Genomic DNA, 54,221 nt, shown 5'->3' on the forward strand with positions numbered 1-54,221 from the left:
TCGCGCCGGGGTCGGTCACCGATGCCAGGCTCGCGATGTACGGGTGGCGCTCCTCCGCGTCGAAGGTGTGGAACAGGCCGCAGTCCAGCACAGTGTCGAATTTTCGATCGATCCTGCCCAGTTCGAGCGCGTCGGCGGCGACGAATTCGGCGTCGATTTCCCGGTCGGCCGCCTTGGCCCGGGCGGTTTCCAAGGCTGTCTCCGCCACGTCGGCGCCGAGTACCGGCAGACCCAGCGCGGCGATGTGCACGCGTTCTCCCCGGTTCCGCAGCCCGCGTCGAGTACCGATCCGGTGAAACCGCCTTCGGCGGCCACGCGCACCACGGCGGGTTGCGGGCGGCCGGTATCCCATGGGGCGGGCCCATCCCGGTAGGAGGCGTCCCACGGCAGCCCGGTACTGCGCTCGTGGCTGGTGGGTCGTCTGCCGCCGAGCGGATCGTGGGCGCGGTCTCCCCGCTGTCCGGGCAATGCCGTCACCTCCCTGTCCGGGCCCCTTCACCACATGGTGGCACGGCCGGCGGCGAATACCGAGGATCGACCGGCACCTGTCGGACCTCTGCTGTTCAATGCGTGGTGTGGACACTGTGGACTTCGCGCGGGTCGTAGCGGAATTCGGTGCCGGCTCAGCGCTGCTCGTCGAACCGGGGACCTCGGCCGCCGCGCACGTCCCCGCACACTGGGCCCCGATCGCCGGTGCCCGCGACTCCCGCGCCCGGAGCGCGGCCGCGGTGGCACTGTGGAATCTCGATATGTTCGAGCTGGTGCCCCGGTTCGGTGCGGTCTTGGCCGAATGTCTCGACGATGTGCGGGTCTGTCTGCTGCGTGGCGACTGGGTGTTGCTGTACGCGCTGCGGAAACCCTTCCAGCCGCACGAGTTCCGTATCGGCTGGGATCCGGAGACATTCGGCGCCGATGTGCCGCGCCACTGGGATGCGCTGCCGGAGCCGCTGCGGGTATTCCTCGGTATGGTCCATGCCGGGTTCACCGATCTCGACGGCGTCTCCTTCGGCCCCACCCGCCCGCGCGATATGCAGACCTATGACGAGCTCGGCCTGGCCGAATCGGTGCGGAACCGGGATACCGACGAACGAATTCCGGGCGACCGGGCGATGCTGATCGCCAAGGGCCTGGGTGATACCAACTACTTCGCCTCACCGGACCTGCCCGTTGACACGGTCGGCTGGGAGTACGGCGGCGATATGGAACGGCCCATGGATTTCGGCCGCACCCTGGACGACCTGATGGGCTACGGTTTCCAGCTGGAACGCGACCTCTCGCCCGAACCCGCCGCGCCGGTCACGCCGGACGAACTTCGGCGGCGGGTCGCCGCTCTGTCGACCGTGCGAGCGGCACGAGCGATCGTGTGGAACCGCGAACTCACCGAGGACACCGCTCGCGCCCGCATCCGCGAAATCGTCACCGAACTGCTCGACGCGCTCGACGGCCAGCTCGGCGCCCGGCCCCAGGACGGTCCGGACGGGGAGACGATCCTGCCGTGCGACGACGACGCCGGAAACCTCTACCAGGTGGATCGGCTCGAAGCCCGCTATTTCCTCGATCCGCCACCACCGGACCGGCCGCAGGCCTATCTGCCGTTGATCCTCGAGCAGCGGCGGACGCTCGGTCACGGCTCGTCGGCCACCGGGTCCGCGTTCACTGTCGCACGACGACGTACTCACCGGGGTTCTCCTGGAACTCGACCGCTGCCGCGATGGCCGGATCATCGAGATCGGGGCTTTCCGGCGGGACGACCACCAATTTGTCGTCATCCTCGTACAGCCGGTGGACGATTGCGATACACCTGCCCCGGGCGGCGGCCAGCGGCTTGTCCGGACCGAGATAGTAGGCGTCCAGTTCCTGACCATCCGGCGCGAGCGTCCCGGGGACGTAGCCGTAGTTCACCGTGTAGAGGAACCCACAGCGCGGGTGCCGGCTTCCGTACGGGCGATCGAAGGTGAGGTCGACGGTGCGGCCGAGGAAGGGGCGGGCCATGGTGAGCGATACCGAATCATGTTCCGCGCTCCGATCCGTCACCGGATCACGCTCCGAGTCGGGACGCCATCGCCTGGCCATCCGTCGGTGGCGATCGTCGACAGCTGATCGAGGGTTTCGCCGATCAGCGTGGCGAAATCGGTGTCCGGATGCGCCGGTACTGCGAAAACCGCCGCGAATGCCGCACCGACCACTGCGCCGACCAATGCGCGGATCGCGGGGTCCCCGGGGTCGGCGCCGGTGCGGTCGGCGACCAGTTGGGCGATCGTGTGCCCGGTACCGACCAACTGGTCGAGCAGCATGGCCCGCAGCGGTGGCACCGATGTCATGAGCACCACCCGTTCCCGCAGCCGGCGCTGTTCGGGGGGAGGGAGGTCGGTGAAGGTCTCCTTCAGCGTCGCCCGGACGGCTTCGAATGCGCCGACGGTGGCCGGCTGCGCATGGAACCGTTCGGCGAACGATAGATCGAGTGTGTCCCAGGCCACGACATCTTCCTTGGTGGGGAAGTACCGGAAGAAAGTTCGCTCGGCGACCTCCGCGGCCGCCGCGATCTGTTTGACCGTCGTGTTCTCGTAACCGTCGCGGGCGAACAGCCGCAGTGCCGCCTCCTGGATCGCCAGCCGGGTGCGCTCCTTCTTCAGCTCGCGTAATCCGGTCACGGAACCAGGCCCAGGAGTCGTTCGGCGTTGTGCTGCGCGATACGTTCCCGATCGGCCGGGGCGACCGGGAGCCGGTCCAGGAAGGCGCGAGCCGTGTCCATGGACCCGTAGGGGTGGTCGGTGGCGAACAGGATCCGTTCCACACCGACCTCGAACAGCAGGTTGAGGAAGGTGGGCGTCCAGTTGAAGGCTGCGAACGTGTAGTGGAGGTTGGTGCGGAAGTACTCGCCGATCGGGCGTTCCAGCCGCACGACCCGGGACATGACCTGTTCGAACCTGGGCAGCATGAACGACAATCCTTCGCCCATATGACCGACCACCAGTTGCAGATCGGGGAAGCGGTCGAACGCCCCGCTCAGCACGATCCGCAGCGCATGGGTCGCGGTTTCGATATGCCATCCCCAAGCGCTGGTCGCGAAGGCCTGCGCCACCTCGGCCGGGTAGTTGCCGAGATAGGACGCCTCGATCACGGCCTGCGGCGGCGGTGTCGGGTGCAGGTAGATCGGCACCCCCAGTTCGGCGGCGCGTGCCAGTATCGGCCGGAAGCATTCGTCGTCCAGATAGCGGCCCCGGGTGTGCCCGTTGATCATCGCGCCGACGAAACCGTATTCGCGCACGACACGGTCCAGTTCGTCGGCGGCGCTCTCCGGTGCCGGAGTGGGCAGTGTGGCGAATGCGGCGAATCGATCCGGGTGTCGCCGAACCGCCGCGGCCACCTGATCATTCGCGTCCCGGGCGAGGGCCACGGCTTCGGCGGGGTCGGACTGTTCGACACCGGGGGCGGTCAACGACAACACCTGCACATCGATGCCGGCCCGGTCCATGGCAGCGATCCGCTCGTCGCCGAGATCGGCCAGCATTTCCGGCAGATGTCCGACGCCCGCTGCCCGCGCCTGTTCGGCCGTCGTGCGTCCGGGACCCGCCAAGAACGCCGGGGTCGCGAAATGTTCCTCGAGGGCGATCGTCCGCACAGTTCCTCCCGAAACAATATTTACTTTCTTTTGGCAGTCTACTGCCAATTTGTCGATGCCGGAGGCTTCGTGGTTCGCGGTGGGGAATGACTTGTGTCTCCCCCCAGGGGAGACAGCAGTCTGGTGCCCATGGACGACGAGACGCTCTACACGATCGGGGCCCTGGCCGAACGGACCGGACTCTCGGTGAAAACGATCCGGTTCTACGCCGATCGGGGAATCGTCCCGCCGACCGCCCACAGCCCGGCCGGCTACCGGCTCTACGACACACACGCGCTGGCACGCCTGGAACTGGTCCGCACACTGCGCGCGCTCGATATCGACCTCGCGACAGTGCGCGCGATCCTGGCCCACGAGACCTCCCTGCGTGAGGTGGCGGCCGCGCACGCGGAAGCCCTGGACGTGCAGATACGCAGTCTGAGGCTCCGGCGTGCGGTGTTACGAGCGGTGGCCGACCGGGATTCGAATCCGCAGGAGATGGAACTGATGCACGAATTGGTCAACCTGTCCGCAGCCGAACGGCACCGCCTCGTCCACGATTTCGTCGACGAAACGTTCGGCACGGTCGACGCGAACCCAGCTGTCGTGGGATTGCTGCGATCGAGCATGCCGGACCTACCGGCCGAGCCCACCACCGAACAGGTCACCGCGTGGATGGACCTGGTGGCACTGGTGCGGGACGAGACCTTTCGTGCCGCGGTGCGCCGGATGGCCGAATACCAGGCGAAGGAACGAGCCGCGGGCGACGACACCGGACTGCACCATGAGCTCACGGAAGCCGTGCGCGATGAGGTGACCGGGGCGCTGGAAGCGGGTATCGACCCGGGCACGGCTGCGGCCTCCCCGATAGTCGATCGGCTGGCCGGGCGCTATGCCGAGACTTTCGGCAGGTCGGACGACAGCGTACTCCGGGGCTGGATCCTGGAAAGGCTGGAGGTGGCCGATGATCCCAGGGTCGCCCGGTACTGGCAGTTGGTGTCCGCGGTCAACGGGTGGCCGGCACCGCCGGATCTGGGACCGGTGTTCGCCTGGTTCGCTCGTGCGCTCTGCGAATCCCTGTCTCGGTATCGGACGCCGGAATCGCCGGGCACTGCCTGAGCGCGCCCGGTGCGATGGCGGAACAGGCAGATCCCGTCGCGCCTCCCGGAACCTGCGCGACTACCGCACTAGCATCCTGGCCGTCGGTCGACGCTGTTCGCGGTCCGGGATGACGGCGCAGCGGCCATTCAGCCTCCGGAAGCAGGTTCATGAAAACTGCGCTCGCCGTGCTCGCCCGATTCGCTGTTGTATCGCTGGGCTGCGTAGCCGCGGCGCTGCCGCTCGGCGTCGCTCGTGCCGAGCCCGCGCCGGCGAATCCTGTCCTGGTCATCGGTGGTTTCGATGCCGACCGGGGCATTCTGGAGAATCTGCGGGCGGAACTCGCCGACCGTGGTTACCGGGCCTACTCCATGGTGCTGCCCGCGGCGCCCGCCGGGTCCTCGGGGACCGAGGGGATCGCGGATTCGGCGGCAGTGGTCGCCGGCGAGGTCGCCGAGATCCGGCGGACCACCGGTGCCCGGCGGGTGGATCTGGTCGGGCACTCCATGGGCGGGCTGGCGCAGCGGCACTATGTGAAGTTCCTCGGCGGCAGCGATTCGGTGGGAACCTATCTCGACTTCGGCACCCCGAACTACGGTCAGCCGCTCGGGTTTCTCTGCGCGCCGCTCTTTCCCGGATGTCGTGACATAGCCCCGGACTCGGAGTTCCTACAGCAACTGAACACTCCGCCGGCGCTGCCGCCCGGTCTCCCGGCCTATCACCTCTACTCGGAGAACGAGGGACCCGAACGCCTGCACCTGCCGGGTGCGGTGAACGCCGGCGTCCAGCAGTTCTGTTCCGGCCGCCATGTCATACATCGCGACGAACCGCAGGACGCGGCGTTCCAGGATCTGATCGATTCGGCGCTGCGCGGCGGGCCGCTCGCCACGGACTGCCCGCGGCAGTTCTTCCTCAGTTCGCGGTAGTCCGTCGCGGTGGTGGATCGCTCGACCGGAACACCGGATCATGCCCCGGTCCAGGCAGGGTCCCGGCCGATGAATGCCATCAACCGGTCCTGTGGAGACGCGTCCGGGGCGACGGGGACGGCGGTACCGAATTGGCCGCTGTCGCGCAGCATCTGCTCCACCGGCTCCATATCGGCCAGGGCGGCCGCGCAACGGTCCTGGCCCAGGTCCGGTTCGCGGCCGAGGGCTTTGGCCAGATCCCAGGAATGCATCCAGATATCCGGGGTGTAGAACTCGTCGATGGCCTCCTCCACAGGCCGCTGCCCGAAGTGCGGGTTGCGCAGAACCCGCCCCGCGGGGTTGTCGAGTATCGCCTGTATATCGGCGACGTGTCGTTTCCACGCGGCTACCGGGTCCGCGGCGACGTCCAGGGGGGTGAGGTCGATATCGGCGCCGCCGAGCAGCCCCCGGGACCACTCGACCAGATGCGCGACGATATCCAGAGCCGTCCACTCCGCGACCGGGCTCGGGCGCGACCAGTCGCCGGGGCCGGCGGATTCGACGAGTTCGGTGAACCGGGCCGCTTCGGATGCGTGCCGATCGGCCGGGCCGGTGGGTGCCGCCGCCATCAGGAACGCTCCGCGAGCAGTTCGTCGAGCTTGGCGTAGCCCTCTTCCACCCCGACATTCATCCCGCTGGCCAGCATGCCGTCGCGGATTTCGAAACTCTCGACCACGCTCAGGACCCGCAGCCGGGTGCGTCCGCCCGGCAGGCGTTCGAAGGTCACCTTTTCCAGTGCGACGCCGTCGGGTTCGCCCTCGTAGGTGAAGGTCCAGACGATGCGTTCGTCGGGCCGGATCTCGTGGAAGCTGCCGAAGAAGGTGGCGATTTCGACGCCGTCCCGATCGTTGGCGAAGGCCCAGGCGCCGCCGGTGCGGGCGTCCCAGGCGGTGATCCGGGTGGTGATGTCGCGCGGCCCGACCCATTGCGCGTAGAGCTCGGGGTCGACGTGGGTGCGGAAGACCTGCTCCGGGGCGGCGTCGAACTCCCGGATGATCTCGATGGTCGGGACCTTCTCGTCCGCGATGATCTCGGTGGTGGTCATGATGCGTCCTTCTTTCGCGGGTCGTCGGTATCGGTCATGCGGTTCAGCAGGGCGTCGAGGCGCTGATAGCGCTCCTCGGCCTTCATCCGGTAGCGCTCGATCCACTTGGTCATCAGGCCGAACACCTCCGCGTTCAGGTGAACGGGCCGGCGTTGGGCCTCCCGGCTTCTGGTGACCAGACCGGCCTCCTCCAGGACTTTCACATGCTTGGAGATCGCCTGAAGGCTCATGTCGTACGGTTCGGCCAGCTCGCCCACGGAGGCATCGGCATCGGCGAGCCGGGCGACGAGATTGCGCCGGGTCGGGTCGGCCAGTGCCGCGAACGCTCGGTTGAGCTGTTCGGTGTCCTCGTCCACTATGGTTCCTCAACTACTTGGTTGAGTAAGACCATAGCGCGTCGGGCCGGGTTATTCAACCATGTGGTTGAGGAAGGTTCTCGCCTCGGCCCGAAGACCTCGGCGACGCCGAGTCCGGTGTGGAAGATGTTGGTTACGCGGCAGCGCGGGCGGCGGCCTTCTCGTGCACCGGTATGCCCGACACCGCGTATATACGCGGCTTGCTCACCCACACGGTGTGGGTGAGCAAGCCGGTCTGTCCAGGCGACCGATCCACTGCCGGATGAGAACGGTTGCTCGCCGGCCATGAACGTGTCCGGTCGGCTCCTGGGAACAGTGGTTACCGGGCGTAGTCGAGCACCACGTCTCCCAGCACCGGTGCGCCGTCACGTTCGACAGCGGTGGCGCTGATGATCAGCTGCCCCGGCTCCCGCCAGATCCGCGACCGCAGCGTCTCCCCGGGGAACAGCACGCCGGCGAACCGCGCCTTGAACCCGGTCACCCGGCCGGCGACGGAGTCCAGCACCGTATCGGTAGCGGTCTTGCAGATGATCCCGTAGGTGCACAGACCGTGCAGGATCGGCGCCGGGAAACCCGCGCCCTTCGCGAATTCTGGGTCGGAGTGCAGCGGGTTGCGATCGCCGCAGAGGCGGTAGAGCAGGGCCTGCTGCGGCAGGGTCGCGGTGGTGACGTCGAAATCCGGCGCACGGTCGGGGAGTTCGGCCTTGCTGCTCGGGCCGCGCTCACCGCCGAATCCGCCTTCGCCGCGGGCGAAGATGGAGGACCGTTCGGTCCACAGCGCTTCGCCGTCGGAACCGGTCACGGTGAACTCCTGCACGATCACCGCGTTGGCGCCCTTGTCCCACAGTTCGCTGATCCGGCCCGTACGGGTCGCCTTACCCGAGGCGGGCAGCGGCCGGTGTACCTGCACTTCCTGCGAACCGTGCACCACTTTGGCCAGGTCGATATCGACGCCGGGGAACTTCACCTTCGGCGGGTCGGTATCGCGCAGGGTGTGGGCGACGGTGGCGAAAGTGGGCAGTACCTGCGGTTCCCGGTCGTCGAGGTAGCGCAGTTCGGCCGGCTCGGTCCACCGGTGACCGGCGCCGATGCCCAGGTGGTAGAGCTGGACATCGGAGGCGGTCCAGGAGAATTCTTTGCTCGGCAGTTCCGCTCCGAGCGCGACTTTCGGATCGATGGGCATACGGATTCTCCTCGGATCGGCTCAGGCCGCGGTCTTCTTGCGGTCGATGATGTCGTGGACCGCGAGGTAGCCGAAGGCGATCGCCGGTCCGATGGTGGCGCCGGGGCCCGCATAGGTGTGGCCCATGACCGGGGTCGACACGTTGCCGGAGGCGTACAGGCCCTCGATCGGGGTGCCGTCCTCGCGCAGGACCCGCGCCGCGGTATCGGCTACCAGGCCGCCCTTGGTGCCGAGATCGCCGGGAACCATCTTGGCCGCGTAGAACGGGCCCTGGACCAGGGACGCCAGGCACGGGTTCGGTTTCACGGTCGGGTCGCCGTAGTACCGGTCGTACTGGCTGTCGCCGCGGCCGTAGTCCTCGTCCTTACCGGTTTCGGCGAATGTATTGAACCGCTCCACCGTGGCCGCCAGCTTGTCGGCGGGCACCCCGATCTTCTCGGCCAGTTCCGGCAGGGTCGCGGCCTTCACGATGAGGTCGTTCTCCATCCACCGCGACGGGAACTTCAGGCCCGGCTGCAAGCTGGCGAACATGTAGCGGTTGCGGTAGCGCTGATCGAAGACGAGCCAGGTCGGGATGTTCTCGCCGGGGCCCTCACCCTGCCCGTACTCACCGCCGTACATGGTGTGCACGGCCTCGACATAGGGCGCGGACTCGTTGCCGAACCGCTCACCCCGCGGGTTGATCATGATGGAACCGGGCAGGTTGCGCTCGGACAGCGCGAACCAGGGCTTGCCGCCCTTGAAGATGGTGGGCCCCCACCAGGCGTCCTCCATGAAGCCGATAGCGGCGCCCGCGTCCATGCCGGCGACGATGCCATCACCGGTGTTGGTGGCGGCACCGGTTGTCCACTCAGTGGTAATCGGTTCGCGCTGGTACTTGGCCCGCATCTCGGCGTTGTGCTCGAACCCGCCGCTGCCGAGCACCACACCGTGGCGCGCGGTGAAGGTGACCGTTTCGCCCTTGTGGGTGGCCTCGACGCCGGTGACCTTGCCGTTCTCGACGACCAGTTTGGTCATGGGGGTGTCGAGCAGCAGGGGCACGTTCGCGTCCATCAGGCCCTTGCGCATACCGGCGATGACCGCCTGCCCCATCACCATCAGATGTTTGTTGGTGAACTTCGCCCAGTAGGTGCGCGCCCCGACGCGCAGGGCCCGCAGCATGCCCTTCGGGTGGCGGCGGATCAGGTTCAGCCGCACGAAGTCGGCCTGGGTGACCGCCACGTTCAGCGGCGCCTTGGAATAGGGCGGATGGATATTGAACCGCTCGTCGCCGAGGATTTTGGCGTTGAACGGCTTCGGCTCGCAGGATCGCCCGCCCGCCCGGCCGCCGGGGGCCTCGGGGTAGTAGTCGGAATAGCCCTTGACCCAGGTCATCTTCAGCGGCGAGTGCGCGAGGACGAAATCCATGGCTTCGGCGCCGCGGTCGATATAGGTATCGATCCGCTCGGCGGGCACCACATCACCGATGATGCTGTGCAGGTACCGGCGCGCTTCCTCGCGGTCGTCGGGACCGCCGGATTCGCGCAGGGCCTTGTTACCGGGGATCCACACCCCGCCCCCCGAGCGCGCGGTAGATCCGCCGTAGTACGGCGCCTTCTCCAGGATCACCACACTCAGCCCGTTGTGCGCGGCGGTGAGGGCGGCGGTCATCCCGGCGGCGCCGCTGCCGACCACCACCACATCGTATTCCCGATCGTTCATGTAGAACACGTTATAGAATGATAGCGCTGTTGGTCTATGTTGTCTGGCAGAAGACTTGTTCTGCGGCGTAAACAGCAGGGAAACTCGTTTCAGTTTGTGGTGGAGTTGGTAGATGACGCACGAATGGGACCTGGCCGCGGACGTGGTGGTCGTGGGATACGGCGCGGCGGGCGCGGCCACGGCCTTGCAGGCCACCGAGGACGGTGCGCAGGTACTCGTGCTGGACCGCTTCACCGGAGGGGGCGCGACCGCGCTCTCCGGCGGCATCATCTACGCCGGTGGGGGCACCTGGGTGCAGCGCGCGGGTGGGGTCGAGGACACCCCGGAACTCATGCTGGCCTACCTCGAACGCGAGGTCGGTGACGCGGTCTCCCCGGCGACACTGCGGCGTTTCGTCGACGGCAGTCCCGCCATGATCGACTGGCTCACCGGGCACGGGGTGCCGTTCGAGGCGTCGCTGTGCCCGTACAAGACCTCCTACCCGAACAACGACTACTACCTCTACTACTCCGGCAGCGAGATTTCCGGCGCGTTCGCCGATATCACCCCTGCTCAGCGCGGCCACCGGGTCAAAGGCTGGGGCACCTCCGGCAAGAAGCTGTTCGCCCCGCTGGCCCGATCGGCGGAGCGGCGGGGCGTGCGGGTGGAAACACTGACCACCGCTACCGCCCTGGTCACCGATGACACCGGCGCGGTCGTCGGAGTCGAATGCCGGAGCCTGCGCAATGCGCCCGCGCGCGTCAAGGCCCGTTACGCGCGGCTGGCCGCGATCGCCGCCAAACCCGGTATCTACTACCCGCCGCTGCGCCGGGCGCTCGAGAAACGGCTGACCCGGCTGGACCGCAGGTACGCGACCACGCTCCGGGTACTGGCCCGGCGCGGCGTGGTGCTGACCGCGGGAGGTTTCATCGCCAACCGCGAGATGCTGCACGCCCACGCGCCCGCCTACAAGAACGGGCTGGCCCTGGGCAGCTCCGGCGACGACGGCAGCGGGATCGAACTGGGCCGCAGCGTAGGCGCCGCGACCGACCGGATGGGCAATGTCTCGGCCTGGCGATTCCTGCTGCCACCGAGCTCGTTGGCCGGCGCGATGCTGGTCGACGGAAAGGGACAGCGGGTCATCGACGAGACCCGCTACGGCGCGGCCGTCGGCGACGCCCTGATCAACCGGCACGACGGTATCGGCTGGCTGCTCGCCGACGACGCGCTCATGCGTACCGCCATCTCCCAGATCGGACCACAAGCCGCCTGGTTCCAGCGCATGCAGTTCGAAGTGATGCGCCGGAAGGCCAAGCGCGGGAAAACCCTCGACGAGGTCGCCGCCGCCGCGGGTGTCGACCCGGCCGGATTGCGGGAGACCGTCGCCGCGCACAACAGCGCCTACGCGACGGGCGCACCCGACCCGGTGGGAAAACCGGCCGAATACGTGCGCCCGGTGGGCACCGGCCCGTACTGGATGCTGAACGTCTCGATCGAACCGAGCCTGACCAATCCCTGCCCGATGTTCACCGTCGGCGGACTGGTGGTCGACGAGGAGACCGGGGCGGTGCGCGATATCCACGGCGAGGAGATCCGGGGCCTGTACGCGGCGGGCCGGACGGCCGCGGGCATCTGTGTGAACTCCTATGTGAGCGGGCTTTCGCTGTCGGACTGCGTTTTCTCCGGCCGCCGGGCGGGGCGAAACGCGGCGGGCGAGGCATCGGTGGTGGAAGGCGTGGCCGGAGCGCGGTCGGTAGGTGGCGTGCCGGAGGGCGGGCCCGGCTCGCCACCCGACTCGGTGCGGGCCTGACTGCCGCGTCGCTGTCGCGCTACTCGTCGTAATGTCCGCCGACTCCGATTACTACCAATTCGGTCTCGGTCACGTAGTAGATCAGCCGGTGCTCGCGGGTGATCCGTCTCGACCATTTGCCCGCAAGCTGGTGTTTCAGCGGCTCGGGCTTGCCGATACCCGCGAAGGGGTCGGCAAGTGCGGCGGAGATCTGCTTGTTGGCGGCTCTGAGCACCGAGCGATCCCGGGCGAGCCACGATGTGTAGGCCTCCCAGCCGTAGGCCGTGAACACCAGCTTGCGCTCAGGCATCGGGATCCAGCAGCTCCTGAGTCTCGAACCGCCCCTCTTCGGCGTCACGCGCGGATTCGAGCAGCCGGACTCCGCCATGTGTCGCCAGGACGTAGAGCGTCTCCTGAATGGAGTTCCAGTCGGATTCCGACACCAGCACAGCGTTCTGACCGCTTTTGGTGACGACCGTGACAGTGTCATGGTCGTCGTTCACCTGCTGGACCAATGAGAACAACTGCTGACGGACGGTGGAGATGGGTAGTGCGGTCATGTAGGCGCCCCTCGGTTGATTCGTACGACATATCGTACAACTCGGCGCCTGGTCCGGTCTATCCGTGTGGCTGCGATCGTCAGCTGCGAGACGTTGTTGTCTGCGGGGCGTGACACGTCAGGACGTCTATCGCCGAGGGTGAAGGGGCACGCGGGTCGACCTCCTGATTCGGCGTAGGTCATAACGCCGAACAGTTTCCCGTACTGCCGAGGGCGACGGGGTCGGACGTCGAGAAACCCCCCGCCTCACGACGCCTGGAGTAGCCGAAGGCCGGTGGTCAAATTCGAATGGGAAAAAGGCGCACTGACACCATAGTCCTTCATCGGACCCTGCGGCGGGTGCTCACCGGAAAACCGATGCCAGGAGCGGGGAATAATGTGCGCAACGACGCTGCCGTCCAGAGTTCGAGGCGAGACCGATATCCCGGACGGGATCGCCTGGACCGTCCCGACGATTGTTCAGCTGGAGCATCTGCTGAAGGTGATGCGGCGGTGGGCGGAGATAGCCGAGGATCGCCGTGGCTGACCGGGTGGCCTTGCCGCCGGCCGTCGCACTGATCCGGCTGAACCTCCCGATGAGCGATATCGACCTGCACGAGCTCGCCGCAAGACACGGATACCGGCTGGTGTACACGGTGAAGACGGATACCGTCTCACGGCTCGCCATGCATGCGCTGGCCCGGCACGCCGCCGAGGCCGGAGCCGAGGCGGTCGTGGTACCGAACTTCGAGCATGCCGACGACCTCCGCCACCTCATCACCGAGAATGCCGCCCTCATCACGCCGGTACAGATCTACCCCCGTGGGCATCGATGGCACGGCGCAGATCCCGAACGAGGGAGAGCATGATGTGGGCCGATGCGGTGCCGGTACTACTCGTAGCCGCCCTGGTCGGTCGCACGCTTCGGCCGGGACCCAGACCCTCATCACGCTGGGCCCCGGCCGAGAAGCGCACCAGAACGATGGTTATACCCGCGCCGACACTTCGACCTCCGCGGGCTCATCCGGGCCGGCGGAATCCCTACCGCCACGCAGCTTCCGGACCACCATCGCGATGATCGGCCACAGCAGAATCGCCGCGATGATTGTGTAAACAATTCTGGCGAACCAGGTGTCGACCAGTCCGCTCAGCGAACCGTCACTGATCTGCAGTGCCCGCCGCATCTGCATCTCCGCGTTCGGCCCCAGGATGACGCCGATGATCGCGGGCAGCAGCGGCAACCCGAATCTGCGCATGATGAAACCGATGACGCCGATCACCAAGAGCAGTACCAGGTCCACTACATCGCCGGATACCGCGTACGCACCGACGCTGGCGAAGAACAGGATCCCCGCGTACAGGTAGGGCCGTGGGATGCGCAACAGCTTCGCCCACACCGGAGCCAGCGGCAGATTCAGCACCAGCAGCAGGACGGTGCCGATGAACAAGCTCGCGATGAGCGTCCACACCAGCTCCGACTCGCGTTGGAACAAAAGAGGTCCTGGCTGGATTCCGTACTGCTGGAACGCTGCCAGCATGACCGCCGCGGTCGCCGTGGTCGGCAGACCGAGGGTCAGCATGGTGGTCAGCGTGCCCGCCGCCGATGCGCTCGCGGTCGACTCCGGGCCGGCAACGCCTTCGATCGCCCCTTTGCCCCACTCGTCCTTGTGCTTGGAGAGCCGCTTCTCGGCCGCATACGACAGGAAGGTCGGGATCTCCGCACCACCGGCCGGCACCGCGCCGAACGGGAATCCGATAAGAGGCCCACGCAACCAAGACTTCCAGGACCGGTCGAAGTCCTGGCGGCTCAACCAGGCTCGGCCCACCGGAATCGCCGTGCCCGGGCGCCGGCGCAGATGCGCGGCCACCCACAGGGCCTCGCCGACCGCGAAAAGCCCTACTGCGACTATGATCACGTCGATGCCGTCGGCCAGTGGCAATGACCCGAAGGTCAGCCGCTGCTGGCCGGTGATCGGGTCCAGCCCGATCAGCCCGAGCGTCAAACCGATTCCGAGCGACGCGAATCCGCGTACCCGCGAGCTGCCGAGCACCGAGGTGACAGCGATGAACGCCAGCAACATGATCGCGAAGTAGTCGGGTGCGCCGATATTCACCGCGAACTTCGCCACCAGGGGCGCGGTCAGCACCAACAGTGCGGTGCCGGCGATACCTCCCACGAAGTGGCCGATAGCCGCGGTCGCCAGCGCTTGCGCGCCCCGGCCCCGTTTGGCCATCGGATGGCCTTCGATGGCGGTGACCACCGCGGCGGTTTCGCCCGGGGTGTTCAGCAGGATGGAGGTGGTGGACCCGCCGAACATACCGCCGTAGTAGATGCCGGCGAACATGATGAACGCACCGGTCGGCTCCACGCTGTAGGTGAGGGGAAGCAGCAACGCCACCGCCATCGCCGGCCCGATACCGGGCAGCACACCGATCGCGGTGCCGAGCAGCACACCCACCGCGGCGAGCAGCAGATGCACAGGCGTGAGAGCAGTGCCGAAGCCTGCCACCAAATTGGTCAACGCGTCCACGTCAGAGGACTCCTTCCAAAGGCCCGCCCGGCAACGTGACGCCCAGCAATTCGCCGAACACCACATAGGTCACCAGAGCCAGCGCCACCGCGATGAGCGGGTCGCGCACCCAGTGCCTGCTGCCCAGCGCGAACGCCGCACCCCAGAACAGGAGAGTGCCCGCGATCGGGAACCCGACGATGTCGATCAGCACGATGTTGGCGACGAACACCCCGACCAGTAGGGCGACGGTCCGCCATTCGGGCGGTGTGGACAGGTCCACGTCCTCGCCGCCTTCGGCGTCACCGCGGCCACCACGCAGCACATCGACGGCCAGCGCGACCGCGACGAGTACCAGCAACGCGCCGACCACCAGCGGCATCGCCATCGGCCCGACCGGGCCGCGCTGGGTGAAGCCGGTCGGCATCCGCATGGCGTCGATGATCACCACGGCGCCCGCACCGGCGAGTAGCGCAGAGACGACCAGTTCGGAGCGGTCTTGGAACCAGCCGGCTCGTGGTTCCGGGACGCTGCGCTGCGGCCCGCCGACGTCTCCCGGCTCTGGGGCTGCCGAACTCATGCCAGCCCCAGATCTTTCAGCACGGCGCCGCACTGGTCGGTCTGCTGCTGGATGAAAGTGCCGAACTCCGCGCCGGACAGGAACGCGTCGCCCCAGCCGTTGGCGCGGACTGCTTCTTTCCATTCCGCGGAATCGTGCATCTCGGTGTACGCGTCGATCAGGGCCTGGCGCTGTTCGTCGCTGATGCCGGGCGGTGCGACCACACCACGCCAGTTGGTGAACTCCACATCGATGCCGGACTCTTTCAAGGTCGGCGCGTTCACGCCGTCGATGCGTTCGGGGCCGGTCACCGCGAGTACGCGCAGTTCACCGGCCTGGATCTGGTCCAGGTATTCGCCCACGCCCGACACGCCGAAGGCGATCTTGTTGCCGAGCACCGAGGCGAGCAGCTCACCGCCGCCGTCGAACGGGACGTAGTTCACCGCCTTCGGTTCGATGCCGATGGCCTTGGCCACCAGCATGGGCGCCAGGTGATCCGGACCGCCGGGCGAGGAACCGCCGCCGACCGGGACCGCGCCCGGGTTCGCCTTCCACTCCGCGACCAGCTCGTCGATGGAGGTGTACTTGGAGTTCTTGGAGACCACGATGATGTCGGGCTCGTCGATGAGCCGCGCGATCGGCGTGGTGTCGGTCAGCCCGGAGGGCGACTTGTTCGTATATACGCTGCCCACGACGCCGAGCCCCATCTGCATGACCAATTTGCCGTTGCCCTTCTCCCCGACCAGTCGGCCCAGGCCCACGGTGCCGCCGGCGCCGGGCAGGTTGAAGACCTCGACCGAGCGGGCGATACCGGCGTCTTCCATGGCTTTGGCCGAGGTGCGGGCGGTGATGTCGTAGCCGCCGCCGGGCGAGTTCGGGACCATGATCCGGACTCCGGACAGCTTGTCGGCCGAGCCGCCCACGCCATTGCAGGCGGTCAGGGCGACGGCCGCGAAAACACCGACGAAGGCCGTCAGCAACTTCCGAGTTTTCACGGGAGCTCCTCATCTATCATCATTGAATCGGAAGAGATTGTGAGCTGGCCCACGTCGTTCTGTCTGCTTTGCGTCCACAACGTAGGTTGTGGTCATAGTGTTCACGCCGAACACGACCTATTTCGGCTGGTTTGCGGCGACACTTGCGGCGGGCGAGTTTCACAGGAGGTAGGCGTGGGCAAGAGAGGCTCACTGGCGCGGCGGCTGCTTGCCCTGCAGTTGCTGATCGTGTTCGTGCTGCTCGCCGCGATCGCCGCGGTGGTGGTAGTGCAAGTGAGCGAGACGTTCCGCAATACCGAGTCACGGCGGATGCTCGGCATCGCCGAGGACGTCGCCGCAAACCCGAGCCTGCGGGTGCTGCTGGCCGACCCGAAGCAGCATCTGCGGCTGGCGCCGTTCGCGACCTCCGCGCAGGTCGCCTCCGGCGCCGATGAGGTCGTCATCGCGCGGGCCGACGGCAAGGTCCTCACCTCGCAGGACCCGACGGAGATCAACAAGCCACTGCGGCCGGCCGGCTCCACAGTCGGCGAGGGCGGGGCCTGGGTAGGCGAGATCGACGGTGCGGTGATCGCGCGTGTGCCGGTGATCGGGCAGGGCGATCACCAGGTCGTCGGTTATGTCGCGGCGAAGAAGGCGCAGCCCGCGATCTGGCATGTCCTCACCGGATCCTTCCCCGGGCTACTCGGCCTGCTCGGGATCGCCACCGGGGTCGGGATCGTCGGATCGCTGTCGCTGTCCTGGTGGGTGAAACGGCAGACCTTCGGGTTGGAGCCCGCCGAGATCGCGGCGCTCGTCGAACATCGCGAGGCCATGTTGCACGGTGTCCACGAGGGGGTGGTCGGTATGGATCAGCAGTACCGGGTCACCCTCCTCAACGATCAAGCCAAAGAGCTACTGTCCCTCGGTGATGTGGCCGGGCGCAGCGTGTACGAGCTGGGGCTCAATGAACGCCTGCTCGACGTGTTCACCGGCAGAGCCGAGGGCACCGACCTGATCGGCCTGCGCCGCGGCAGAGTACTGGTGATGAACCGGACTCCGATCCAGTGGGATCAACGCACGCTGGGAGCCGTTGTGACACTGCGGGATCGGACCGAGCTGGTACGGATGCAGGATCAGCTCACCGAAAATCGCAATACCGCTGATTCCTTGCGCGCGCAGGCGCACGAGTTCAGCAACCGGCTGCACACCATTGCCGGGTTGATCGAGCTCGGCGAGTACGACGAGGTCGCCGGCTACATCACGCGGGTCAGCGCCAGCCGCGATCAATGCCAGGCCGAGGTGACCGCGCGGATCGCCGATCCCGCGGCGGCCGCCTTGCTCATCGCGAAGTCCAGCTTGGCTGCCGAACAGAGTGTCGGACTGAGGCTTTCGGCTACCAGCTCGTTGCCGAAGGTGGACGCCGGACTATCCGGCGACATCGTCACCGTGGTCGGCAATCTGGTCGACAACGCTCTCGACGCGCTCTCCGGTCCCGGCTGGATCGAAGTCGACCTCCGGGTGCTGGATTCCGCTGTGCACGTGATGGTCCGGGATTCCGGCCCCGGGGTCGCCCCCGAACTCGCCCGTGAGGTCTTCCGTCATGGCTTCACGACCAAAGCCGCGGCGGGCGGTCAGCGCGGACTCGGCCTGGCCATCACCCGTCAGGCCTGCGTCCGTCGCGGCGGCACCGTCTCGGTATACAACGCCGACGGCGCGGTCTTCACCGCGACCCTGCCCATGGGGATTCACATATGATCCGGGTCCTGGTCGTCGACGACGACTTCATGGTCGCCAAGGTACACAGCGGATACGTCAGCAAAACGCCGGGTTTCACCGTCGCCGGCGTCGCGCGCAGCGGCGCAGAGGCTCTCCGCCTGATCGACGACCTGCAACCCGACCTGATCTTGCTCGACATCTATCTCCCCGATCTGGACGGGCTCACCGTCTTGCGCGGTATCCGCGAAACCGCCGAAGCCACCGACGTGATCATCATCAGCGCCGCCGACGATGTGAACACCATCCGCACCGCCATGCGCGGCGGCGTCCTCCACTACCTCATCAAGCCCTTCACCTACGGCGCTCTCTACGACCAACTCCAGCACTTCGCCGCCCTGCACACAAAACTCGGTGAGCTCTCCCACGCCGCCCAATCCGATGTCGACCAGGCCTTCGCCGGCCGCCCCCGCACCGCCCTCGCCCTTCCCAAGGGCCTGACCGCACAGACCGCCCTCCTCGTCGAAACCGTACTTCGCGCCAACGATTCCGATCTCTCCGCCCGAGAATGCGCCGACGCCACCGCCCTATCCCGGGTCAGCGCACGCCGGTACCTGGAATATTTCGCCGAAACCGGTAGCGCGGAGGTGCGGTTGCGCTACGGTGCCACCGGCCGACCCGAACGCCGCTACCGCTGGATTGGCGCCTGATTCCGGGATCCGCGCGACGGATCCCGGGTTACACCCGGCAACTGTCAGCTCCGCGGCCGGCGGCCCAGGTAACGCAGCAACTGGTCCGTGCTGGAACCCTCGCCCTCGACGATCGGGCCGTAGGCGCCCCAGTCGCGCAGCGGTTCGATCCGGCCCTGGGCCGCGGCGAGGATCGGGGCCGAGAGTTCATCGGTCAGCGGCGATTCCTGACCGGTGGCGACCGCGATATCCCAGGCGTGCACCGCCGCGTCCAGGGCGCACAGCACTGCGGCCACCGGAGTGGGCAGCGGGCCGAAGGGGAGCGGGGTGGGGACGCTTTCGGTGCTGTCGGTGACGGTGGACCAGGCGGTTGCTGTCTCCGCGAGGGCGGCGGTGACCAGGGCGACGGGTCCGTCGGCGACCGTGCCGGTGGGGGAGAAGGGGTCGTAGGCCGGGCCGGCGCCCACGCCGAGTGCGGCAGCGAAGGCCCGCTGATCCCCGGCGGCGTGCTCGGCGACCTGCGCGACATTCCAGTCCGCGCACGGGGTCGCCAGCTGCCACTGATCGGAATCGACTCGCGCGATCACCGCACGCAGCGCGTCGTGGGCGGAGGTCAATACCTCGCGCCAGATCGGGGCGAGCTGAGCGGTGACGTTCTGTGCGGCGGTGGTTTCCATTGTTCTGCCTCTCGGTCGTTTTCGGCGTTGAACTCAGACTATGGCCCTATTAGGCTCGTTTTGTTCCTGATAAGAACACCGCGGAAACGAGAAATTTGTGACCTCCACCACAACCCGAGTGCTCCGGTTGCTGTCGCTGCTCCAGGACCGCGGATACACCGGTCCCGAACTGGCACAACGGCTCGGTATCACCGACCGCACCCTGCGCCAGGACATCGCTCGCCTGCGCGAACTCGGCTACCCGGTACACGCCACCCGGGGCCCGGTCGGCGGCTACCGCCTCGGTCAGGGCGCCACCATGCCGCCGCTGCTGCTCGACGACGACGAAGCGGTCGCGGTCGCCCTGGCCATGGGCCTCGCCGAGGACGGGTCCACCGGTATCGCCGATATAGACCACAGCGTCAAACGGACTCTCGCCAAATTGGAACGGATCCTGCCCAAGCGTTTACAGCGCACCGTCAACGCATTGCGCGAGACCACCGCGGTCGGCCCGGCGACGATCGGCTCCCGGGAACCGGACGCGCCGGTGCCCGCGGAAACCCTCGCCACGATCGCGGCGGCGATCCGCGCCGCCCGGGAACTCGAACTCGACGATCTCCGGGTCGAGCCGTACCGGCTGGTCAGCTGGCAGCGGCGCTGGTACCTGGTCGCCTACGACCTCGATACACACGCCTGGCGCGCGTTTCCGGTGGCGAACCGGCGCCGGGTGGTGACGGGCACTCGTCGCTTCGCTGCCCGGACCCCACCCGAGAGCGATCTCGTCGCCTTCGTACTCCGGGAGGTGGCCTCGGCCGGTTACGCCGTGCACGCCCGGGTCACGGTGCTGGCACCCGCGGAGACCGTTATCGCCCGAATCAATCCGGCGGTCGGGGTCGTGGTGCCGGTCGACGAGGACTCGTGCCTGCTGCTCACCGGCGCGGACGCGATGGAGACGATCGCCATCTACCTGAGCATGCTCATGATGGATTTCCGTATCGACGGCCCACCGGAACTGGTCGAGCACATCCGCACCCTGGGCCGGCGGTACCGGGAGGCGGTCGCCCATCTCTGACAGGGCCGGGCCTGTGTGTCGAGCGGTACCGCGGCCGGCCGGTGAACCAGCGGTTATACACGCCGGGAGGATGTCGCCGGTCGGCCATGCAGCGAAGGACATCGATTCGGGTGGTGACCACCGGACCGGTCGCCGGCCGGTCCCGCCCACGCGTACGGATCCCATACCGTCGGAAATACGCGGCCCGCTGGGCTTCCGGATACCGAATGCTCAGGCGGTCGCCGCGAGGGTCGGATAATCCGTGTAGCCCTCGGCCCCGCCCACGTACATCAGGTGCGCGTCGCGGATCGCGTTGAGCGGCGCGCCGCGGCGCAGGCGTTCGACCAGGTCGGGGTTGGCCAGGAAGGCACGGCCGAGCGCGATGTGGTCGGCTCCGGCGGCGAGCAGGCGCTCGGCCCCGTCGAGGATGGCGCCGGAGTCGCGGGCATCACCCGCGGGATTGGCGACGAGGCTGCCGGGCCACAGTTCACGGAGCCGGCCCAGCAGTGGATCGTCCGCGTCGACCCGGACGATGTGCAGGTAGGCGAGACCCAGCCCGGCGACCGCGGTGACCAGCGCCGGATAGATGGCCTCGGTATCGCCCTCCGCTATGCCGTTGACCGGATTGGCCGGCGAGATGCGCAATCCCACCCGCTCCGGGCCGATGGCCGCCGCCACCGCGGCGACGACCTCGACCGTGAACCGGATGCGGTTCTCGACCGGACCGCCGTACGCGTCGGTGCGGTGGTTGGTGTTGCTGGCCAGGAACTGGTGCAGCAGGTAACCGTTGGCGCTGTGGACCTCGACCCCGGCGAAACCGGCATCGACGGCATTGCGCGCGGCGGTGACGAAATCGGCTACTGTCCCGTGGATCTCGTCGACCGTGAGTTCCCGCGGCGTCACGGCCGGCTGATGGCCCGACGGCGTGTGCACGGTATCGGGCAGCGGGATCGGCGAGGGCGCGACCGGGACCAGGCCGCTGTTGTCGGGATGGCCGACCCGGCCGCCGTGCTGGAGTTGCAGGAACATATGGCCCCCGGCCGCCCGGACGGCCTCGGTGACGCGGCGCCAGCCGGCGATGTGCTCGGCACGGTGGATACCGGGGATATTGGCGTAGGTCTGACCCACCTGGTTCGGGGTGGCGGCCTCGGCGATGATCAGGCCCGCGCCGGCCCGCTGGGCGTAGTAGGTCGTCATCAGGTCCGACGGCGTGCCGTCCGCCCCCGCGCGGTTACGCGTCAAGGGGGCCATCACCAGGCGGTGCGGAAGCTCCAGACCGGCGAGGCGAGCGGGAGCGAATAGATCACGGGGCGCTGTGGTTGTCATGCCTGGACGGTAAGACCTGACATTGATGTGAAGTTCAAGCCCGAACAGGAAAATGCGAGGTGAGCATGCGAATCGGAGAATTGGCGCAGCGGACCGGGGTCAGCGAACGATCACTGCGCTACTACGAAGAGCAGCGGTTGCTCACCGCCGACCGCACTCCGGGCGGACATCGCGACTACCCGGAGCACGCCGTGGACCGGGTCGTGCACATCCAGGAGCTGTTCGCGGCCGGACTGTGCAGTAAGAAGATTGTGGAGATCCTGCCCTGCATGCGGGACGCCGACGGCGGCGCCAACGAATTCGCCACGCCCGCGCTGGTGAACGAGCTACAGGTCGAACGGGACCGGATCGACCGCATGATCGCCGATCTGCTCCGCTCCCGCGAGGTACTCGACGAGGTCATCGAGCGGGCAGGGGCGGGTTTGACGGCGACGGCTGCGTGAGCTTCATCGAATAGACCCTGCCGCGTTCGGCATCCGTATCCGACACCGGACATGGCGCTGCGCCGGTGAGTATCCGGCCTCCAGCGGTCCGCGCCGGTGGCATCCCGTGAAACCGGGAAGCGGCCGAACCGATCCCGTCACGTCCAACGTTCCAGCGAAAATTCACGTGCCGATTCTGCCGGCCCCGCGTCCGCCCCCGGCTACACTCGGGCCCACTGTCCCCGAGTCAGGTGGTGACTCATGGCGTTCGCGGTGTGGGTACGGTCGGTTCCGGTTTTCACGTCGCTGCTGGTGACGGCGCTGAGTGGCTGTGCGTCGCCGAGCGGCGGCGACCCCGGCGCGGTGGTCTCCTCGACCGCGCCACCGGGAGCGGCGCAACCGTCCACGGCCGCGGCGACCGAGGATCAGCAACCGTCGGACCCGCCGCCCACCACAGTGGTTTCCCTGGTCGCCGTCGACGGATCCGGCCGGCCGGCCGACGGTTTCGATGTCTCCGGTACCGCCCCCGCCGGTCGGCTCGACTGCACCAACGGCATATCCAGTCGTTCCGCGACCAGCCCGGGTATCTACCACTGCGGTGCCTCCGCCGACGCCGCCGATATCTGCTGGGCGAGGGCGAGTGGAGCCGAACTGCTGTGCGCCGATGATCCCTGGAACCGTGAACTGCGCTGGTACAGCGTCGAGCCCCGGCTCGAACCGATCGGGAAAACCGCCGATCCCGAACCGTGGGCGCTCGAATTGGCCGACGGCCGCCGCTGCCGTATCCGGGTGGGCGGGGCATGGGGCGGCCGGGCCGACGGCCTGGTGGGCGCCTACTCGTGTACCGGCGGCGCCGAGGTCGTCCTGCAACCGTCCGACGCTCGGACCGCCATCGACACCTCGGCCCCCACCTGGCATATCCGGCTGGGTGAACTCGGCGCGGGCTCTCCCGAACTACCCCCGCCGACGATCGTGGATGTACAGACGGCCTACTTCGCGGCCGCGTCCTGACACGGTTTCATCGCAGCCTCCCGGACCGAGCCGGCCGGTGGCCGAGCGGGTCGGCGGTCGGGCCGTCTACTCGGCGGCGACTTGCTGGCGAGGTGGGTTGCCGTCGGGTACCGCCGGCGCCGCGGCCGGCTGCGGATGGACACGTGCGGCGCCGACTCGCGCGATGCGGTCCCGCCCCCACGCGCCGAGCGGTTCGAGCGCGGTATTGAGGGAGCGGCCCAGATCGGTGAGACGGTATTCCACCCGAGGCGGAACCTCCGGGTAGACCTTCCGGTCGATCAACCCGTCTTCCTCGAGCTCACGTAGCTGCTGGATGAGCATCTTCTCGGACACCCCGGGGAGCCCGCGACGTAGCTCACCGAACCGCCGTACGCCGTAGTTGTCCAGTTCCCAGAGAATCAACCCTTTCCATTTACCGCTGATCACATCCATGGCGGCATCGATCCCGCAGAAATACGGCCCGAACCTTTTTTCGCCCATGTCGACCTCGCTACCTGTTCACACACCTTTTGGTAGGTACCTCACCGAATAGTAGGTACTTGTCCCGACAGCCTGTGTTGGCCATCGTTGGTCCCGGCGCGCCCAGCAGATGACCATTCGCTTCAGCAAGGAGTCGGCAGAAATGACCGCAAACGAGCAGACAACCGTGGCCGTGCTCGGTCTCGGACCTATGGGCCGGGCCATTGCCACCACCCTGGTGAAGGGTGGGAATCCCACCACCGTGTGGAACCGCACGCCGGGGAAGGACGCGGAACTGGTGGGCCTGGGCGCCGTGAGCACCCCCGATACCGCGTCGGCGATCGATTCCGCCGCCGTGATCGTCGCCGTCCTCGGCGATCACGCATCCGTGCACGAGGTGCTCGACCCGGTGGCCGACCGGCTGCGCGGCAAGGCGCTGATCAACCTGACCAGCACCGCTCCGGAGGACTCCCGGGAACTCGCCCGCTGGGCGGCCGGGCACGGAATCGACTTCCTCGACGGCGGCATCATGGCGGTACCGCCGATGATCGGCGGGCCGGGGGCCTCCATCCTCTACAGCGGCTCGGAATCGGTTTTCCAGCGCTTCCGTTCGGACCTGGAGAAACTGGGTGCGGCGGATTACTTCGGCGCCGACGCCGGAACCGCGGCGCTCTACGACTTCGCCCTGCTGGCCGGTATGTACGCGATGTTCACCGGTTTCTTCCACGGGGCCGCCATGGTGCGTTCGGCCGGTATCAGCGCCACCGAGTTCGCTCCCCGGGCGACCGCCTATGTCACCGCCATGGCGGAGTTGCTCCCGGAGTACGCCGGGGTGATCGACAGCGGCGACTACTCCCGGTCGATCCAGTCCATGAAGGTGCACAAGCCCGCCTTCGACGCCATTGTCCGCGCCAGCCGTGACGCGGGGGTCGCACTGGATATCGTCGGCCCGATCAAGAACCTCATCGACCGGCAGATCGCGGACGGCGGGGTGGATCTGGGCCTGGAGCGGGCCGTGGAGGAATTGGCGGGATCGCGCAAATAGCGGTTCGGGCCCGGACGACCGCAGTGGCTTCCGCGCCGGGGCTCGACCTGTCGGTGGCGAACGGCATGATCCGGGCCATGTCGTTCACCAATCGGATCGAGGTACGGGTCTCCGATCTCGACCTGCAGGGGCACGTAACCGGAGCCGCGTATCACCAGTACGCCGACCATTCCCGGTTCGCATGCGTACAGGGCGCGGGGATTTCGGTCGAGGAGATGATCGCGGCGGGCTTCGGCCCGGTGAACCTGGAAACGGTCCTGCGCTTCCAGCGGGAGCTGCGCGGCGGCGACTTCGTCGACATCACCTGCGACTGGGTGTGGGGGGCGGGCAAGACCTACCGGGTCGAGCACGTCCTCACCCGACCGGACGGCGAGGTCGCCGCGACGGTGACGCACGTCAGCGGGCTACTGGACCTGACCACCCGCCGCCTCGTCGCCGACCCGGCCCGGCAATGGCGGTCGATGGCGAGCCGGCCCGAACTGCTGCAGCTTGTCCGATACTGATGCACGTATGAAGGTTTGCGCCATCAAGCCTGTCAATCTGCTGTGCCAGGCCGGACTACCCATCGCGTAGGTTGTCCCGTGACCGCAGCGATCATGTCGTAGTCGCCGTCGTAGTGCAGCACAGTGGTGTGGTGCCGTTCGGCGACGGCGGCAATGACGAGATCGGCGACCGACAGTGCGCGCCAATTTCCGCCCTCTATCAGCAGGCTCTGAATCTCGACGGCGCGATCCCAGGCTTCGTCGGGGGTCGGCAACCAGTCGAAACCACGCAATTCCTCGCGAATCCGCTGGGCGTCGGTCTTCGACCGGGCCGAGTGCAATATCTCCAGCTCGACCGCCCCGCAGATGGCCAGGAGACCGGCATTGTGCAAGGGGTCGACAACCGCCCGGACGGCAGGTTTCGGGTAGCGAGCGAACGCCGACTTATCGATGAGGTATCGGGTGGGCACCTTCAGGCCGCGCCTTGACCGGCCGGCGGATCGACTGGGCCGGTCAGGTCCGGGAGGCCGCCTGCACCGATCCAGTCGAGGAAGGATTGTCGCCGGCGGCGCTTGATCGCGTCCTCGAGGGCGGCATTCACGGTCGCGACCTTGGTCGTCGTTCCGAAAATCTCGGCTGCGGCGGCCAGCTTTTCGTCGTCTACGTCGATGACAGTTCGTGCCATGGGCGTATCACCTCCTGATATCGGAACACCTCAAATGATATCGCATACGCCCGAGGTTGATATCATTCGGCCGCCTACAACCAGGTGTCCAGGGTCGTGGTGGTGAGGAAGTGGTCGAGGTCGGCGCGCCAGGGGGCCGGGGTGGTCTTCTCCGGTTCGATGGCGGTGTACTGGCCCCGGTAGAACAGCAGCGGGCGGCCGTTGGTGGCGGCGGGGGTCTCCGACATGGCCAGCACGCGGCCGATGACGATGAAGTGGTCGCCGCCGTCGACCACACTGTCCACCCGGCATTCGATGGTCGCCAGGGAATTGTCCAGCCGGGGCAGGCCGAGCTCGGAGGTGTGCCAGTCGGTTCCGGCGAACTTGTCCGGTTCGCGAGAGCCGAATTTCGCGCAGACCGGTTGCTGTTCCTCGGCGAGTACGTTCACGCAGAATCGGCCGTTGGCCTCGATGGCGGCCCAGGACCGCGAACCCTTGGTCGGGCAGAACAGCACCAGGGGTGGTTCGAGGGAGAGGGCGGCGAAGGACTGGCAGGCGAAACCGATCGGGGTTTCGTCATCGGTGAGCGTGGTGATGACCGTGATGCCGGTGCAGAACTGCCCGAGGATATTGCGGAACTGCCGGGGGTCGATGGTGGCCTGCTCCGCGGCCGCTTCGCCCGCGCCGTCGGCCGGATCCGCTGGTGCCGTCACGTTCATACCGTCCTCGCCTCGTTCATGGAGCTGCCGGCGGACGGGCCGCCGGATTCAGCCGGACCCGATGCGAGTATCGCACCGGGTCCGGCCGGAGATCACTTGAAACCCACGGAGAAATCGTGGCCCCACAGGCTCACCGCGGTGGATTCCCGGGCGGTCCAGCTGTGGTCGTCGACTTCCAATCCTTCGCAGCCGAATTCGATGTCGAACCCACCGGGAGTCTTCATATAGAACGACAGCATCTTGTCGTTGATATGCCGGCCCAGGGTGGCCGACATCTTCACCTTCTTGCGCATGGCCCGGTCCAGGCACAGGCCGACATCGTCGGAGTTCTCCACCTCGACCATGAGGTGGACGATGCCGGTCGGGTTGGGCAGCGGCAGGAACGCGAGCGCGTGGTGCCGCGGATTGCACCCGTAGAACCGCAACCAGGCCGGGTCGCCGTCCTCCGGCCGGCCCACCAGCTGCGGCGGCAGGCGCATCGAATCGCGCAGCCGGAATCCGAGCACATCCTGGTAGAACGCCTGTGCCGCGGCATCGTCGTTGCAGGTCAGGACCACATGGCCCAGGCCCTGTTCGGCGGTGACGAACTTGTGACCGTACGGGCTGACGAACCGCCGGCCGAGGTACTGCGCGCCGTAGAACGCCTCGAGGGTGTTGTCGGAAGGATCCCGGAAGCGGATCATCCCTTCGACCCGGCGCTCGGCGAGTTCCTCCTTGGTGCCTTCTTCGAAGTCGACGCCGTTCTTCTCCAGCGTCTCCCGGAGGCGTTGCAGCGCGGGGCCGTCGGTGACCTCCCAGCCCGAGACCAGCAGCCGGTCCTTCTCGCCCGGCACGATCACCAAGCGGGCGGCGAAATCATCCATCCGGAGATAGAGCGCGTCGGGGTTGTTCCCGTCGCCCTCCATCATGCCGAGCACTTTCAATCCGTACTCGCGCCAGGCCGCCATATCGGTGGCCTCGATGCGCATGTACCCGAGTGCCTTGATACTCATCGTCATTTCTCCTTGACGCCGAGCAGGAAATCGGTGGCCAACCGGTTGAATTCGGCGAACTTCTCCAGCTGGGCCCAGTGCCCGCACCCGCCGAATACGTGCAATTGTGCGCGCGGGATGCTCTTGAGCGCCACCAGAGCGCCGTCGAGCGGGTTCACCCGATCCTCCCGGCCCCAGATCAGCAGCACCGGCTGGCGCAGTTTGTACGCGTCCCGCCAGAGCATGCCCTTCTCGAAATCGGCGCTCGCGAAGGATTTACCCATGGCCCGGGCGGCGGCCAGCGCCTCGGGGGTGCTCGCCGAGGCGAAACGCTCCTCGATCAGTTCCTCGGTGACCAGGGACTGGTCGAAGACCATGATCCGCAGGAACGCCTCGAGGTTCTCCCGGGTGGGTTCGTAATTGAACTTGCCCAGCAGCTTGACGCCCTCGGTGGGATCGGGGGCGAAGAGGTTGGTGCTCAGCCCGCCCGGGCCCATCAGGATCAGTTTTCCGGCGCGATCGGGATAGTCGAGCGCGAAACGCACCGTCGCGCCGCCACCGAGCGAATTGCCCAGCAGGTGGACCCGGTCGGTGATCTCCAGGGTGTCGAGCAGATCCTTCAGCGCCGAGGAGCTGTGTACGAAGTACTGCGGATGCTCGGTCGGCTTGTCGGACTGCCCGTACCCGGGCTGATCGACCGCGATCACGTGGAAGTCGCGGGCCAGCACCGCGATGTTGCGAGAGAAGTTCGACCACGAGGACGCGCCCGGTCCACCGCCGTGCAGCAGCACGATGGTGGGACCGTTGCCGACGCCGGCCTCGTGGTAGTGCAGTTTCAGATCCGGACGAACCTGGGCGAATCGCGAGGTGGATTCGTAGGTGAGTTCGGCGGTCGAGGTCATCACACCATCCCGTCGGAAACCGGCAGCCCGAATTCGTGCGTACCGTACATGACGTAGGCGCGCTCGGGATCGTTGGAGGCGTGCACGCGCCCGGCGTGCGCGTCGCGCCAGAACCGCTGCAGCGGGGTGCCGTTCACCAGCGCGGTGGCGCCGGAGCTCTCGAAGAGTTTGTCGATCGAGGCGATGGCCCGGCCGGTCGCGCGGACCTGGTCGCGCCGGGCGCGTACGCGCAGGTCGAACGGGATCTCCTTACCTTCGAGCAGCAGCGCGTATTCGTCGGCCACATTGCCCGACAGCTGACGCCAGGCGGCGTCGATATCGCTGGAGGCCTCGGCGATCCGGACCTTCGTGAAGGGATCTTCCTTGGCCTTCTCGCCGGCGTAGGCGGCGCGCAGTCGCTTGCCCTGGTGCTCTACGTGGGCCTCGTAGGCGCCGTAGGCCATACCGACGATCGGCGCGGAGATGGTGGTGGGGTGGATGGTGCCCCACGGCATCTTGTACACGGGGTCGGTATTGCGCTCCAGGCCCGGCGATTTCAGGTCGTTCATGGTCTTGTAGCTGAGGAACCGGTGCGTGGGTACGAAAACGTCCTTCACCACGAGCGTGTTCGAACCGGTGCCGCGCAGGCCGACCACGTTCCAGACGTCGTCGATCTCGTATTCGGAGCGGGGGATCAGGAAGCTGCCGAAATCGACCGGCTTGCCGTTCTTGATCACCGGTCCGCCGACGAAGGTCCAGTCGGCGTGCCCGGAGCCCGAGGACCAGGCCCACGAGCCGCTGACCCGGTAGCCGCCGTCGACCACGGTGCCGGCCCCCATCGGCGCGTAGGAGGAGGAGATCCGCACATCGGTGTTCTCGCCCCACACCTCTTCCTGCGCCTCCTGGCCGAACAGCGCCAGATGCCAGTTGTGTACGCCGATGATCCCGGCGACCCAGCCGGTGGAGCCGCAGGCGCTGGCGATCTTGCGGACGGTGTCGTAGAAGACAACCGGGTCCGCGGCGTGCCCGCCCCACTGCTTCGGCTGCAGCAACCGGAAGAAACCGGCTTCCTGCAGGTCCTTGATCGATTCCTCGGGGATCTGCCGAAGGTCTTCGGCCTCCTGTGCGCGGGCGCGCAGCGTGGGCAATAGCGCTTCGACCCGTTCGGTCACTTCTCGCGTCATCTCCGGCCCCTGCTCCTGCCTGGTCGTGTGCTAACCGGTAGTCATCTGCTCGGCGCAGAATTTACCTCTGAGACTAGAACAGGTTCTCGTTCATGTCGAGAACCGGTGTCGGTGGGCCGCATATATGCGACATGTGCTGGATGTGGCGTGAATAGCTGGCGTTCGGGGCGTCAGTTTTGTAACGTGTTCTAGTACAGCAGGAGGAGGAATTGCGATGGCAGCAACCACGCCGGGCGGCGGTGCGAAGGTCCGGGAGCTCGACGTCGGCTCGGTTCCCACCCGGTACGCGCGCGGATGGCATTGCCTGGGGTTGGCGCAGAATTTCCGGGACGGCAAACCGCATTCGGTGCAAGCGTTCGGAACCAAACTGGTGATCTGGGCCGACAGCGCCGACGAATTGCACGTACTCGACGCCTACTGCAGGCATATGGGCGGCGATCTCAGTATGGGTGAGATCAAGGGCGACGACGTCGCCTGCCCGTTCCACGATTGGCGCTGGGGCGCGACCGGTAAATGCACGTCCATCCCCTACGCGCGGCGGGTCCCGCCACTGGCGCGTACACGGCGCTGGACCACTCTCGAGCGCAACGGCCAGCTCTTCGTCTGGCACGACCACGAGCGCAACGAACCGCCGCCCGAGGTCACCATCCCCTATATCAAAGGTCCCTACACCGATGCCGACGGCAATCCGGTGGAGGACCTCGACAGTGGCTGGACCCAGTGGACCTGGAACTCGTTGCTGATCGAGGGCGCGAACTGCCGTGAGATCATCGACAACGTCGTGGATATGGCCCACTTCTTCTATATCCACTACGCCTTCCCCACCTTCTTCAAGAACGTTTTCGAGGGACATGTCGCCACTCAGTTCCTGGAGACCAAGGGTCGGCCCGATGTCGGGATGGGCGCCAAATACGCGGGCGATCAGCTCCTGAAATCGGAGGCCTCGTACTTCGGGCCCTCCTACATGATCAATCCCCTGGTCAACAGCTACGGCGGTTACGAGATCACGGTCAACCTGATCAACTGCCACTATCCGGTGTCGCAGGATTCGTTCATGCTGCAGTGGGGTCTTACCGTCGAGAAGCCGAAGGGCCTCGACGACGAGACCGCGCAGAACCTCGCGAAGACCATGGCCGATTTCTTCGGTGACGGCTTCCTGCAGGACGTGGAGATCTGGAAGCACAAGTCCAAGGTCGAGAACCCGCTGCTCTGCGAGGAGGACGGCCCGGTCTACCAGTTGCGGCGCTGGTACGACCAGTTCTACGTCGATGTCGCCGACGTGACCGAGAAGATGACCCAGCGGTTCGAATTCGAGGTCGACACCGCCAAGGCGAACGAGGCATGGGAAGCCGAGGTCGAAGAGAACCTGCGGCGTAAACGCGAACAAGAGGCGGCCGCGGCGGACGCCGACCAAGCGGAGGCAGGAGTCTGATATGACCCGCTGGGCAAAAGCACCCGATTTCGCCGACCAGCCCGCCCGGCAGGCCGCGGTGCGGGCCCAGACGGTCGTGGATCAGCAGCGATACCTGGAGGACGGCCTGACACCGCTGCGGTGTCAGGCCTGCGACGCCGAGGTACGGGTCCGTAAGAGCAGTTCCCGGCAGACCTCGGTGCAGTGGGCCGAGAACCCGGCCACCCGCTGCCCGGTTTTCGCCGAACTCAGCGCCGAGGGGTACGGGCCCGGTCGGCCGGATACCTGTGAGCGTTTGCAGAAGACCATCAAATGGGCCGTAGACGAAGGTTTGCTCGAGGTTCCGGAGTAGCCGTGCGGAGTCCCTGGATCTCCGGAGACTTCAGGTATCACCCGGCCGTGCGTATTCTCCCGAGAATGCCATGGAATGCGTCCTCCGAGCACAGCGTCGGCCGTACCGGCCGTGGTTCGTTGCGTGGGACGCTCACACTCGACGGGAACTGGGATTCCAGGGAGACGAACGAGGCGATAGCCGACGAGTTCGATACTTCCGGCGCCGGTCACTCGTGACACCCGGGCGCCGGACGTCCCGAATGCCGATACCGCAGGTTCGGTGAGTCGTGGATCGGGCCGAGGTATAGGCGCAGGAGAAAGCAGATCGTACGCAACAACCACTCCAGAAGACTGGAGTGGCCGCCGCTTCTCCGGTGTGGCGCACCTGCCCGTGCGGTCAGCGCCGGGAGCCGCGCTCGCGATACATGCGCCGCTGTTCCTTGGCGATACCCCGCCACACCTTCTCGCGCTCGGCCTGGAGCCGTTTGTCCGACCGCGCTTCCATCCAGGCGTTCTCCTTGCCCAGCTTGCGATAGCTGCGCACCCGCCGTTCGGGTATCTCGCCGGATTCGACGGCTACACGGACGGCGCAACCCGGTTCGGCGTCGTGGGCGCAGTCGGCGAACCGGCAGTCGGCGGCCAATTCCTCGATATCGCTGAAGGTCCGGCTGATGCCCTCGGCCGCGTCCCACAGTCCGATACCCCGCAGTCCGGGGGTGTCGATGAGGGTGCCGCCGGTGGGTAGCGGACGCAGTTCGCGGTGCACCGTGGTGTGCCGGCCCTTCTTGTCGGCCGCGCGCACCGTATCGGTGGCGAAGACCTCGGCGCCGAGCAGTGCGTTGGCAAGTGTGGACTTACCCGCGCCGGACGGTCCCAGCAGAACCACCGTGCCGCTCAGTACCGCGACCAGTACATCGAGGCCGAGTTCGGCAGTCGCGCTGACCGCCAGCACCGGGGCACCGGGCGCAACGGCACGGACCTCGTCGAGCGGTAGATCCTCGGTGGTATCCGCCTTGGTGAGTACGACCACGGGCTGCGCGCCGCTCTCCCAGACCAGGGCGAGCATCCGTTCGATGCGCCCCAGATCCACATCGCCGTCGGCGGGCGCGCAGATCAGCACCGTATCGACATTGGCGGCCAGTACCTGACTCTCCGACCGTCCGGACGCGGCGGAACGGGTGATGGCGGTACGGCGGGGCAGCAGGGCCCGGATATGTGAACGGGCGTCCAGGCTCACCCAGTCGCCGGTGCACAGACCGCTCACCGCGGAGTCCGCGCGCGGACAGGTGGCCCGGGCGGGCCCGGTGGGGGTCACCACATCGCATTCGCCACGATCCATCCGGACGATGCGGGCGGGGACGCAATCGGCGTCGAGGAGCGGGAGGTACTGCTCGGCTACGTTTTCTGTCCAGCCGAAAGGGACGAGTGGGTCGAAGTCGACCATGAGGGAGGAAATCCTTCGCCGGGCGCCGAGCCCGACCGGGCTCAGCGAGTGGAGTTCGAGAGGGAGAACGACGGGGCGGTACGAACCGGTGCGGTTCGCCGCGCCACGGCAATCCGGGCGACCGTCACGTTCTCCACCTCCTTCACGACTCGCTGCTGCCGGTTACTTTTACATGGCGCCCGCGTCCGCGCAATCCTTTTTCCACACCGCGCGCCCCAGTGCGGCGCCGCTGCCCACGGATGCTCACGAAGCCGCTGTGGTCATCTCGCTCAGGCGATCGCGTTCGCCGAGCCCGGGTTCGAGCAGATCGAAGACCCGCCCGGCTTCGTCGGTCACTCTCGCCGCGATGTGCTCGGGCGAGTGCTCGAGCATCGTCAGCTCCTGCGCCCGCTGGAACAGCGGGCGATGCGCGGCGCCCGGCTGGACGGCAGCGGCCCGCCGGTCTCCTCTCGCCGGCGGCCACCGGGCCGCCGTGCTCTCAGCTGTTGACCAGCGGACGCCGCGGTACGCCGAAGAGTTCGGCGTCGCCGTGGGCGCGCTTGAAGTACAGGTGCGCGTCGTGCTCCCAGGTGATGGCGATACCGCCGTGCAGCTGGATGGTTTCCGCGGCGATCGTGGAGAACGATTCGGAGCACTGCCGGCGGGCGGCCCAGACGTCCTCGGCGGCGGACGGCGCGTCCTCGGCCACCGCGAAGCCGGCGGCCAGGGCGGCCGATTTCGCCGACTCGGCGAGTACGTACATATCGGCCATCCGGTGCTTGAGGGCCTGGAAACTGCCGATGGCCCGGCCGAACTGCACCCGGGATTTGGTGTATTCGACCGTGGCCTCCAGGCAGTATTCGGCCGCGCCCACCTGTTCGGCGGCGACCGCGGCCCACGCGACGCGGTGCAGACGTTCGATGATCGGGGCGGGGTCCGCGTCACCCAGCCGGCGCGCGGGCGTCGCGGTGAACGAGATCTCCGACAGGGCGCGGGAGGGGTCCATGGCGGCGACCCGGCGCCGCTCGACACCGTCGGCGGTCGGGTCGACCTCGAAGAGTCCGGTTTCGGTGACCACGATCAGAGTGTCGGCTACGGTGCCGTCGAGCACGTAGTGGGCCGTACCGTCGAGGGTTTCCCCCTCGGCCCGCACCCCGAAGTCGTCCCAGCCACGGGCCGAGGCCCAGCAGACGGCGAGGGTGCGCCGCCCCTCGGCGACCTCGGGCAGCAGCCGCGCGCAGGCCTCTTCGTCACCGGAGAGCAGTACCGCCTGCACGCCCAGTACCGCCGAGCCCAACATCGGCACATCGGCGAGCGTCCGGCCGAGTTCGCCGACCACCAGCAGGGATTCGACCAGGCCCGCGCCGAACCCGCCGAACTCCTCGGGTACGGCCAGCGCGGCCACGCCGACCTGTTCGCACAGCTGCGCCCACAACTGTGGGTCGTAGCCCAGGTCGGTGTCCATGGCCTTACGAACGCCGGCTCGCGCGTCACGTTTGGCCAGCAGTCCCCGGACCGCCGCCACCAGCTCCTGCTGTTCCTCGCTGATCATCTCTTCTCCCGTGGTTTCGGACGGACACCGGCAGCGCAACCCCAGCGTTCTCGCCGCTGCCTGCCGGTTCTCCGGTCAGGTGAGCGCGCCGGCCGGATCCGCGGCGGGCCCGGTGCGCAGCGCCTCGGCGATCCGCCCGCGGTGCAGATCCGGGGTGCCCCAGGCGGTGCGCAGGGCGGTGACCCGGGTCAGCCACAGCGACAGGTCGTATTCGGCGGTGTAGCCGATGGCGCCGTGCACCTGCAGTGCGGCGCGGGCCGCCCGGTAGGCGGCGTCGGCGCAGGCGACGGCCGCGGCGGAGGTGTCACGGGCCCGGTTGGTCGTCGCGGTGGTCAGCGCGGCCCGATACAGCAGCGGTTCGGCGAGGTCGAGCCCGATGAGGACATCGGCCAGTTTCTGCTTGACCGCCTGGAATTCACCGATCGGGCGCCCGAACTGTTTGCGCTGTTTGACGTAATCGGTCGACGCGTCGAGCAGCGCCTTGCCCGCGCCGAGCAGCTGGGCCGCGTTGGCCAGGGTCCCGGCGTCGAAAGCCGCCGCGACGGCCTCGGCGGCCCGCGGGCCCTCGGCGAGGAGTTCATCGGACTCGACCGTGAACAGCCGGCGTGCGGGATCCACCGAGCGCACCGATTCACCGACCCGTCCCGTGCCGATCCGGTCGCCGTCGGCCACCAATACGAGATCGACCCGGTCGGCGTCCACGGCGATCGCCCGGCCGCCCGTACCGGTGAAGGCGACGGTGGCCGACACCGTGCCCTCGGAGATCCCGGGCAACCAGCGCCGGGCCGGCTCGGGGTCCGTGCCGGCGAGCGTCTGGAGCAGCGCGGGGACGGCGGCCGCCGACTCCACCAGCGGCCCGGGGGCCGCGGCCCGGCCGATCTCGACGAAGGCCACCACCTGGTCCAGCGGTTCGGCGTCGAGACCGCCGAACTCCTCGGTGATGGTCAGGCCGAACGCTCCCGCGGCGGCCAGCTGTTCGATCAGTGCCCGGCCGGGCGCCGGATCGCCGGCGCTCCACGCCCGCACCGCGGCGGTCGTGGAACCGGACTCGAACAGTTTGCGGATACTGGCCCCGAAGTCCTGATGCTCCGGGCTGAGCGCGAATTTCATCGGTTGCTTCCCCTCGGTAGGCCGAGGAGCCGCTCGGCGATGATGTTGCGTTGGATCTCGTTGGTGCCGGCGTAGATCGGGCCCGACAGCGAGAACAGATACCCGTCGGTCCAGCGGCTCGCCTGCTCGGCTTCGGGTCCGAGCAGATCCAGTGCGGTTTCGTGCATGGCGATATCGAGTTCGGACCAGAACACCTTGGTGATCGACGATTCGGCGCCGAGCTTGCCGCCCTGGTCGAGCCGCGTGACCGTCCCGAAGGTGTGCAGCCGGTAGGCCTCGCTGCCGAGCCAGGCATCCACCACCGCGTCGCGGGCCGCGGTGCCGGTATCGCCGCGTTCGGTCCACAGGTCGATCAGCCGCTGCGCGGTCGCGCTGAACCGGCCGGGGCTGCGCAGCGAGAGACCGCGCTCGTTGCTGGAGGTGCTCATGGCGACCCGCCAGCCCTCGTTGGGGGCGCCGATCACATCGCTGTCGGGAACGAAGACATCGTCGAGGAAGATCTCCGCGAAGCCGGGCTCTCCGTCGAGCTGGGGGATCGGGCGGACGGTGACGCCGTCGGCGTCGAGCGGGAACATCAGGTAGGTGAGGCCGCGGTGCCGTTCGGCGGCGGGGTCGCTGCGGAACAGGCCGAAGGCCCGGTCGGCGAACGCCGCCCGGGAACTCCAGGTCTTCTGACCGCTGAGTACCCAGCCGCCCTCGGCGCGCCGGGCGGTGGAGCGGATACCGGCCAGATCGCTACCGGCCTCCGGCTCCGACCAGGCCTGGGCCCAGATATCGTCGCCGCGGGCCATCCGCGGCATGATCCGCTCCAACTGCTCGGGGGTGCCGTGCTCGAACAGAGTGGGGGCCAGCAGGAAGATACCGTTCTGACTCACCCGGCCCGGGGCGCCCGCCGCGTAGTACTCCTGCTCGAAAAGCACCCATTCGAGCAGCGACGCGTCCCGCCCACCGAACTCGCGCGGCCACGACACCACCGACAACCGTGCCTCGGCCAGCGTGCGTTCCCAGGCGCGATGGGCTTCGAAACCGGCCTCGGTGTCCATGGACGGCAGCGGTTCCGCGGGCACGTTCGCGGCCAGGAATTCGCGGACCTCCCGCTGGAATTCCCGGGTGCCTTCGTCGAGATCGAGATCCATTCAGTCTTTCCCGTCCGTATTCTTCGCGTCGGCCGAAGTCGCCTGCGCTTTCATCGTTCTGGCGTTCATACCGCCCAGGGAATCCGCTCCGACCTCGGCGTTGTGCGCGTGTGCGAAATGGTGGAGTCCGAACACCGAATCCATTCCGGCCCGCATCCCCATGAGATCCTCGGACTGGTTGACCGCTTTCTTCGTCAACGCGAGCCCGAACTGCGGCATGGCGGAGATCTTCTCGGCCAGCGCCATGGTCTCCGATTCCAGGTCGGCGCGCGGCACGACCCGGTTGACCATGCCCCACTCCTTGGCCTGCGCGGCATCGAACCGGTCACCGGTGTACAGGAATTCCTTGGCGGCCCGGGGACCCATCACCCACGGATGGGCGAAGTATTCGACACCCGGAATCCCCATGCGCACCACGGGGTCGGAGAAGAAGGCGTCGTCGGCGGCGACGATCAGATCGCAGACCCAGGCCAGCATGAGGCCGCCCGCGATACAGGCACCCTGCACCATGGCGATGGTCGGCTTGGGGATCTCCCGCCAGCGGCGGCACATCCCCAGATACACCTCCATCTCGCGGGCGAAGCGCTGGTCACCGCCGGGGCGGTCGATATGGTCCCACCACAGCGCGGCCTTGTTCGGGTACTTCACATGATGGTCGCGGCCGGGGGTGCCCAGGTCGTGGCCCGCGCTGAAGTGCTTCCCGTTGCCGGCCAGCACGATGACCTTGACCTCGGGGTCCTCGACCGCCCGCTCGAACGCGGCGTCGATCGCGTAGGTCATCACCGAGTTCTGGGCGTTGCGGTAGCCGGGCCGGTTCAAGGTGACCACCGCGATCGCGCCGCGGCGTTCGTAGGTCACCACATCGGGTTCGTAGGGAATGCTCCCGTCGCCGTTCGCGGGGTGCGCGGCAGGGCTGTCCGACATTACGAATTCTCCTCACGTAGCTGGCGTTTGAGCACCTTGCCGCTGGCGTTGTAGGGCAATTCGTCGCGGAATTCGACGAAGCGCGGCACCTTGAAATTGGCCAGCACCTTGGTGGCATAGGAGAACACCTGGTCCTCGCTGAGCGCGGCACCCGGTTTCCGGACGATATAGGCCTTACCCACCTCACCCATCCGGGTATCGGGCACGCCGATCACCGCGACGACGGCGACACCGTCCAATCCGGCCAGGGACTGTTCGACCTCGGCCGGATATACATTGAATCCGCCGCTGACGTACATGTCCTTGAGCCGGTCGGTGATCTTCAGATAGCCGCGGTCGTCGATCACGCCGATATCGCCGGTGTGCAACCAGCCGTCCGCGTCGATCGTTCTGGCGGTGCTCTCCGGATCATCCAGATAACCGAGCATGACGTTGGGTCCGCGCAGCAGGACCTCACCCGCCTCACTGAGTTTCAGTTCGAATCCGGCCATGGGGCGGCCGCTGGTGGCGGAGATGGTCTCGGCGTCGTCGTCGACCCGGCACATGGTGCCGAACCCGGTGGATTCCGAGAGCCCGTACGCGGTGAGCACCACATCGAAATCCAGTTCCCGGCGCATCCGCTCCACCAGCACCACCGGTACCGGCGCCGCGCCCGTGACGGCCACGCGCAGGCTCGCCAGCCGGTACCCGCCGCGGTCCGGGAAATCCAGGATGGACTGGTAGATGGTGGGCGGGCCGGGCAGGACGGTGATCTGCTCCTGATCGATGAGCCGCATGGTGGTCGGTACGTCGAAAACGATCTGCGGGACCATGGTCGCCCCGGTGAGCAGGCAGGCGATGATTCCGGCCTTGTAGCCGAAGCTGTGGAAGAACGGGTTGACGATCAGATAGTTGTCGTCGCTGTTCAGCGTCGAACATTCGGTCCAGCCGCGGACCGCGGACAGGGTCTGCCGGTGTGCGATGAGGACGCCCTTGCTGCGGCCGGTGGTGCCGGAGGTGAACAGGATGTCGGACAGGTCGTCGGGGCTGATCGATTCCGCCCGCTCACGCGCCTGCTCGCGGGTGACTCCGGCGCCGGCCGCGGCCAGCTCGGACCAGTTCAGCGCGTCCTGCACGGGCTCCTCGGTGCCTTCGACCGGGAGCACGATCACAGTGCCGATCCGCAGGTCCGGCGCGGCCGCGCGCAACTCGGCCAGCCGGTCGCGTTTGAGGAAGGTGCCCGCGATGAACAGGCCCTTCGCGTCGACCCGTCGCAGCACATCGGCCACCTCGTCGGCGACGTAGCGGGTGTTCAGCGGGACCAGTGTCGCGCCGGCGTAGTGGGCGCCGAGGGCGGCGATCACCCAGTGATGGGTATTGGGCGACCAGATGCCCACGCGGTCACCGGTTCGGATGCCGCGGGCGAGCAGGGCGCGGGCCACGTCCTGGACCTGTTCGAGCAGTTGGATCCAGTCGAGCCGGACCGGTCCGTCGGCCAGCGCGGGCGCGGCGCCGTAGTTCTGGGCGGCGGCGTGCAGGGCCAGCGGAGTGGTCCGGTCCGTCGGGATGTGCGCAGGGGGTGTCACGGGTGTCCTCGATGTCGTGCGGCCGTGGGCGGTGCGCGGTCTGCGAGTTGCGGTCTACAAAGCAAGTGCTTGGTAGGTTATCCTACCGGCGTGGGTGCTATCCAGACCTCAGAATCCGGTACCGGTCGCGACGGCGGACGGCAATCGGCCGAACACGCCGCCAGAGCGCGGCCTACGGCCGAACGGACCAGCGTGGCCGCCCTGAGCGACGGCGAATTCGCCGAGCAGGTGCGGAGCTGGCTCGACGAGCAGCTCAACGGTGAATTCCGGGAACTGCGCGGGCTGGGCGGCCCCGGCCGCGAACACGAGGCCTTCGACGAACGCCTGGAATGGGACCGCGCGCTGGCCGCCGCGGGCTGGACCTGCCTGGGCTGGCCGGTGGAATACGGCGGGCGCGACGCGAGCGTCGCGCAGCAGATCATCTTCCACGAGGAGTACGCGAAGGCGAACGCGCCCGCGCGGGTCTCGCACGTGGGTGAGGAACTACTCGGCCCGACCCTGCTGGCCTTCGGGACCGACGCCCAGCGCGACCGTTTCCTGCCGGGAATCCGCACCGTCACCGAACTATGGTGCCAGGGCTACTCGGAACCGGGCGCCGGCTCCGATCTCGCCGCTGTGTCGACCTCCGCACGCCTGGACGGTGACCAGTGGTCGATCAACGGGCAGAAGATCTGGACCTCGCTGGCGCATGTGGCCGACTGGTGCTTCGCGGTCTGCCGCACCGAACCGGGCTCGAAACGCCACAAGGGCCTTTCGTATCTGCTGGTGCCGATGGACCAGCCCGGTATCGAGGTCCGGCCGATCGTGCAGCTCACCGGCACCTCCGAATTCAACGAGGTGTTCTTCGACAACGCGCGCACCGAGGCCGACCTGGTCGTGGGCGAACCGGGCGACGGCTGGCGGGTCGCGATGGGCACGCTGAACGTCGAACGCGGTATCTCCACACTCGGCCAGCAGATCCGCTTCGCCCGGGAACTCGCGGCGATCGAGAACCTGGCCCGCGAGTCCGGCGCCCTCGACGATCCGCTGCTGGCGGACAAGATAGATCGTGCCTGGGTGGGGCTGCGGGTGCTGCGCGCCCACGCGCTGCGCACCATGGCCGAGACCGCCGACGATGGCGGCCAGGCCTCGGTGGGCAAACTGCTCTGGGCCAATTGGCATCGCGGGCTCGGCGAACTCGCCATGGCGGTGCGCGGCGCCGCCGGACTCGTCGCCGCGGACGGTGATCTCGACGAATGGCAGCGGCTGTATCTGTTCACCCGCGCCGACACGATCTACGGAGGTTCGAACGAAGTGCAGCGCAACATCATCTCCGAGCGAGTGCTCGGTCTCCCTCGTGAGGCCCGGTAGTGAGCGGGCCGCTGTCGGTCGCGCCCCCGCAGACTCCGGCGCACAACCTGCTCACCGGCCGCCGGGCCGTGGTCACCGCGGCCGCCGGTACCGGGATCGGATCCGCGACGGCCCGCCGGCTGCTCGCCGAAGGCGCCGATGTGGTGGTCTCGGATTGGCACGAACGGCGGCTGGAGGCCACGCGTGCCGAACTGTCCGCGGAGTTCACCGACCGCAAGGTCGCCGCGATCGCCTGTGATGTCACCAGCACCGGACAGGTCGACGAACTGGTCCGTGGGGCGGCCGCGGCGCTGGGCGGTGTCGATATTTTCGTCAACAACGCCGGCCTCGGCGGCGAGACGCCGGTGGTCGATATGACCGACGAACAGTGGGACCGCGTCCTCGACATCACCCTCAACGGCACCTTCCGCTGTACCCGGGCCGCGCTGAACTACTTCCGCGACGCGAAACACGGCGGCGTGATCGTCAACAATGCGAGCGTGCTCGGTTGGCGGGCTCAGTACGGTCAGGCGCACTACGCCGCCGCGAAGGCCGGTGTGATGGCGCTGACCAGGTGCAGCGCGGTCGAGGCGGCCGAGTTGGGCGTCCGGATCAACGCGGTGTCGCCGAGCATCGCCCGGCATGCGTTCCTGGACAAGACCAGCTCCAGCGAACTGCTCGACCGGCTCTCCGAGCGCGAGGCCTTCGGCCGGGCGGCCGAACCGTGGGAGGTCGCGGCCACCATCGCGATGCTCGCCAGCGATTACACCACCTACCTCACCGGCGAGGTGGTCTCGATCAGCAGCCAGCGCGCCTGAGGGGAACCCGTGCGCGCGGTGTCGCCCGAGGCCACTTCGGTGTCGGCCGGTGGCCGCGCCGGCGCCGGTCGGGGATTCGTGCGCCGGGGTCGGTACCGCCGGGCGCGGTGCTGCCCGCAAGGGGTTCGCGTGCCCGACGAAGTCCGGGAGGAGCGGGTCAGGCGCGGGTGAGCGCGAAGATACGCAGGTCCCGGTCGGTGCGGTGCCGGTAGGTGGCGTACGCGCCGGTGATCTCGACGAAACGCTGGAAGATCGATTCCGCCGCGGCACCCTCGACCCGGGTGGCGGTGACCGGAATGCGTTCTCCCGCGATGGCCACGGTCGCGCTCGGTTCGGCGAGGAGGTTGGCCGTCCAGGCCGGGTGGCGGGCGCCACCGAAGTTGCTGCCGATGACGTAGAGGGTGGCACCGTCGTGCACGCACAGCAGCGGCTGGGTGCGCGGCTGTCCCGATCGGCGACCCGTGGTGGTCAACAGGATCACCGGTGCCCCGATCGGCCCGAGCGCGGTGTAGCGGGCGCCGGTACGTTCGAGTACCCGGCGGTCCAGCGGGGTGAGGGCCCGGACCAGCCGAGAGCCGAACTTCGTGCCGGCGAACCTGTCTGCCGCACGGGCCAGTGGACTTTCCGGGGAACCCCACTGGCGCTGCGGGAACGGCGTCGTCATCCGGCGAATATACCGACGGCCCCGGCGCGCCCTCCGGTATGTGCCAGGCACGGCCCCGCGGACGTACATCTCGCGGCGATCGGCAGTTCTCCGATTCGGTCGCCGGAATTCGGTATCCGGCGGAACCGGTTCCGGCTACCGGCCGTCCAAATAATCGGAAGCAGTGCGGAATTCGTATCTCTTCCGCGACGCGGGCCCGAGGGGTCCGGCTCCGACAGGGAGGGGGGAGCCGGAAACCTCGGGCCCGCCGGTCGCACACCGCCCATGGACCAAGCAAATGCTTGGTTGTATCATGGCGGGGTGACCGCACCCGACCCCTCGAAATCGGCCCGGCGAACCGAACTACTCGATATGGCGGCAGAACTGTTCGCCGAACGGGGCGTGCGCGCCACCACGGTGCGTGATATCGCCGACGCGGCGGGCATCCTCTCCGGCAGCCTGTACCACCACTTCTCCTCGAAAGAGGGGATGGTGGACGAGATCCTGCGCGGATTCCTCGACGAGCTGTTCGGACGCTACCGCGAGATCGTCGCCGCCGGGCTGAATTCGCGTGCCACGCTGGAAGCCCTGGTGCTGGCCTCCTACGAGGCCTTCGACCGATCCCATGCGGCGGTCGCCATCTACCAGTCCGAGGCCAAACGCCTCCGGGCCGCCGAACGTTTCGCCTACATCGACGACTACAACCGCGAATTCCGTGAGCTCTGGCGCCGCGTCCTCACCAGCGGCGTCGCCGACGGCAGCTTCCGCCCCGAACTCGATATCGACCTGGCCTACCGCTTCCTGCGCGACACGGTCTGGGTCGCGGTCCGCTGGTACCAGCCCGGCGGCGGGTCGATCACCGTCGACACGCTCGCCAAGCAGTACCTCACCATCGTGCTCGACGGGCTCACCGTGCCGGGCCACACCGATTAGGAGAAAATCCATGGCAACAGCTGCCCGCCGCCCCTATGCACCGTTGCGTGAGGCGTACGTGATCGATGCGGTGCGCACCCCGATCGGGAAGCGCGGTGGTGCGCTGGCGGAGGTCCATCCGGCCGATCTCGGCGCGGCCGCGTTGCAGGGCCTGCTCGGCCGCAATTCGATCGACCCCGCCCGGGTCGACGATGTGATCGTCGGCTGCGTCGACAATGTCGGCCCGCAGGCCGGCAATATCGGCCGGACGATGTGGCTGACCGCCGGATATCCGGAAGAGGTCCCCGGCGTCACCGTGGACCGGCAGTGCGGGTCCAGCCAGCAGGCCATCAACTTCGGCGCCCAGGCCATCATGAGCGGTACCGCCGAGGTCATCGTGGCCGGCGGAGTGCAGAACATGAGCGCTATCCCGATCTCCGCGGCCATGATCGCCGGTAAGGAGTACGGCTTCGATTCGCCGTTCGTCGGCGCCAAGGGCTGGGATCACCGCTACGGCACCGGCGAGGTCTCGCAGTTCCGTGGCGCGCAGTTGATCGCCGAGAAGTGGGGGATCACCCGCGAGGACATGGAGCAGTGGGCGCTGCGCAGCCACGAGCGCGCCCGCGCCGCCATCAAAGCGGGCCGGTTCGACAACGAGATCGTGCCCGTGGGGGATTTCTGGATCGACCAGGGTCCGCGCGAGACCAGTCTGGAGAAGATGGCCTCGCTGCCCGCGCTGGAAGAGGGCAGCCCGCTGACCGCCGCGGTCGCCTCGCAGATCTCCGACGGCGCCAGTGCGACCCTGCTCGCCTCGGAATGGGCGGTCGAGGAATACGGTCTCACCCCGCGCGCCCGCATCATCCACGTCAGCGCTCGCGGCGCCGACCCGCTGTACATGCTCACCGCGCCGATCCCCGCCACCCGGTGGGCGCTGGAGAAGACCGGCCTGACCATCGACGATATCGACGTGGTCGAGATCAACGAGGCCTTCGCCCCCGTGGTGCTGGCCTGGTTGAAGGAGACCGGCGCCGACCCGGAGAAGGTGAACGTGAACGGCGGCGCGATCGCACTGGGCCATCCGCTCGGCGCGACCGGCGCGAAACTCTTCGCCACCCTGCTGAACGAACTGGAGCGGATCAACGGCCGCTACGGCCTGCTCACCATCTGCGAGGGCGGCGGCACCGCCAACGCCACCATCATCGAGCGGCTCGACCGCTGACGATGTGGTGGCGGTGAGGCCGCCACCACATCGGCTCTGTCAGTGGACCCGGACCGGCACGTTGGCCCAGCCGGCGACATTGGTGACCGTGGCCCGGCGCAGACCTGCCCGGTCCACGGTGTAGTCGGGCATCACGTCGAGCAGTGCGTCCAGTGCGATCCGGCCTTCCAACCGGGCCAGCGCGGCACCCAGGCAACTGTGGATGCCGTAACCGAAGCCCAGGTTGTGCCCGGAATGCGGCCGGTCGATATCGAAGCTTTCGGCGTCGGGGAACGCCTGCTCGTCGCGCGTGGCCGAGGCGAGCAGCATCAGCACGTAGCTGCCCTGCGGAATGGTCCGGTCGTGCAGCCGTACCTCGGTACGGGTGTAGCGCAGGTCGTACTGCACGGGCCCGTCGTAACGCAGCACTTCTTCGAAGGCCGCGGGGATCTTCGACCGATCGGCGCGCAGGGCTCGCCACTGCTCCGGGTGGTCGGCGAACAGGACGGCCGCGATGCCGACGAGCTTGGCGACGGTTTCGGCGCCCGCCCCGCCCAGCAGCGAGATGAAACCGGCGATCTCGATATCGGTCAACGCGGTCTTCGTCCCGTCACCGCGGTCGACCTCGGCCGCGATCAGATGGCTGATCATGTCGTCGCGCGGGCGGGCCCGTCGCTCGAGGATCAGTTCGAAGTAGTACTGCCCGGCTTCCCGGATCGCCTCCGCCGCTTCGGGCCGCATCCCGGTCTCCCCGGGGCGGCGTTCCAGCGGGAGAGCGTGTAATTCGCGCAGCCGGGCCCGGTCCGGTGCCGGGACGCCGAGCATGGAGCTGATCACCTCGATCGGGAAATGGTTCGAGAAGTCCGCCACCACATCGAATTCGCCGCCGGGCAGCCGTTCGACGAATGTCGCGACGGTCTCCCGGACCATGGGTTCCAGCGCCGCTATCGCGCGCGGGGTGAACACCTTGCGCACCAGGTTGCGCATCCGGGTGTGCTCGGGCGGGTCCATCATGATGATCATCGGCACGGACGGTTTCGGATGGCCGGGGTCCAGGACCATGTCCAGGGTGATGCCCTCGGCCGAGGAGAAGGTGTCGAAATTCTTCATCCCGGCCGCGACGTCGGGGTAGCGCGACAGCGACCAGAGGCCGTATTCGGGGTTGAAGTGGACCGGGGCCTGCGCGCGTAGGCGGCGATAGATTTCGTGCGGGTCGGAGAAGAATTCGTCGGAGAACGGGTCGAAGACGATCCCGTCGCCGGATACACAGGTGTCCGTCATCGGACTCACCTCGATACAGCTGGAGCTGGATGGAATGTGCCGCGCGGGGCTGTCCGTACGATTCGATGGTGGCCGCCGGAATGCGGGTTCACCAGCTGAAACGGTCTACCGGACCGGCCCTGTCGGTACTCGATAGAGTGTTACACAACTTACAAAAAGTGTAAAGGATGTAAATGTCGTCATCGGATGCCAACTCGAACGGGCCGACCCGGGAGCGAATCCTGCGCGCGACCTTCGAGGTGCTGAGCCGCCACGGCCACAGCAAGCTGAACCTGTCCGATGTCGCCGCGGCGGCCAAGGTCTCCCGGCCGACGCTGTACCGGTTCTTCTCCTCGAAGGACGAACTGCTCGCCGCCTTCGGGCGCTACGAACAGCAGAACACGCAGGATGCCTTCGCGGCCGCGACCGAGGGTCTCGCCGGCGCCGCCCGGCTGGACGCGGCGCTGCGGTACATGGTCGATCATCAGGAGTCGTATTCGCTGGGCCGGCTGGTCGATGTGGAACCGGACCATGTGCTGGCCGAACTCGCCCGCGTCATGCCGATCATGCGTGCGCTCATCCGGCCGATGGTCGAGGGGGCCGACGCCGATATCGTCGCCGCGGCGATCATCCGGCTGGCGGCCTGTCACTACGTGGTCCGGGGCGACGACCGGGCGACCTTCCTCGCGCAGCTGCGGCATGTGGCGGGCATCCCACCGGGCGGCCTGGAAATAGATAGTTAGCCTATGTAATAATATTTGGGTGCAGCCGAACCCGGTGACCGATGTGGACGACACCGTCGTCGATCTACTGGTCACCGCGAGTCGGCTCACGCGCGCGGCGGGCATGCTCAGCGTCGACGACCTGCCGCGCGCCACCGTGCGCGCACTGGCAGTGCTCGAGGAACACGGTTCGCTGCGGGTCAGCGAATTCGCTCGAATCGATCGCACGTCGCAACCCACGGCGACCGCGCTCATCGCCCGCCTGGTGGGGGAGGGATACGCCTCCCGGCACCGCGACCCGGACGATTCGCGCGCGGTCGTCGTCCAACTCACACCGGCCGGGCGTGCCCGGCTCGCCGCCACCCGCGCCTCCATGCGCGAGGCGCTGTCCGGCCCGCTACCCGGCTTCGACGCCGAACGCCTGACCGGACTCGCAGCCGATCTACGGGAGCTGCTGGCGGCGATCCGCGAATCGGCCGGGCACCACACGCAATCGAGGAAAGACCGATGAGCACCACGACCAGGACGGCGATCGAGCCGACCAGCACATCGACCGGGCAGCCGAAGGCGGTCTGGGCCGTCGCCTTCGCCAGCGTTATCGCGTTCATGGGCATCGGCCTGGTCGATCCGATTCTCAAACCCATCGGGGAACAGCTCCACGCGTCGCCGCCGCAGGTATCGCTGCTGTTCACCAGCTATATGCTCGTCACCGGCGTCGCCATGCTGGTCACGGGCGTGGTCTCCAGCCGGTTCGGCGCGAAGAAGACTCTGCTCGCCGGCCTCGCGCTGATCATCGTCTTCGCGGCACTGGCCGGTATGTCGGAAACGGTCGGCCAGATCGTCGGCTTCCGCGCGGGCTGGGGGCTCGGCAACGCCCTGTTCATCGCAACCGCGCTGGCCACCATTGTCGGTGCCGCCAGCGGCGGGGTCGCGCGCGCGATCATCCTCTACGAGGCGGCGCTGGGCATCGGTATCGCCACCGGGCCGCTGCTGGGCGGCGTGCTCGGCGGGATCAGCTGGCGCGGGCCGTTCTTCGGTGTGTCCGTCCTGATGGCCGTCGCCTTCATCGCGATCGTCGTGCTGCTGCCCGAGGGGCCGAAAGCCGCGAAACCGACCTCACTGGCCGCACCGTTCAAGGCGCTGCGCCACCGCGGCCTGCTGGTCGTGAGCATTACGGCGCTGCTGTACAACTTCGGTTTCTTCACCTTGCTCGCCTACACCCCGTTCCCGCTGGACATGGGCACCTACGCGATCGGCTTCATATTCTGCGGCTGGGGCATCCTGCTCGCCGTGGCCTCGGTCTTCTTCGCGCCCAAACTGCAGCACCGTTTCGGCACGCTGCCCATGATCGCGGTGGCGGTCGGGCTGTTCGCCGCGGATCTGGCGGTGATGGCATTGTTCGCCGAGCACAAGCCGGTGCTGATCGCCGGCGTCGTCCTCGCGGGTCTGTTCCTCGGCGTGAACAACACGCTGATCACCGAGGCCGTGATGATCTCCGCCCCGGTGGAACGCTCGACCGCGTCGGCGGCCTACAGCTTCGTCCGCTTTGTGGGCGGCGCCGCCGCACCGTGGCTGGCAGGCAAACTCGGCGAGACCAGCGTTTCGCTGCCGTTCTGGGTGGGCGCGGTCTGCACCGCCGCCGGTGTGGTGGTGCTGCTGGCCGGCCGCTCGGCACTGGCCCATATCGACGACCACGACCCCGCTCCCCACAGTGTGGAGGAAGCGCAGGCGGTCACGGTCGGTGACTGACCTCCACAAGAGGTCTTTCGCGGGCCCCGCCGACAGGCGGGGCCCGCTCTTTTCGTGACCATCCGGACAACCTGCCCGGCGTAGGGTCGGGGAGTATGACCGAAGCGCAGCGAGACGAGGTCCGGGTCGAGACGATCCAGAAGCGAGTGCGGGTCTACCTCGGCGGACATCTGGTCGCCGATACCGTCCGCCCCGCGCTGGTCTGGGAGAACCCGTATTACCCGGCCTACTACATTCCGGTCGGCGATCTGCGCGCGAAACTCGAGTTCGACGGCAGCACGCGCACCTCCGCCCGCCTCGGGGAGGCGACCGGTTACAACGTCGTCGTGGACGGCACCACGGCCGCCGGCGCCGCCCTGCGCTACGCGGATCCGCCGTTGCACGATCTGGTGCGGTTGGACTGGGACGCGATGGACGAATGGTTCGAGGAGGACGAGCCGATCTACGTCCACCCGCGCAACCCGTACTCGCGCGTGGATATCCTGGCCAGTTCCCGGCATGTCCGGGTGGAACTCGACGGGGTGACCGTGGCCGATTCGCGGTCCCCGCGGATCCTGTTCGAAACCGGGCTCCCCGCCCGCTTCTACCTGCCGCTCACCGATATCAGAATGGACCTGCTGCGGCCGTCGGACACCCACACGAGCTGTCCGTACAAGGGCAATGCCGACTACTGGAACATCCGCGTCGGCGAGACCGAGCATCCGGATCTGGTGTGGATCTACCGGACCCCGACCCCGGAGAGCCAGAAGATCGCGGGACTGGCCTGCTTCTACAACGAGAAGGTCGATATCTATATCGACGGTGAGTTGCAGGAGCGGCCGCGGAGCCCGTTCGGCTGAGCAAACCCGCGGGCAGCCGCCCCGTGGCTCGGCGGCCATCCGCGCCGGTACCGCGGCCCGGATCTTCCGCCGGGCCGATGCGGCGATGCCGTTCAGCCGACCGGACCGCCACCTTTCGATACCGCCGGGTCCGCGCGCGGGGGACCGATCTCGATACCGTCCCGGGTCGCCAGCGTCCCACCCCAGTCGTAGAGCGCCTGCAGGACCGGCCGGAGTCCGGGATCGATCAGCCGGTAGGTCACGGTGCGGACCGGGCCCTCGTGCACCGTCCGCTCGACAAGACGGGCGGCCTCGAGTTCGCGCAGCCGCTGGGTCAGCATCTTCTCGGTGATCTCGGGAACGAGTCGGCGCAGTTCGCCGTAGCGCCGCGGCCGCTCCTTCAGGTAGCCGAGGATCACGACCGCCCACTTGCCGCCGATGGTGTCCATCGCCAGTTCGACCTGGCAGGAGTAGAAGGTCCGCCGCACGCTCACGCACCACAAAGTACGTTCTTGTGCCGTTGTTCCCAAGATGGTCGACTTCATCCATGATCACCGAGTACATCCGGTACCGCGTTCCCGATCCGGCCGCGTTCGAGGTTGCCTATCGCCGCGCCGCGGTGTCGTTGCAGTTCTCGCCGTACTGCCGGACCTACGATCTGGACCGGTGCGTCGATGACCCGGAGGTCTATATCCTCCGGCTCACCTGGACCTCGGCGAGCGATCATCTGGAGAAGTTCCGCAACAGCTCGCACTTCCGGGAGTTCTTCGCCCAGATCAAGGATTACGTCACCGGTATCGAGGAGATGCGGCACTACGAGCCGGTCGCGTTGGTGCCGTCGCTCTACGACTGGGCGGGCGGCGCGGAGGCGTTCGGGAAGCTCTTCGATACCTTCTACGACCGGGTACCGGAGGATCCGGTGCTCGGCCCGGTTTTCGAGGGCATGCACCCCGACCACGCGAAGCATGTAGCCGCCTGGCTCGGCGAGGTTTTCGGCGGGCCCGCCGTCTACTCGGAACGGCACGGCGGCCACCAGCACATGATCTCCCGCCACCGGGACCGGTCCTTGACCGAGGAACAGCGTCAGCGCTGGGTGAGCCTCCTGATCGAGACCGCCGACCGGGTCGGCCTGCCCGCCGACGCCGAGTTCCGGGCGGCATTCGTGGGGTATCTGGAATGGGGAACCCGGATGGCGCTGCTGTTCTCCGGGCCCGACGCCCCGGCGAGCGACAGCGAACCCATGCCCACCTGGGGCTGGGGTGAGGTACGCCCCTGGCCGCGGTATTGAGCGCGGACCCGGGCCGCTGAGATACACGCGCGCACGGTGCGCGCAAGCCACGGCCCCGGCCGACACCGTCCTGCCGGTACGGTCGCGGCCGCGGGCCGGCGCACCGCGGCGCTGCACCGACGCCACCGGCGGCTGCGGTCGCCGGCCGCGCGGCCGCGGTTGCCCGACCGGTTCGGCAAAGCGTCTCCGAGACGAAAAGGGGCCCGTCCACCGATAGTGGACGGGCCCGGAGCCGGATGTCTCAGCTCTTCGATTCGGTGCTCTGGGGCAGTCCGGCGAGGGTGCCGATCCGGGCGACCGCGTCCGCGACGATCCGGTCGATCAGCTCCTGGCAGGTCGGCAGATCCTCCAGGATGCCGCTCACCTGGCCCGCCGCCAGCACCCCGGCCTCGGTATTGCCCTCGACCAGCCCGGCGCGCAACAGCATCGGGGTGTTGGCCGCCATGATCACCTGGGACCAGGTGAGGTCCTTGGCCTTACGCATGGCCAGACCGTCGCGGACCAGCGTGGACCATTTCATCCCGGTCATGCTCTTGAACCGGGCCGCATTGCCCACGGCGGCCGTGAGGCCACGGACCCGCCCCGAGTTCTCCAGCTTCTGCACGAGTTCGGTGTTGAGCACCCGGTGCGGCATACCGTCGACTTTGGTGGACACCACTGTTTCGCCCAGTTGGCGGCGCAGGTATTCCTGCTTCACCGAATCCGGGACGCTGCTTTCCTGCGTGAGCAGGAAACGAGTGCCCATCGCGACCCCGGCGGCGCCGTAGGCGAGGGCGGCGGCGAGGCCGCGTCCGTCGAAGAAGCCGCCGGCCGCGACCACCGGGATATCGACCGCGTCCAGGACCGACGGCAGCAGCAGGGTGGTGGCCACCGGCCCGGTGTGCCCGCCGCCCTCACCACCCTGGACGATCACGGCGTCCGCGCCCCAGGAGGCGACCTTCACCGCGTGCTTGGCGGCGCCGATCGACGGAACCACCACCACGCCGGCGTCTTTCAGCTTGGCGATGAGGTCCTTCTTCGGCGCCAGGGCGAAGGAGGCGACCTTGACGTTCTCGCGGATGAGCAGATCGATCCGCTCGGGCGCGTCCGAGGCGTCGGCACGGATGTTCACCCCGAACGGTTTATCGGTCTGCGCCTTGGTTTTGGCGATGGCCGTTTCCAGCTCGTCGTAGGTCATGGTGGCCGAGGCCAGAATGCCCAGCCCGCCGGCATTGGAGGTGGCCGAGACCAGGCTCGGTCCCGCCACCCAGCCCATACCGGTCTGCACGACGGGATGTTCGATCCCGACCAGTTCGGTCAGCGGGGTCCGCAGCCGGGGTGTCACTGCGGGACCTCCCGGTCGCGGATCTTCTTCGGATCCAGGACCTCGCGGATGATCCGCAGTTCCTCGGTGGTGGGCAGCCGGGACTCTTCGGCCGTGCCCAAGTCGGCGATCTCGAACGAGGTGTTCTCCGCGACCTCACCGGCGGTGACCCCGGGGTGCAGACTCAGCGCGCGCATCGTGTGGTCCGGGCCGTTGAAATCGAAAACGCCCAGGTTGCTGACCACCCGGTGGATGTGATGGAAGCGGAACGCGGGATTTTCCGGGTCGACCTTGTCATAGCCGACGCCCGCGACGATATCCACCTTCTCGCCGAACACCCGCCTGGTGTGCCGTCCGACCCAGTAGCTGGTGGGGTGGTTGATGGTGTTGCCGGGGGCGCCGCGGACGCCGAACATCTGCCGGGTCGGCTGCTGTAGCGGGCCGAAGGCCGAAAGGTTCTGGTTGCCGTAGCGGTCGATCTGGTTGGCGCCCATGACCACATGGCGGCGGCCCGAGGCCAGCACATCGAACACCTTGCGGAACGGGATCCAGCCCTCCACCGGCGCCTTACCGCCGATGGGCGGGGTCTCGGCGAGGAAGAACGCTTCGCCGTCGGAGATCAGCAGATCGGGTTCGAAGGTGAGTTTCGCCAGCCGCGCGCCCAGCTGTGCCATCGGCGACATGGGACTGGCGAAGATCTCTCCGGCGTCGCGGAAGATCTCGGCGCAGGCGACCGCGCACACCTCCGCGCGGGTGATGGTTTCGGTGCTGGTCACCGCTCCTCCTTGAATCGCGCGACGGCGGCCTGGTAGTCGGCTTCGGAACCGCTGAGGTAGGTGTCGACGAAGGTCTGCCAGGTCTCCGGCGACCCGGCGGCTTCGACATAGTGCCGCTGGAATTTCTCGTCCCGGCCGTAGCTCTCACCACCGAGGGTGAAATGCGCGCCGTTGGGGGCTTCGACCACCGCGTCCACCATCATGCGGTTGAGCAGCAGCGCCTGCTGGGGCACGGTTTTCACCAGTTCCTCGGTCTCCACGAGGCGTTCCACCGAGAGGTAGCGCTTCTCGGCGGCCAGGCAGAACAGGTCGTCCATGTAGGGGTCCACGCCCTGGTAGGCGGCATTACCGTACGCGTCGCCGATATTCAGGTGCACCAGCGCGGCGTCGAGGTTCAGGGCCGGCATGGCGATCAGGGTTTCCGGACGGCCGCCCGGGCCCGGGTACGGCGAGGTCACGGTCCGGAGTTCGCCGTCCCAGAAGTTCGGTACATCCGAGCCCAGGCCGGCGCGGATCGGCAGGAACGGCAGTCGCGCCGCGGCCGCCTCGAGCCCGCATTTGAGCATGCCCTCGTCCATCTCGCGGGCGATGATCTGCCCGGAGGTGCGGGCCTTCGCGAACCAGGGGTCGTAGAACGGCGCCGAGTCCAGGGAGACGAACCCGTAGTAGGCCTTGCGGACCTTCCCGGCCGAAAGCAGCAGCCCCAGGTCCGGCCCCCCGTAGGTGACCACCGTCAGGTCGGTGACGTCCGACCGCAGCAGGGCGCGCACCAGGGCCATCGGCTTACGCCGGGAACCCCAGCCGCCGATGCCGATGGTCATCCCGCTGCGCAGTTCGCCGACGATCTCGTCCAGCGTTTTCCGCTTGTCTCGCATGGTCTTCCGTTCCACGTCAGTTCTTGTCCTTCTGCGCCGCCAGGTCTTCGTCGAAGCGTTCGCGGATCTCGTCGGAGGCTCCGGAAAGATTCAGTTCGAAGGTGAACCCCTGCTCGAAGCGGTAGCTGCGGTGCACGTCCTGCAGGTCGATGCCGTTGAGGGCGCGTTTGGCGGCCCGGATGACCCGGCCGTCCTTGGCCGCGATGCTCTCGGCGACCTTCAGCGCGGTGGCGTCGAGTTCCTCCCGGGGGACCACCTCGAGTACGGAGCCGTAATGGTGCAGCTGCTGGGCGGTGGCGGTGCTCGCGGTGAAGAAGAGCGCGCGCATGAGGTGCTGGGGGACCAGCCGGGCGAGGTGGGTGGCGGCGCCGAGCGCACCGCGGTCGACCTCGGGTAGGCCGAAGGTCGCGTCGTCGGAGGCGATGATGATGTCGGAGTTGCCGACCAGGCCGATCCCGCCGCCCAGGCAGAAGCCCTGGACCGCGGTGACCACCGGGACCGGGCAGTCGTAGACCGCGCCGAATGCCTCGAAGCATCCGTGGTTGGCGTCGATGAGCGCCTGATGCCCGGGTTTGCGCTGGATCTCCTTGATATCGACGCCCGCGTTGAAGCCGCGGTTCTCGGCGCGCAGCACCACCACGCGGGTCTGCGGGTCGCGCCCGGCGGCGCGAATCTCGTCGGCGAGGGCGAACCAGCCGTCCGAGGGTATGGCGTTGACCGGCGGATAGTCGACCGTGACCACGGCGATACCGGCGGATTCCGAATGGCGCTTGATCCCCATCGCGTATCCCATCTCGCATCTCGAGCATCTTGGCTAAGCAAGCAATTGCTTGGTAGGTTAACACGGTGGCACTCGAAATCGACCTGTCCGATCGCGTCGTTCTGGTAACCGGCGGCGTCCGCGGCGTCGGCGCCGGGATCAGCCGCGTCCTGCTCTCCGCCGGGGCGACCGTGGTGGCATGTGCCCGCCGTCCCGGCGATACCCCGGTCGAGGTGGACGGGCGGGAGATCGACTTCCTGCCGTGCGATGTCCGCGACCCGGCAGCCGTGGCGGAGTTGATCGCCGAGATCGTCCGGCGGCACGGGCGGCTGGATCACGCGGTGAACAATGCCGGTGGCGCCCCCTATGCCCTGGCGCAGGACGCCAGCCCCAAATTCCACACCAAGATCATCGAGCTGAATCTGCTCTCCGCCCTGCACGTCGCCCAGGCGGCACACGCGGTGATCAGCAGGCAGGAGGACGGCGGCTCGATCGTCAATATCTCCAGCCTCAGCGGCCACCGGCCTTCCCCGGGCACGGCCGCCTACGGGGCGGCCAAAGCGGGAGTAGACGCACTGACCGTCTCCCTCGCCGCGGAATGGGCCCCGAAGGTCCGGATCAACTCACTGGTGGTCGGCGCGGTGGAAACCGAATTGAGCGCTCTGCACTACGGTGACGCCGACGGAGTGGCCGCCGTCGGCCAGACCATCCCGATGGGGCGGCTGGCCCGGCCCGAGGATGTCGG

62 protein-coding genes and 1 pseudogene (1 of these 63 running past the window's edge) are annotated in these 54,221 nt (G+C 67.7%); 25 read left to right on the forward strand and 38 right to left on the reverse strand.

Features of this window, described 5'->3' with window-relative positions; translation table 11 throughout:
* The 5 genes and pseudogenes from IG75_RS36355 to IG75_RS0117655 form a co-directional block, all read right to left on the reverse strand.
* Positions 1 to 390: pseudogene (locus IG75_RS36355) on the reverse strand (class I SAM-dependent methyltransferase); the annotation flags it as partial.
* Between the two features lie 761 nt (positions 391 to 1,151).
* Positions 1,152 to 1,679: a hypothetical protein gene (locus IG75_RS40885; RefSeq protein WP_425594470.1), complete on the reverse strand. Its 528-nt coding sequence runs from the start codon at positions 1,677 to 1,679 to the stop codon at positions 1,152 to 1,154.
* Positions 1,654 to 2,073, reverse strand: coding sequence for an inorganic diphosphatase (locus IG75_RS40890; RefSeq protein WP_373863787.1), 420 nt, complete (start codon positions 2,071 to 2,073; stop codon positions 1,654 to 1,656). The genes IG75_RS40885 and IG75_RS40890 overlap by 26 nt, the downstream gene beginning before the upstream one ends.
* A complete protein-coding gene (locus tag IG75_RS0117650; RefSeq protein ID WP_051714699.1) occupies positions 2,031 to 2,651 on the reverse strand; it encodes an acyl-CoA-like ligand-binding transcription factor in 621 nt (206 codons plus the stop codon). The genes IG75_RS40890 and IG75_RS0117650 overlap by 43 nt, the downstream gene beginning before the upstream one ends.
* The gene (locus IG75_RS0117655) at positions 2,648 to 3,622 is read right to left on the reverse strand and encodes an amidohydrolase family protein (RefSeq protein ID WP_036514559.1); all 975 of its coding nucleotides are present in this window, start codon (positions 3,620 to 3,622) and stop codon (positions 2,648 to 2,650) included. Before IG75_RS0117655 ends, IG75_RS0117650 begins: the two co-directional genes overlap by 4 nt.
* 129 nt (positions 3,623 to 3,751) lie before the next feature.
* Here IG75_RS0117655 and IG75_RS0117660 point away from each other — a divergent pair, with 129 nt between their 5' ends.
* Together IG75_RS0117660 and IG75_RS0117665 are read left to right on the forward strand one after the other, a co-directional pair.
* Entirely contained in the window at positions 3,752 to 4,720 is a 969-nt protein-coding gene (locus tag IG75_RS0117660; RefSeq protein WP_030522978.1) for a MerR family transcriptional regulator, read from the forward strand.
* A gap of 149 nt (positions 4,721 to 4,869) precedes the next feature.
* Positions 4,870 to 5,625, forward strand: a complete 756-nt coding sequence (locus tag IG75_RS0117665; RefSeq protein ID WP_030522977.1) for an esterase/lipase family protein — start codon at positions 4,870 to 4,872, stop codon at positions 5,623 to 5,625.
* A gap of 38 nt (positions 5,626 to 5,663) precedes the next feature.
* Here the strand turns inward: IG75_RS0117665 and IG75_RS0117670 are convergent, their stop codons facing one another.
* From IG75_RS0117670 to kstD, 5 genes are all read right to left on the reverse strand, one after another.
* The gene (locus tag IG75_RS0117670; RefSeq protein ID WP_030522976.1) at positions 5,664 to 6,233 is read right to left on the reverse strand and encodes a TIGR03086 family metal-binding protein; all 570 of its coding nucleotides are present in this window, start codon (positions 6,231 to 6,233) and stop codon (positions 5,664 to 5,666) included.
* Entirely contained in the window at positions 6,233 to 6,709 is a 477-nt protein-coding gene (locus tag IG75_RS0117675) for an SRPBCC family protein (protein ID WP_030522975.1), read from the reverse strand. Before IG75_RS0117675 ends, IG75_RS0117670 begins: the two co-directional genes overlap by 1 nt.
* Positions 6,706 to 7,065, reverse strand: a complete 360-nt coding sequence (locus tag IG75_RS0117680) for an ArsR/SmtB family transcription factor (protein ID WP_030522974.1) — start codon at positions 7,063 to 7,065, stop codon at positions 6,706 to 6,708. Before IG75_RS0117680 ends, IG75_RS0117675 begins: the two co-directional genes overlap by 4 nt.
* A gap of 319 nt (positions 7,066 to 7,384) precedes the next feature.
* A complete protein-coding gene (locus IG75_RS0117690; RefSeq protein WP_030522973.1) occupies positions 7,385 to 8,248 on the reverse strand; it encodes a MaoC family dehydratase in 864 nt (287 codons plus the stop codon).
* A gap of 21 nt (positions 8,249 to 8,269) precedes the next feature.
* The gene (kstD, locus tag IG75_RS0117695; protein ID WP_030522972.1) at positions 8,270 to 9,958 is read right to left on the reverse strand and encodes a 3-oxosteroid 1-dehydrogenase; all 1,689 of its coding nucleotides are present in this window, start codon (positions 9,956 to 9,958) and stop codon (positions 8,270 to 8,272) included.
* Between the two features lie 103 nt (positions 9,959 to 10,061).
* Here kstD and IG75_RS0117700 point away from each other — a divergent pair, with 103 nt between their 5' ends.
* A complete protein-coding gene (locus tag IG75_RS0117700; protein WP_081876997.1) occupies positions 10,062 to 11,738 on the forward strand; it encodes an FAD-binding protein in 1,677 nt (558 codons plus the stop codon).
* 19 nt (positions 11,739 to 11,757) lie between these two features.
* Here the strand turns inward: IG75_RS0117700 and IG75_RS0117705 are convergent, their stop codons facing one another.
* Together IG75_RS0117705 and IG75_RS0117710 are read right to left on the reverse strand one after the other, a co-directional pair.
* Positions 11,758 to 12,027, reverse strand: a complete 270-nt coding sequence (locus IG75_RS0117705; protein ID WP_030522970.1) for a Txe/YoeB family addiction module toxin — start codon at positions 12,025 to 12,027, stop codon at positions 11,758 to 11,760.
* A complete protein-coding gene (locus IG75_RS0117710; RefSeq protein ID WP_030522969.1) occupies positions 12,020 to 12,277 on the reverse strand; it encodes a type II toxin-antitoxin system Phd/YefM family antitoxin in 258 nt (85 codons plus the stop codon). Before IG75_RS0117710 ends, IG75_RS0117705 begins: the two co-directional genes overlap by 8 nt.
* A gap of 375 nt (positions 12,278 to 12,652) precedes the next feature.
* Here IG75_RS0117710 and IG75_RS39160 point away from each other — a divergent pair, with 375 nt between their 5' ends.
* The gene (locus IG75_RS39160; RefSeq protein ID WP_156059026.1) at positions 12,653 to 12,802 is read left to right on the forward strand and encodes a hypothetical protein; all 150 of its coding nucleotides are present in this window, start codon (positions 12,653 to 12,655) and stop codon (positions 12,800 to 12,802) included.
* Positions 12,795 to 13,124: a hypothetical protein gene (locus tag IG75_RS0117720; protein ID WP_245713426.1), complete on the forward strand. Its 330-nt coding sequence runs from the start codon at positions 12,795 to 12,797 to the stop codon at positions 13,122 to 13,124. Before IG75_RS39160 ends, IG75_RS0117720 begins: the two co-directional genes overlap by 8 nt.
* A gap of 117 nt (positions 13,125 to 13,241) precedes the next feature.
* Here IG75_RS0117720 and IG75_RS0117725 read toward each other — a convergent pair whose 3' ends face one another.
* Genes IG75_RS0117725 through IG75_RS0117735 form a run of 3 tightly spaced genes read right to left on the reverse strand, consistent with a single transcriptional unit; the run spans position 13,242 to position 16,319 of the window.
* Entirely contained in the window at positions 13,242 to 14,786 is a 1,545-nt protein-coding gene (locus tag IG75_RS0117725; RefSeq protein ID WP_030522967.1) for a tripartite tricarboxylate transporter permease, read from the reverse strand.
* 1 nt (position 14,787) lies between these two features.
* Positions 14,788 to 15,345: a tripartite tricarboxylate transporter TctB family protein gene (locus IG75_RS0117730; protein ID WP_030522966.1), complete on the reverse strand. Its 558-nt coding sequence runs from the start codon at positions 15,343 to 15,345 to the stop codon at positions 14,788 to 14,790.
* The gene (locus tag IG75_RS0117735; RefSeq protein WP_156059022.1) at positions 15,342 to 16,319 is read right to left on the reverse strand and encodes a Bug family tripartite tricarboxylate transporter substrate binding protein; all 978 of its coding nucleotides are present in this window, start codon (positions 16,317 to 16,319) and stop codon (positions 15,342 to 15,344) included. Before IG75_RS0117735 ends, IG75_RS0117730 begins: the two co-directional genes overlap by 4 nt.
* A gap of 174 nt (positions 16,320 to 16,493) precedes the next feature.
* Here IG75_RS0117735 and IG75_RS0117740 point away from each other — a divergent pair, with 174 nt between their 5' ends.
* Together IG75_RS0117740 and IG75_RS0117745 are read left to right on the forward strand one after the other, a co-directional pair.
* On the forward strand, positions 16,494 to 18,053 hold the full coding sequence (locus IG75_RS0117740; RefSeq protein WP_030522964.1) for a sensor histidine kinase: 1,560 nt from the start codon (positions 16,494 to 16,496) through the stop codon (positions 18,051 to 18,053).
* Positions 18,050 to 18,721 carry a response regulator gene (locus tag IG75_RS0117745; RefSeq protein WP_030522963.1) on the forward strand — a complete coding sequence of 224 codons (672 nt, stop codon included), beginning with the start codon at positions 18,050 to 18,052 and terminating at the stop codon, positions 18,719 to 18,721. Before IG75_RS0117740 ends, IG75_RS0117745 begins: the two co-directional genes overlap by 4 nt.
* 44 nt (positions 18,722 to 18,765) lie before the next feature.
* On the opposite strand, the gene IG75_RS0117750 is transcribed toward IG75_RS0117745, so the two are convergent.
* Positions 18,766 to 19,377, reverse strand: a complete 612-nt coding sequence (locus IG75_RS0117750) for a TIGR03086 family metal-binding protein (RefSeq protein WP_030522962.1) — start codon at positions 19,375 to 19,377, stop codon at positions 18,766 to 18,768.
* A 97-nt stretch (positions 19,378 to 19,474) separates the two neighbouring features.
* Here IG75_RS0117750 and IG75_RS0117755 point away from each other — a divergent pair, with 97 nt between their 5' ends.
* Positions 19,475 to 20,428: a helix-turn-helix transcriptional regulator gene (locus IG75_RS0117755; RefSeq protein WP_030522961.1), complete on the forward strand. Its 954-nt coding sequence runs from the start codon at positions 19,475 to 19,477 to the stop codon at positions 20,426 to 20,428.
* Positions 20,429 to 20,638: 210 nt separating this feature from the next.
* On the opposite strand, the gene IG75_RS0117760 is transcribed toward IG75_RS0117755, so the two are convergent.
* Positions 20,639 to 21,733 (reverse strand): alkene reductase, encoded by a 1,095-nt coding sequence (locus IG75_RS0117760; protein ID WP_030522960.1) that lies wholly within the window; start codon positions 21,731 to 21,733, stop codon positions 20,639 to 20,641.
* A 65-nt stretch (positions 21,734 to 21,798) separates the two neighbouring features.
* Here IG75_RS0117760 and IG75_RS0117765 point away from each other — a divergent pair, with 65 nt between their 5' ends.
* On the forward strand, positions 21,799 to 22,176 hold the full coding sequence (locus IG75_RS0117765; protein ID WP_030522959.1) for a MerR family transcriptional regulator: 378 nt from the start codon (positions 21,799 to 21,801) through the stop codon (positions 22,174 to 22,176).
* A 240-nt stretch (positions 22,177 to 22,416) separates the two neighbouring features.
* The gene (locus IG75_RS0117770) at positions 22,417 to 23,166 is read left to right on the forward strand and encodes a hypothetical protein (protein ID WP_030522958.1); all 750 of its coding nucleotides are present in this window, start codon (positions 22,417 to 22,419) and stop codon (positions 23,164 to 23,166) included.
* A gap of 66 nt (positions 23,167 to 23,232) precedes the next feature.
* Here IG75_RS0117770 and IG75_RS0117775 read toward each other — a convergent pair whose 3' ends face one another.
* On the reverse strand, positions 23,233 to 23,646 hold the full coding sequence (locus tag IG75_RS0117775; protein ID WP_051714700.1) for a winged helix-turn-helix transcriptional regulator: 414 nt from the start codon (positions 23,644 to 23,646) through the stop codon (positions 23,233 to 23,235).
* Between the two features lie 142 nt (positions 23,647 to 23,788).
* Between IG75_RS0117775 and IG75_RS0117780 the strand changes: the two genes are divergently transcribed.
* A complete protein-coding gene (locus IG75_RS0117780) occupies positions 23,789 to 24,670 on the forward strand; it encodes an NAD(P)-dependent oxidoreductase (protein ID WP_030522956.1) in 882 nt (293 codons plus the stop codon).
* Between the two features lie 23 nt (positions 24,671 to 24,693).
* Positions 24,694 to 25,173, forward strand: coding sequence for an acyl-CoA thioesterase (locus IG75_RS0117785; RefSeq protein ID WP_245713427.1), 480 nt, complete (start codon positions 24,694 to 24,696; stop codon positions 25,171 to 25,173).
* Between the two features lie 32 nt (positions 25,174 to 25,205).
* On the opposite strand, the gene IG75_RS0117790 is transcribed toward IG75_RS0117785, so the two are convergent.
* The 6 genes from IG75_RS0117790 to hsaA form a co-directional block, all read right to left on the reverse strand.
* Positions 25,206 to 25,622 carry a PIN domain nuclease gene (locus IG75_RS0117790; RefSeq protein ID WP_030522954.1) on the reverse strand — a complete coding sequence of 139 codons (417 nt, stop codon included), beginning with the start codon at positions 25,620 to 25,622 and terminating at the stop codon, positions 25,206 to 25,208.
* Positions 25,623 to 25,624: 2 nt separating this feature from the next.
* Positions 25,625 to 25,837: a type II toxin-antitoxin system VapB family antitoxin gene (locus IG75_RS0117795; protein ID WP_030522953.1), complete on the reverse strand. Its 213-nt coding sequence runs from the start codon at positions 25,835 to 25,837 to the stop codon at positions 25,625 to 25,627.
* A gap of 74 nt (positions 25,838 to 25,911) precedes the next feature.
* Complete coding sequence (gene hsaB / locus IG75_RS0117800) at positions 25,912 to 26,535, reverse strand: 3-hydroxy-9,10-secoandrosta-1,3,5(10)-triene-9,17-dione monooxygenase reductase subunit (protein ID WP_051714701.1); 624 nt, start codon at positions 26,533 to 26,535, stop codon at positions 25,912 to 25,914.
* A 92-nt stretch (positions 26,536 to 26,627) separates the two neighbouring features.
* Positions 26,628 to 27,527 (reverse strand): iron-dependent extradiol dioxygenase HsaC, encoded by a 900-nt coding sequence (hsaC, locus tag IG75_RS0117805; RefSeq protein ID WP_030522951.1) that lies wholly within the window; start codon positions 27,525 to 27,527, stop codon positions 26,628 to 26,630.
* 2 nt (positions 27,528 to 27,529) lie between these two features.
* The gene (hsaD, locus tag IG75_RS0117810) at positions 27,530 to 28,408 is read right to left on the reverse strand and encodes a 4,5:9,10-diseco-3-hydroxy-5,9,17-trioxoandrosta-1(10),2-diene-4-oate hydrolase (RefSeq protein ID WP_030522950.1); all 879 of its coding nucleotides are present in this window, start codon (positions 28,406 to 28,408) and stop codon (positions 27,530 to 27,532) included.
* The gene (gene hsaA / locus IG75_RS0117815; protein ID WP_030522949.1) at positions 28,408 to 29,571 is read right to left on the reverse strand and encodes a 3-hydroxy-9,10-secoandrosta-1,3,5(10)-triene-9,17-dione monooxygenase oxygenase subunit; all 1,164 of its coding nucleotides are present in this window, start codon (positions 29,569 to 29,571) and stop codon (positions 28,408 to 28,410) included. The genes hsaD and hsaA overlap by 1 nt, the downstream gene beginning before the upstream one ends.
* 214 nt (positions 29,572 to 29,785) lie before the next feature.
* On the opposite strand from hsaA, the gene IG75_RS0117820 reads away from it, so the two are divergent.
* From IG75_RS0117820 to IG75_RS39165, 3 genes are all read left to right on the forward strand, one after another.
* Positions 29,786 to 31,003 (forward strand): 3-ketosteroid-9-alpha-monooxygenase, oxygenase component, encoded by a 1,218-nt coding sequence (locus tag IG75_RS0117820; protein ID WP_030522948.1) that lies wholly within the window; start codon positions 29,786 to 29,788, stop codon positions 31,001 to 31,003.
* Between the two features lies 1 nt (position 31,004).
* Entirely contained in the window at positions 31,005 to 31,334 is a 330-nt protein-coding gene (locus IG75_RS0117825; RefSeq protein ID WP_030522947.1) for a hypothetical protein, read from the forward strand.
* 65 nt (positions 31,335 to 31,399) lie between these two features.
* Entirely contained in the window at positions 31,400 to 31,552 is a 153-nt protein-coding gene (locus IG75_RS39165; RefSeq protein WP_156059020.1) for a hypothetical protein, read from the forward strand.
* A gap of 160 nt (positions 31,553 to 31,712) precedes the next feature.
* Here the strand turns inward: IG75_RS39165 and rsgA are convergent, their stop codons facing one another.
* From rsgA to IG75_RS0117860, 7 genes are all read right to left on the reverse strand, one after another.
* Entirely contained in the window at positions 31,713 to 32,759 is a 1,047-nt protein-coding gene (gene rsgA, locus IG75_RS0117830; RefSeq protein WP_030522946.1) for a ribosome small subunit-dependent GTPase A, read from the reverse strand.
* A gap of 243 nt (positions 32,760 to 33,002) precedes the next feature.
* Positions 33,003 to 33,131, reverse strand: coding sequence for a hypothetical protein (locus IG75_RS40615; RefSeq protein WP_281181662.1), 129 nt, complete (start codon positions 33,129 to 33,131; stop codon positions 33,003 to 33,005).
* 106 nt (positions 33,132 to 33,237) lie between these two features.
* Positions 33,238 to 34,290 carry an acyl-CoA dehydrogenase family protein gene (locus IG75_RS0117840; RefSeq protein WP_030522945.1) on the reverse strand — a complete coding sequence of 351 codons (1,053 nt, stop codon included), beginning with the start codon at positions 34,288 to 34,290 and terminating at the stop codon, positions 33,238 to 33,240.
* A 75-nt stretch (positions 34,291 to 34,365) separates the two neighbouring features.
* Positions 34,366 to 35,400 (reverse strand): acyl-CoA dehydrogenase family protein, encoded by a 1,035-nt coding sequence (locus IG75_RS0117845; RefSeq protein WP_030522944.1) that lies wholly within the window; start codon positions 35,398 to 35,400, stop codon positions 34,366 to 34,368.
* Entirely contained in the window at positions 35,397 to 36,536 is a 1,140-nt protein-coding gene (locus tag IG75_RS0117850; protein ID WP_030522943.1) for an acyl-CoA dehydrogenase family protein, read from the reverse strand. The genes IG75_RS0117845 and IG75_RS0117850 overlap by 4 nt, the downstream gene beginning before the upstream one ends.
* On the reverse strand, positions 36,537 to 37,460 hold the full coding sequence (locus IG75_RS0117855; RefSeq protein ID WP_051714702.1) for an enoyl-CoA hydratase: 924 nt from the start codon (positions 37,458 to 37,460) through the stop codon (positions 36,537 to 36,539). It abuts the gene before it with no gap.
* Positions 37,460 to 39,025: a FadD3 family acyl-CoA ligase gene (locus IG75_RS0117860; protein ID WP_030522941.1), complete on the reverse strand. Its 1,566-nt coding sequence runs from the start codon at positions 39,023 to 39,025 to the stop codon at positions 37,460 to 37,462. Before IG75_RS0117860 ends, IG75_RS0117855 begins: the two co-directional genes overlap by 1 nt.
* A gap of 192 nt (positions 39,026 to 39,217) precedes the next feature.
* On the opposite strand from IG75_RS0117860, the gene IG75_RS0117865 reads away from it, so the two are divergent.
* Positions 39,218 to 40,375: an acyl-CoA dehydrogenase family protein gene (locus tag IG75_RS0117865; protein WP_030522940.1), complete on the forward strand. Its 1,158-nt coding sequence runs from the start codon at positions 39,218 to 39,220 to the stop codon at positions 40,373 to 40,375.
* Positions 40,375 to 41,172 carry an SDR family oxidoreductase gene (locus tag IG75_RS0117870; RefSeq protein ID WP_030522939.1) on the forward strand — a complete coding sequence of 266 codons (798 nt, stop codon included), beginning with the start codon at positions 40,375 to 40,377 and terminating at the stop codon, positions 41,170 to 41,172. The genes IG75_RS0117865 and IG75_RS0117870 overlap by 1 nt, the downstream gene beginning before the upstream one ends.
* 157 nt (positions 41,173 to 41,329) lie before the next feature.
* On the opposite strand, the gene IG75_RS0117875 is transcribed toward IG75_RS0117870, so the two are convergent.
* Positions 41,330 to 41,836 carry a nitroreductase/quinone reductase family protein gene (locus IG75_RS0117875; protein WP_030522938.1) on the reverse strand — a complete coding sequence of 169 codons (507 nt, stop codon included), beginning with the start codon at positions 41,834 to 41,836 and terminating at the stop codon, positions 41,330 to 41,332.
* Positions 41,837 to 42,100: 264 nt separating this feature from the next.
* Here IG75_RS0117875 and IG75_RS0117880 point away from each other — a divergent pair, with 264 nt between their 5' ends.
* Together IG75_RS0117880 and IG75_RS0117885 are read left to right on the forward strand one after the other, a co-directional pair.
* Positions 42,101 to 42,748 carry a TetR/AcrR family transcriptional regulator gene (locus IG75_RS0117880; protein WP_081876995.1) on the forward strand — a complete coding sequence of 216 codons (648 nt, stop codon included), beginning with the start codon at positions 42,101 to 42,103 and terminating at the stop codon, positions 42,746 to 42,748.
* A gap of 43 nt (positions 42,749 to 42,791) precedes the next feature.
* Positions 42,792 to 43,946 (forward strand): acetyl-CoA C-acetyltransferase, encoded by a 1,155-nt coding sequence (locus IG75_RS0117885; protein ID WP_030522936.1) that lies wholly within the window; start codon positions 42,792 to 42,794, stop codon positions 43,944 to 43,946.
* Positions 43,947 to 43,985: 39 nt separating this feature from the next.
* On the opposite strand, the gene IG75_RS0117890 is transcribed toward IG75_RS0117885, so the two are convergent.
* A complete protein-coding gene (locus IG75_RS0117890; protein WP_373863788.1) occupies positions 43,986 to 45,215 on the reverse strand; it encodes a cytochrome P450 in 1,230 nt (409 codons plus the stop codon).
* Positions 45,216 to 45,379: 164 nt separating this feature from the next.
* On the opposite strand from IG75_RS0117890, the gene IG75_RS0117895 reads away from it, so the two are divergent.
* From IG75_RS0117895 to IG75_RS0117910, 4 genes are all read left to right on the forward strand, one after another.
* Positions 45,380 to 45,928, forward strand: coding sequence for a TetR/AcrR family transcriptional regulator (locus tag IG75_RS0117895; protein WP_030522934.1), 549 nt, complete (start codon positions 45,380 to 45,382; stop codon positions 45,926 to 45,928).
* A gap of 19 nt (positions 45,929 to 45,947) precedes the next feature.
* Positions 45,948 to 46,418, forward strand: coding sequence for a MarR family winged helix-turn-helix transcriptional regulator (locus tag IG75_RS0117900; RefSeq protein WP_063045421.1), 471 nt, complete (start codon positions 45,948 to 45,950; stop codon positions 46,416 to 46,418).
* A complete protein-coding gene (locus IG75_RS0117905) occupies positions 46,415 to 47,656 on the forward strand; it encodes an MFS transporter (protein ID WP_030522932.1) in 1,242 nt (413 codons plus the stop codon). Before IG75_RS0117900 ends, IG75_RS0117905 begins: the two co-directional genes overlap by 4 nt.
* A 95-nt stretch (positions 47,657 to 47,751) precedes the next feature.
* The gene (locus IG75_RS0117910; protein ID WP_030522931.1) at positions 47,752 to 48,495 is read left to right on the forward strand and encodes a DUF427 domain-containing protein; all 744 of its coding nucleotides are present in this window, start codon (positions 47,752 to 47,754) and stop codon (positions 48,493 to 48,495) included.
* A 92-nt stretch (positions 48,496 to 48,587) separates the two neighbouring features.
* On the opposite strand, the gene IG75_RS0117915 is transcribed toward IG75_RS0117910, so the two are convergent.
* Positions 48,588 to 48,968 carry a winged helix-turn-helix transcriptional regulator gene (locus tag IG75_RS0117915; protein ID WP_245713428.1) on the reverse strand — a complete coding sequence of 127 codons (381 nt, stop codon included), beginning with the start codon at positions 48,966 to 48,968 and terminating at the stop codon, positions 48,588 to 48,590.
* Positions 48,969 to 49,021: 53 nt separating this feature from the next.
* Here IG75_RS0117915 and IG75_RS0117920 point away from each other — a divergent pair, with 53 nt between their 5' ends.
* Positions 49,022 to 49,762: a group II truncated hemoglobin gene (locus tag IG75_RS0117920; RefSeq protein ID WP_030522929.1), complete on the forward strand. Its 741-nt coding sequence runs from the start codon at positions 49,022 to 49,024 to the stop codon at positions 49,760 to 49,762.
* 241 nt (positions 49,763 to 50,003) lie between these two features.
* Here IG75_RS0117920 and IG75_RS0117925 read toward each other — a convergent pair whose 3' ends face one another.
* From IG75_RS0117925 to IG75_RS0117940, 4 genes are read right to left on the reverse strand one after another with little or no spacing between them, the layout of a single operon-like run.
* Complete coding sequence (locus IG75_RS0117925; protein WP_030522928.1) at positions 50,004 to 51,086, reverse strand: NAD(P)H-dependent flavin oxidoreductase; 1,083 nt, start codon at positions 51,084 to 51,086, stop codon at positions 50,004 to 50,006.
* Complete coding sequence (locus tag IG75_RS0117930) at positions 51,083 to 51,841, reverse strand: CoA-transferase subunit beta (RefSeq protein ID WP_030522927.1); 759 nt, start codon at positions 51,839 to 51,841, stop codon at positions 51,083 to 51,085. The genes IG75_RS0117925 and IG75_RS0117930 overlap by 4 nt, the downstream gene beginning before the upstream one ends.
* Positions 51,838 to 52,716 carry a CoA transferase subunit A gene (locus IG75_RS0117935; RefSeq protein ID WP_030522926.1) on the reverse strand — a complete coding sequence of 293 codons (879 nt, stop codon included), beginning with the start codon at positions 52,714 to 52,716 and terminating at the stop codon, positions 51,838 to 51,840. Before IG75_RS0117935 ends, IG75_RS0117930 begins: the two co-directional genes overlap by 4 nt.
* A gap of 16 nt (positions 52,717 to 52,732) precedes the next feature.
* Complete coding sequence (locus tag IG75_RS0117940; protein ID WP_030522925.1) at positions 52,733 to 53,497, reverse strand: enoyl-CoA hydratase family protein; 765 nt, start codon at positions 53,495 to 53,497, stop codon at positions 52,733 to 52,735.
* Between the two features lie 65 nt (positions 53,498 to 53,562).
* Between IG75_RS0117940 and IG75_RS0117945 the strand changes: the two genes are divergently transcribed.
* Positions 53,563 to 54,221 carry the 5' portion of an SDR family oxidoreductase gene (locus IG75_RS0117945; RefSeq protein ID WP_030522924.1) on the forward strand. 139 nt of this gene lie beyond the right edge of the window, so only the first 659 of its 798 coding nucleotides appear in the window; it begins with the start codon at positions 53,563 to 53,565; the stop codon falls past the right edge of the window.

The organism is Nocardia rhamnosiphila NBRC 108938 (genome assembly GCF_000720425.1).
Classification (GTDB): Bacteria; Actinomycetota; Actinomycetes; order Mycobacteriales; family Mycobacteriaceae; genus Nocardia; species Nocardia rhamnosiphila.

Excerpts from the sequence above, each read along its gene's own strand:
- IG75_RS40890 (WP_373863787.1), bottom strand. The coding sequence starts at position 2,073 with ATGGCCAGGCGATGGCGTCCCGACTCGGAGCGTGATCCGGTGACGGAT.
- IG75_RS0117660 (WP_030522978.1), top strand. The coding sequence starts at position 3,752 with ATGGACGACGAGACGCTCTACACGATCGGGGCCCTGGCCGAACGGACC.
- IG75_RS0117665 (WP_030522977.1), top strand. The coding sequence starts at position 4,870 with ATGAAAACTGCGCTCGCCGTGCTCGCCCGATTCGCTGTTGTATCGCTG.
- IG75_RS0117670 (WP_030522976.1), bottom strand. The coding sequence starts at position 6,233 with ATGGCGGCGGCACCCACCGGCCCGGCCGATCGGCACGCATCCGAAGCG.
- IG75_RS0117675 (WP_030522975.1), bottom strand. The coding sequence starts at position 6,709 with ATGACCACCACCGAGATCATCGCGGACGAGAAGGTCCCGACCATCGAG.
- IG75_RS0117690 (WP_030522973.1), bottom strand. The coding sequence starts at position 8,248 with ATGCCCATCGATCCGAAAGTCGCGCTCGGAGCGGAACTGCCGAGCAAA.
- IG75_RS0117700 (WP_081876997.1), top strand. The coding sequence starts at position 10,062 with ATGACGCACGAATGGGACCTGGCCGCGGACGTGGTGGTCGTGGGATAC.
- IG75_RS0117705 (WP_030522970.1), bottom strand. The coding sequence starts at position 12,027 with ATGCCTGAGCGCAAGCTGGTGTTCACGGCCTACGGCTGGGAGGCCTAC.
- IG75_RS0117710 (WP_030522969.1), bottom strand. The coding sequence starts at position 12,277 with ATGACCGCACTACCCATCTCCACCGTCCGTCAGCAGTTGTTCTCATTG.
- IG75_RS39160 (WP_156059026.1), top strand. The coding sequence starts at position 12,653 with ATGTGCGCAACGACGCTGCCGTCCAGAGTTCGAGGCGAGACCGATATC.
- IG75_RS0117730 (WP_030522966.1), bottom strand. The coding sequence starts at position 15,345 with ATGAGTTCGGCAGCCCCAGAGCCGGGAGACGTCGGCGGGCCGCAGCGC.
- IG75_RS0117745 (WP_030522963.1), top strand. The coding sequence starts at position 18,050 with ATGATCCGGGTCCTGGTCGTCGACGACGACTTCATGGTCGCCAAGGTA.
- IG75_RS0117750 (WP_030522962.1), bottom strand. The coding sequence starts at position 19,377 with ATGGAAACCACCGCCGCACAGAACGTCACCGCTCAGCTCGCCCCGATC.
- IG75_RS0117760 (WP_030522960.1), bottom strand. The coding sequence starts at position 21,733 with ATGACAACCACAGCGCCCCGTGATCTATTCGCTCCCGCTCGCCTCGCC.
- IG75_RS0117765 (WP_030522959.1), top strand. The coding sequence starts at position 21,799 with ATGCGAATCGGAGAATTGGCGCAGCGGACCGGGGTCAGCGAACGATCA.
- IG75_RS0117770 (WP_030522958.1), top strand. The coding sequence starts at position 22,417 with ATGGCGTTCGCGGTGTGGGTACGGTCGGTTCCGGTTTTCACGTCGCTG.
- IG75_RS0117775 (WP_051714700.1), bottom strand. The coding sequence starts at position 23,646 with ATGGGCGAAAAAAGGTTCGGGCCGTATTTCTGCGGGATCGATGCCGCC.
- IG75_RS0117780 (WP_030522956.1), top strand. The coding sequence starts at position 23,789 with ATGACCGCAAACGAGCAGACAACCGTGGCCGTGCTCGGTCTCGGACCT.
- IG75_RS0117795 (WP_030522953.1), bottom strand. The coding sequence starts at position 25,837 with ATGGCACGAACTGTCATCGACGTAGACGACGAAAAGCTGGCCGCCGCA.
- hsaB (WP_051714701.1), bottom strand. The coding sequence starts at position 26,535 with ATGAACGTGACGGCACCAGCGGATCCGGCCGACGGCGCGGGCGAAGCG.
- hsaC (WP_030522951.1), bottom strand. The coding sequence starts at position 27,527 with ATGAGTATCAAGGCACTCGGGTACATGCGCATCGAGGCCACCGATATG.
- hsaD (WP_030522950.1), bottom strand. The coding sequence starts at position 28,408 with ATGACCTCGACCGCCGAACTCACCTACGAATCCACCTCGCGATTCGCC.
- hsaA (WP_030522949.1), bottom strand. The coding sequence starts at position 29,571 with ATGACGCGAGAAGTGACCGAACGGGTCGAAGCGCTATTGCCCACGCTG.
- IG75_RS0117820 (WP_030522948.1), top strand. The coding sequence starts at position 29,786 with ATGGCAGCAACCACGCCGGGCGGCGGTGCGAAGGTCCGGGAGCTCGAC.
- IG75_RS0117825 (WP_030522947.1), top strand. The coding sequence starts at position 31,005 with ATGACCCGCTGGGCAAAAGCACCCGATTTCGCCGACCAGCCCGCCCGG.
- IG75_RS39165 (WP_156059020.1), top strand. The coding sequence starts at position 31,400 with ATGCCATGGAATGCGTCCTCCGAGCACAGCGTCGGCCGTACCGGCCGT.
- rsgA (WP_030522946.1), bottom strand. The coding sequence starts at position 32,759 with ATGGTCGACTTCGACCCACTCGTCCCTTTCGGCTGGACAGAAAACGTA.
- IG75_RS40615 (WP_281181662.1), bottom strand. The coding sequence starts at position 33,131 with ATGCTCGAGCACTCGCCCGAGCACATCGCGGCGAGAGTGACCGACGAA.
- IG75_RS0117840 (WP_030522945.1), bottom strand. The coding sequence starts at position 34,290 with ATGATCAGCGAGGAACAGCAGGAGCTGGTGGCGGCGGTCCGGGGACTG.
- IG75_RS0117845 (WP_030522944.1), bottom strand. The coding sequence starts at position 35,400 with ATGAAATTCGCGCTCAGCCCGGAGCATCAGGACTTCGGGGCCAGTATC.
- IG75_RS0117850 (WP_030522943.1), bottom strand. The coding sequence starts at position 36,536 with ATGGATCTCGATCTCGACGAAGGCACCCGGGAATTCCAGCGGGAGGTC.
- IG75_RS0117855 (WP_051714702.1), bottom strand. The coding sequence starts at position 37,460 with ATGTCGGACAGCCCTGCCGCGCACCCCGCGAACGGCGACGGGAGCATT.
- IG75_RS0117875 (WP_030522938.1), bottom strand. The coding sequence starts at position 41,836 with ATGACGACGCCGTTCCCGCAGCGCCAGTGGGGTTCCCCGGAAAGTCCA.
- IG75_RS0117880 (WP_081876995.1), top strand. The coding sequence starts at position 42,101 with ATGGACCAAGCAAATGCTTGGTTGTATCATGGCGGGGTGACCGCACCC.
- IG75_RS0117895 (WP_030522934.1), top strand. The coding sequence starts at position 45,380 with ATGTCGTCATCGGATGCCAACTCGAACGGGCCGACCCGGGAGCGAATC.
- IG75_RS0117905 (WP_030522932.1), top strand. The coding sequence starts at position 46,415 with ATGAGCACCACGACCAGGACGGCGATCGAGCCGACCAGCACATCGACC.
- IG75_RS0117910 (WP_030522931.1), top strand. The coding sequence starts at position 47,752 with ATGACCGAAGCGCAGCGAGACGAGGTCCGGGTCGAGACGATCCAGAAG.
- IG75_RS0117920 (WP_030522929.1), top strand. The coding sequence starts at position 49,022 with ATGATCACCGAGTACATCCGGTACCGCGTTCCCGATCCGGCCGCGTTC.
- IG75_RS0117935 (WP_030522926.1), bottom strand. The coding sequence starts at position 52,716 with ATGCGAGACAAGCGGAAAACGCTGGACGAGATCGTCGGCGAACTGCGC.
- IG75_RS0117940 (WP_030522925.1), bottom strand. The coding sequence starts at position 53,497 with ATGGGGATCAAGCGCCATTCGGAATCCGCCGGTATCGCCGTGGTCACG.